The sequence below is a fragment of the Cellulomonas iranensis NBRC 101100 = JCM 18110 genome (genome assembly GCF_001552375.1).
In the GTDB taxonomy this organism is placed as follows: domain Bacteria; phylum Actinomycetota; class Actinomycetes; order Actinomycetales; family Cellulomonadaceae; genus Cellulomonas; species Cellulomonas iranensis.
The window spans coordinates 1-41,548 of record NZ_BCRB01000030.1 but is presented as its reverse complement, the minus strand read 5'-3'; the positions used below and the strand labels follow the sequence as shown (position 1 = coordinate 41,548).

General features: G+C 75.4%; 30 protein-coding genes and 1 pseudogene. 14 read left to right on the top strand and 17 right to left on the bottom strand.

Annotated features, from left to right (window positions below; translation table 11 throughout):
- A pseudogene (locus tag CS2_RS08555) lies at nucleotides 1–737 on the bottom strand (hypothetical protein); the annotation flags it as partial.
- A 244-nt stretch (nucleotides 738–981) separates the two neighbouring features.
- Here CS2_RS08555 and CS2_RS08550 point away from each other — a divergent pair.
- The 5 genes from CS2_RS08550 to CS2_RS08530 all read left to right on the top strand — a co-directional run bounded on the left by CS2_RS08550 (nucleotide 982) and on the right by CS2_RS08530 (nucleotide 12,326).
- A complete protein-coding gene (locus CS2_RS08550) occupies nucleotides 982–1,989 on the top strand; it encodes an LCP family protein (RefSeq protein ID WP_070319650.1) in 1,008 nt (335 codons plus the stop codon).
- A 197-nt stretch (nucleotides 1,990–2,186) separates the two neighbouring features.
- Nucleotides 2,187–4,076: a CgeB family protein gene (locus CS2_RS08545; protein WP_070319649.1), complete on the top strand. Its 1,890-nt coding sequence runs from the start codon at nucleotides 2,187–2,189 to the stop codon at nucleotides 4,074–4,076.
- 14 nt (nucleotides 4,077–4,090) lie between these two features.
- Nucleotides 4,091–5,359: a UDP-N-acetyl-D-mannosamine dehydrogenase gene (gene wecC, locus CS2_RS08540; RefSeq protein WP_070319648.1), complete on the top strand. Its 1,269-nt coding sequence runs from the start codon at nucleotides 4,091–4,093 to the stop codon at nucleotides 5,357–5,359.
- On the top strand, nucleotides 5,356–10,323 hold the full coding sequence (locus CS2_RS08535; RefSeq protein ID WP_070319647.1) for an FkbM family methyltransferase: 4,968 nt from the start codon (nucleotides 5,356–5,358) through the stop codon (nucleotides 10,321–10,323). The genes wecC and CS2_RS08535 overlap by 4 nt, the downstream gene beginning before the upstream one ends.
- The gene (locus CS2_RS08530) at nucleotides 10,320–12,326 is read left to right on the top strand and encodes a DUF6270 domain-containing protein (protein WP_070319646.1); all 2,007 of its coding nucleotides are present in this window, start codon (nucleotides 10,320–10,322) and stop codon (nucleotides 12,324–12,326) included. Before CS2_RS08535 ends, CS2_RS08530 begins: the two co-directional genes overlap by 4 nt.
- Nucleotides 12,327–12,347: 21 nt before the next feature.
- On the opposite strand, the gene wecB is transcribed toward CS2_RS08530, so the two are convergent.
- Genes wecB through CS2_RS08505 form a run of 5 tightly spaced genes read right to left on the bottom strand, consistent with a single transcriptional unit; the run spans nucleotide 12,348 to nucleotide 18,311 of the window.
- Nucleotides 12,348–13,460, bottom strand: coding sequence for a non-hydrolyzing UDP-N-acetylglucosamine 2-epimerase (gene wecB, locus CS2_RS08525; protein WP_070319653.1), 1,113 nt, complete (start codon nucleotides 13,458–13,460; stop codon nucleotides 12,348–12,350).
- A gap of 31 nt (nucleotides 13,461–13,491) precedes the next feature.
- Complete coding sequence (locus CS2_RS08520; protein ID WP_070319645.1) at nucleotides 13,492–14,415, bottom strand: ABC transporter ATP-binding protein; 924 nt, start codon at nucleotides 14,413–14,415, stop codon at nucleotides 13,492–13,494.
- Entirely contained in the window at nucleotides 14,402–15,364 is a 963-nt protein-coding gene (locus CS2_RS08515; protein WP_070319644.1) for an ABC transporter permease, read from the bottom strand. Before CS2_RS08515 ends, CS2_RS08520 begins: the two co-directional genes overlap by 14 nt.
- A complete protein-coding gene (locus tag CS2_RS08510) occupies nucleotides 15,361–17,082 on the bottom strand; it encodes a glycosyltransferase (RefSeq protein ID WP_156442058.1) in 1,722 nt (573 codons plus the stop codon). Before CS2_RS08510 ends, CS2_RS08515 begins: the two co-directional genes overlap by 4 nt.
- The gene (locus tag CS2_RS08505; RefSeq protein WP_070319643.1) at nucleotides 17,079–18,311 is read right to left on the bottom strand and encodes a glycosyltransferase family 4 protein; all 1,233 of its coding nucleotides are present in this window, start codon (nucleotides 18,309–18,311) and stop codon (nucleotides 17,079–17,081) included. Before CS2_RS08505 ends, CS2_RS08510 begins: the two co-directional genes overlap by 4 nt.
- A 142-nt stretch (nucleotides 18,312–18,453) precedes the next feature.
- Here CS2_RS08505 and CS2_RS08500 point away from each other — a divergent pair, with 142 nt between their 5' ends.
- Nucleotides 18,454–19,671 carry a M20 metallopeptidase family protein gene (locus CS2_RS08500; protein ID WP_082739993.1) on the top strand — a complete coding sequence of 406 codons (1,218 nt, stop codon included), beginning with the start codon at nucleotides 18,454–18,456 and terminating at the stop codon, nucleotides 19,669–19,671.
- A gap of 4 nt (nucleotides 19,672–19,675) precedes the next feature.
- On the opposite strand, the gene CS2_RS08495 is transcribed toward CS2_RS08500, so the two are convergent.
- The gene (locus CS2_RS08495; RefSeq protein ID WP_052748462.1) at nucleotides 19,676–20,014 is read right to left on the bottom strand and encodes a TraR/DksA family transcriptional regulator; all 339 of its coding nucleotides are present in this window, start codon (nucleotides 20,012–20,014) and stop codon (nucleotides 19,676–19,678) included.
- A gap of 135 nt (nucleotides 20,015–20,149) precedes the next feature.
- On the opposite strand from CS2_RS08495, the gene CS2_RS08490 reads away from it, so the two are divergent.
- The 4 genes from CS2_RS08490 (at nucleotide 20,150) to CS2_RS08475 (ending at nucleotide 25,474) form a co-directional block, all read left to right on the top strand.
- Nucleotides 20,150–20,533 carry a cold-shock protein gene (locus CS2_RS08490; protein ID WP_046530162.1) on the top strand — a complete coding sequence of 128 codons (384 nt, stop codon included), beginning with the start codon at nucleotides 20,150–20,152 and terminating at the stop codon, nucleotides 20,531–20,533.
- 1 nt (nucleotide 20,534) lies between these two features.
- On the top strand, nucleotides 20,535–21,557 hold the full coding sequence (locus CS2_RS08485; RefSeq protein ID WP_070319642.1) for a DUF3027 domain-containing protein: 1,023 nt from the start codon (nucleotides 20,535–20,537) through the stop codon (nucleotides 21,555–21,557).
- Complete coding sequence (locus tag CS2_RS08480; protein ID WP_070319641.1) at nucleotides 21,554–24,592, top strand: sacsin N-terminal ATP-binding-like domain-containing protein; 3,039 nt, start codon at nucleotides 21,554–21,556, stop codon at nucleotides 24,590–24,592. Before CS2_RS08485 ends, CS2_RS08480 begins: the two co-directional genes overlap by 4 nt.
- Before the next feature lie 81 nt (nucleotides 24,593–24,673).
- Complete coding sequence (locus tag CS2_RS08475; protein WP_070319640.1) at nucleotides 24,674–25,474, top strand: CAP domain-containing protein; 801 nt, start codon at nucleotides 24,674–24,676, stop codon at nucleotides 25,472–25,474.
- A gap of 28 nt (nucleotides 25,475–25,502) precedes the next feature.
- On the opposite strand, the gene CS2_RS08470 is transcribed toward CS2_RS08475, so the two are convergent.
- Both CS2_RS08470 and CS2_RS08465 read right to left on the bottom strand, forming a co-directional pair.
- Complete coding sequence (locus tag CS2_RS08470) at nucleotides 25,503–25,793, bottom strand: DUF2530 domain-containing protein (RefSeq protein WP_082739990.1); 291 nt, start codon at nucleotides 25,791–25,793, stop codon at nucleotides 25,503–25,505.
- Nucleotides 25,794–25,843: 50 nt separating this feature from the next.
- Nucleotides 25,844–26,413 (bottom strand): arsenate reductase/protein-tyrosine-phosphatase family protein, encoded by a 570-nt coding sequence (locus tag CS2_RS08465; protein ID WP_070319639.1) that lies wholly within the window; start codon nucleotides 26,411–26,413, stop codon nucleotides 25,844–25,846.
- 141 nt (nucleotides 26,414–26,554) lie between these two features.
- Here CS2_RS08465 and CS2_RS08460 point away from each other — a divergent pair, with 141 nt between their 5' ends.
- The 3 genes from CS2_RS08460 to CS2_RS08450 all read left to right on the top strand — a co-directional run bounded on the left by CS2_RS08460 (nucleotide 26,555) and on the right by CS2_RS08450 (nucleotide 30,824).
- Nucleotides 26,555–28,441, top strand: a complete 1,887-nt coding sequence (locus CS2_RS08460; protein WP_070319638.1) for a DUF4012 domain-containing protein — start codon at nucleotides 26,555–26,557, stop codon at nucleotides 28,439–28,441.
- Nucleotides 28,442–28,520: 79 nt separating this feature from the next.
- On the top strand, nucleotides 28,521–29,081 hold the full coding sequence (locus CS2_RS08455) for a hypothetical protein (protein WP_070319637.1): 561 nt from the start codon (nucleotides 28,521–28,523) through the stop codon (nucleotides 29,079–29,081).
- A 135-nt stretch (nucleotides 29,082–29,216) separates the two neighbouring features.
- On the top strand, nucleotides 29,217–30,824 hold the full coding sequence (locus CS2_RS08450) for a tyrosine-protein kinase domain-containing protein (protein ID WP_082739988.1): 1,608 nt from the start codon (nucleotides 29,217–29,219) through the stop codon (nucleotides 30,822–30,824).
- Nucleotides 30,825–30,935: 111 nt separating this feature from the next.
- Here the strand turns inward: CS2_RS08450 and CS2_RS08445 are convergent, their stop codons facing one another.
- The 8 genes from CS2_RS08445 to CS2_RS08410 are packed head-to-tail and all read right to left on the bottom strand — an operon-like array spanning nucleotide 30,936 to nucleotide 39,579.
- Nucleotides 30,936–32,012 carry a glycosyltransferase gene (locus tag CS2_RS08445; protein ID WP_134851982.1) on the bottom strand — a complete coding sequence of 359 codons (1,077 nt, stop codon included), beginning with the start codon at nucleotides 32,010–32,012 and terminating at the stop codon, nucleotides 30,936–30,938.
- Between the two features lie 22 nt (nucleotides 32,013–32,034).
- A complete protein-coding gene (locus tag CS2_RS08440; protein ID WP_163276197.1) occupies nucleotides 32,035–33,162 on the bottom strand; it encodes an EpsG family protein in 1,128 nt (375 codons plus the stop codon).
- Entirely contained in the window at nucleotides 33,159–33,911 is a 753-nt protein-coding gene (locus CS2_RS08435; RefSeq protein ID WP_070319634.1) for a glycosyltransferase family 2 protein, read from the bottom strand. The genes CS2_RS08440 and CS2_RS08435 overlap by 4 nt, the downstream gene beginning before the upstream one ends.
- Nucleotides 33,908–34,849 (bottom strand): glycosyltransferase family 2 protein, encoded by a 942-nt coding sequence (locus CS2_RS08430; RefSeq protein ID WP_070319633.1) that lies wholly within the window; start codon nucleotides 34,847–34,849, stop codon nucleotides 33,908–33,910. The genes CS2_RS08435 and CS2_RS08430 overlap by 4 nt, the downstream gene beginning before the upstream one ends.
- Nucleotides 34,846–36,150, bottom strand: coding sequence for a lipopolysaccharide biosynthesis protein (locus CS2_RS08425; protein ID WP_070319632.1), 1,305 nt, complete (start codon nucleotides 36,148–36,150; stop codon nucleotides 34,846–34,848). Before CS2_RS08425 ends, CS2_RS08430 begins: the two co-directional genes overlap by 4 nt.
- A complete protein-coding gene (locus tag CS2_RS18810; RefSeq protein ID WP_070319631.1) occupies nucleotides 36,147–37,253 on the bottom strand; it encodes a hypothetical protein in 1,107 nt (368 codons plus the stop codon). Before CS2_RS18810 ends, CS2_RS08425 begins: the two co-directional genes overlap by 4 nt.
- Nucleotides 37,250–38,098, bottom strand: a complete 849-nt coding sequence (locus CS2_RS08415) for a glycosyltransferase family 2 protein (protein WP_070319630.1) — start codon at nucleotides 38,096–38,098, stop codon at nucleotides 37,250–37,252. The genes CS2_RS18810 and CS2_RS08415 overlap by 4 nt, the downstream gene beginning before the upstream one ends.
- Nucleotides 38,095–39,579 (bottom strand): sugar transferase, encoded by a 1,485-nt coding sequence (locus CS2_RS08410; protein ID WP_070319629.1) that lies wholly within the window; start codon nucleotides 39,577–39,579, stop codon nucleotides 38,095–38,097. The genes CS2_RS08415 and CS2_RS08410 overlap by 4 nt, the downstream gene beginning before the upstream one ends.
- Nucleotides 39,580–39,980: 401 nt before the next feature.
- Here CS2_RS08410 and CS2_RS08405 point away from each other — a divergent pair, with 401 nt between their 5' ends.
- Complete coding sequence (locus tag CS2_RS08405) at nucleotides 39,981–41,462, top strand: NCS2 family permease (RefSeq protein WP_046530171.1); 1,482 nt, start codon at nucleotides 39,981–39,983, stop codon at nucleotides 41,460–41,462.
- Nucleotides 41,463–41,548: the final 86 nt, after the last annotated feature.

The following is a 41,548-nucleotide window of genomic DNA, read 5'->3' as shown; positions in this document are numbered from 1 at the left end:
CCCCGCGCCGGGGCGCCGGCCCCGGGCCGCCCGTCGCGGGGCGTCCCGCGGTCGTCCGGCACGGGGCCCGAGCGCGCGGCGGTCCACGCGTCGTGGTCCTGCTGCACCGCCGCGGTGAGCGCGTCGAGCGTCTCGAGGTGCGTGCGCCCCGCGGCGGCCAGGTCGCGCGCGTGGGCCGCGTCGCGCGGTTCCCACGCGCCGGTCAGCCACGCCGACGCGGCGTCCAGCGCCGCGCGCAGCCGGTCGCGTGCGGCGGGGTCCGTCACCTGCCCGTCGGTCTGCGTCCACAGCGCGTCGCTCGCGTCGACCTGCGCGACGAGCGCCGAGAGCACGTCGTCGAGCGACGTCAGGAGGCTGCGCGCGACGAGCGTGGCCGACGGCGTGGGCGTGGGCGTCGGTGACCGGTCGGGCGCCGGGGTCCCGGTCGCCGACGGCGCGGGGCTGCGACCGTTGACGGCGAGCGCGGTGCCGCCGACCCCGAGCGCCGCGACCACGACCGCGGCCACGGCGACCGCTCGGGCACGTCGGCGCCGCGGCGGCGGCAGGACCTCGGCCGACTCCTCGCCGGCCGGGAGCCCGTGCGTGACGCCGCCGGCGGCGCCGTGCGCGGCGGCGGTCGACGGGGCGCCCGCGGCCGGCACGGTCGTGGCGACGGGCTCGACGGTGGGCCAGGAGAACGTGTACGTGGGCTCCGACGGCCCGGGCGCGCCCGTGCCGTCCCCCGTCTCGTCGGCCATGCGCCCAGGATAGGAAGCGACGCCGCGTCGACCCGGCCCGCCGGGCCCGACGTCACCCGCACGGCGCCCCGCCCGACCGGACTTTCGACGCAAAGGACGCGGCGGATGTCGACGTTCGGTGCACGTCGAGCCGGCCGTCGTCGTGCGTTCGTGCCGCCGGTGCGGGCTTCCCTATCCTTCGGGCGTGCCCTCCACCCCGACCCACGCCCGCCACCGCTCCCGATCGCGACGTGCGCTCGTCGTCGTGCTCGTCACAGTCGTCGCCCTCGTCGGCGTCGGCGTCGCCGGGACCTGGGGCGTGCAGAAGTGGCTGGCCTCGCAGGTCGAGCACATCGGCGACCCGTTCGCGGGCATCACGGCCCGCCCGACCCCGCCGGCGCCCACGGGCGGCACCGAGGACGAGGTCGTCGACCACGGCGCGATGAACGTCCTCGTGCTGGGGTCGGACTCCCGGATCTCCGCGGGCGACCCGAACCAGTGGTCGTTCGGCGCGCAGCGCACCGACACGATCATGCTGGTCCACCTGCCCGCGAGCCGCGACGCCGCGTACCTCATGTCGATCCCGCGCGACTCGTGGGTCGACGTGCCGGGCTACGGCGAGCAGAAGATCAACGCCGCGTTCTCCTACGGCGGGCCGTCGCTGCTGATCCAGACGGTCGAGCAGCTCACCGACGTGCGCGTCGACCACTTCGTCGTCACGGACTTCGACTCGTTCGTCGGCATCACCGACGCGCTGGGCGGCGTGCGCATGACGCTCAACCAGGACCTCAAGGTCGGCGACACGGTCGTGCCCGCCGGCAAGCAGCAGCTCCTCACCGGCGAGCAGGCGCTGCGGTTCGTGCGCGAGCGCAAGTCGCTCGCCCGCGGCGACTTCGACCGCGTGCAGCGCCAGCAGGCGTGGGTCCGCGCGATCGTCGCGAAGATGCGCAACGACGGCACGCTCCACAACCCGGTGACGTCCGCGCGCTTCCTCGACGTCGTCAGCCGCTCGGTCGCCACCGACGACGGGCTGGACGAGGCCGTCATGCGCGACCTGCAGGACCGCGCCAAGAACCTCGGGTCGACGGACATGCGGTTCTTCACGGTGCCGTTCACCGGGACGGGCCGCAGCCCCGACGGCGCGCAGAGCATCGTCGTGCTGGACCGCCCCGCGCTCGCGGACCTCATGGCCGCGGTCGCCGCCGACTCGCTGGGCGAGTACCTTGCGGCGCACGAGGCCGACCTGGACATGCTGCCGCCCGTCGTCGAGTGACGCGTCCGGGCGTCGTCCCGCTCCGCGTGGGCGCCTCGGGACCCGCCGGACCGCGACGGCAACCGTTTGCTCCCGGTTCGTCCCGCCGCGGGGCGTGAGGCCGGGCACGGACCTGGGAGACCGTCCAGTTCGGCGGCTATCGTCTCCGGTGCGACACCGCGGCCGGGACGGTGACGGCCGGCGGGGGAGGACGACGAATGGACGCGCGCGCGTGGCGCAGGGCCCTGTGGCACCTGCGGCACGGCGGACCCTCCGCGCTGCGGACCCACCTCGCGCGCGAACGTGCCGGGCGGCCCGGTCCGCGCGGCGTGCGGGCTCGCGTCGACCGCCGGGGACGGCTCACGTACCCCGCGTGGCCCGTGCCGACGGCACCGCTGCGCCGCGCCGACCTGCGCGTGGCGGTCGTGCTCGACGACTTCTCCCGGCTGGCGCTGTCGTACGAGTGGCAGCAGGTCGAGGTGACGCCCGCGGACTGGCGGCACCGGCTCGAGGCCGAGCCGGTGGACCTGCTGTTCGTCGAGTCGGCGTGGGCCGGCAACGGCGGCGCGTGGCGGTACCACCTGACGGGCGCGCAGGGCCCGCGGCCGGCGTTCGTCGAGCTGGTGACGTGGTGCCGCGAGCACGGCGTCCCGACGGTCTTCTGGAACAAGGAGGACCCGGTCCACCACGAGGACTTCCTCGACGCCGCGCGGCTGTTCGACCACGTGCGGACGACGGACGGCGACGTGCTGGACCGGTACCGCGAGGAGCTGGGGCACGACCGCGTGGGCGTGCTGCCGTTCGCGGCGCAGCCCGCGATCCACAACCCGGTGCGCCCGGGCGGGGGCCGGGCCGAGCGTGACGTCGCGTTCGCGGGCATGTGGTTCTCGCACCGGCACCCCGAGCGCCGCGAGCAGCTCGAGACGCTGCTGGGCGGCGCCCTCGACGCGTCGTCCCGCATGACCACGGGGCTGGAGATCTACTCGCGCCAGCTGGACGGCGACGAGCGGTACCAGTTCCCGCCGCCGTTCGACGAACGTGTCGTGGGCTCGCTGGACTACGCGTCGATGCTGACGGCGTACCGCGCCCACAAGGTGTTCCTCAACGTCAACACCGTGGTCGGTTCGCCGACCATGTGCGCGCGCCGCATCTACGAGATCACGGCGTCCGGCACCCCGGTCGTGTCGACGCCGAGCCCCGCGATCGACGGGGTCTTCCCCGCCGACGAGGTCACGCAGGTCGCGGACCGGCGCGAGGCCGAGCTGACGCTGCGGGCCCTGGTGCGCAGCCCCGAGCTGCGCGACCGCCAGGTGCACCGCGCGCAGCGCCGCATCTGGGCGGGCCACACGTACGCGCACCGCGTCGACGAGGTGCTGGGCGCGACGGGCCTCGCGGCGCACCGCGTGACGGCGGCACGGCCCCGCGTGAGCGCGCTGGTCTCGACGAGCCGGCCGCACCAGCTGCCGCACGTGCTGGCGACGCTCGGCGCGCAGCGCGACGTCGACGTGCAGCTCGCGCTGCTCGCGCACGGCTGGGACCTCGACGAGGAGGCCGTGACGCGTGCCGCCGCCGAGGTCGGGCTCACCGACGTCGTGCTCCTGCACGCCGAGGCGACCGTGCCGCTGGGGGAGTGCCTCAACCGCCTGGTCGCGGCGTCGGACGCGCCCGTCGTGGCGAAGGTCGACGACGACGACGTGTACGGCGAGCAGTACCTGGCCGACCAGGTGCACGCGCTCGGGTACTCGGGCGCGGACGTGGTCGGCAAGCAGGCGCACTACGTGTACGTGGGCGGTGCGGACGTGATCGCGTTGCGGCTGCCGGACCGTGAGCACCGGTTCACGCACCTCGTGATGGGCCCGACGATCGTGGCCCGCCGCGAGACCGCGACCGCGGTGCCGTTCCCCGCGCTCGACCGCGGCGAGGACACCGGGTTCCTGGCCGCCGTGCGGCAGGCCGGGGGGTCCGTGTACTCGGCGGACCGGTTCAACTTCGTCCAGGTGCGGCGCGGCGACCCCGCGGCGCACACGTGGACGGTCAGCGACGCCGAGCTCCTGGCCGGTTCCGACGTTCAGGTGGCCGGGTGGGTACCCGGGCACGCGATGGTGTGAGGAGTGGTCGGGGGATGACACCCACGACGGAGGTGCCGGTGCCGACGGTGGCGGTGATCGGCCTGGGGTACATCGGGCTCCCGACCGCCGCCGTGCTGGCGATGCACGGCGCGGACGTGGTCGGCGTCGACGTGAACGCCGCCACGGTCGACGCGGTGAACCGCGGCGAGGTGCCGTTCGTGGAGCCGGACCTGGAGATCGCCGTCTCCGGCGCGGTGGCCCAGGGCCGGCTGCGGGCCGAGACCAAGACCCCCGAGGCCGACGTCTTCATCGTGGCCGTGCCGACCCCGTTCACGGGCGACCACGCGCCCGACCTCGCGTACATCGAGGCCGCGGCGGACGGCATCGCGCCGCGCCTGCGCGGCGGTGAGCTCGTGGTCCTCGAGTCCACGTCCCCGCCCGGGGCGACCCGCCACATGGCCGACCGGATCCTGGCGGCCCGGCCCGACCTGAGCCTCGACGGCACCGACGGCCGACCCGTCCTGCACGTCGCGCACTGCCCCGAGCGCGTGCTGCCCGGGCGGGTCATGATCGAGCTGGTCACCAACGACCGCATCGTCGGCGGCCTCACCGCCGAGGCGGCCGAGCGGGCGAAGGCCCTGTACGCGATGTTCTGCCAGGGCGAGATCATGCTGACCGACGCGGTCACCGCGGAGATGGCCAAGCTCGTCGAGAACTCGTACCGCGACGTCAACATCGCGTTCGCCAACGAGCTGTCGGTGATCGCCGACAAGCTCGGCATCGACGTGTGGGAGCTCATCGAGCTCGCCAACCACCACCCGCGCGTCAACATCCTGCAGCCCGGGCCCGGCGTCGGCGGGCACTGCATCGCCGTCGACCCGTGGTTCATCGTGGACGCCGCCCCGCAGGAGGCGCGCCTCATCCGCACCGCGCGCGAGGTGAACGACGCCAAGCCGGGACTGGTGGTGGAGAAGGTGGTCGAGAAGGCGCGACGGCTGCGGGACCCGCGCGTCGCTGTGCTCGGTCTCGCCTTCAAGCCCGACATCGACGACCTGCGCGAGTCGCCCGCCCGCGCGATCGTCGGTCGTCTCGCCGAGGCGCTCCCCGAGGCGCGCATCGCGGTGGTCGAACCGCACATCGAGCGGCTGCCGCCCGAGCTGGCCGAGCGCGGCAACGTGTCGCTCGAGGCCCTGGGCACCGCGGTGGCGGCGGCTGACGTCGTGGTGCTGCTGGTGGACCACGCGCAGTTCAGGGCCGCCGACGTGCGGGAGCTGCGGATCGCGGAGAAGGTACTCGTCGACACCCGGGGCGTCTGGCGATGACGTCCGAGCGCGCGACGCCCGCCCCCACCGTGGTCGAGCTGACGGTGGACGGTGCGCGCTACCAGGTGTCCGTGCCGGACGCGGCCACGGACTACATCCAGGGCGGGCTCGTCCGCACGGCGACCCCGTACGAGCACGAGATGCTCCGGGACATGGCGTCGAGGCTCGCCGCGGGCGACGTGGTGGTCGACGTCGGCGCGAACATCGGCAACCACGCCCTGTACCTGGCGGCCGTGACCGGGTGCGACGTGGTGGCCTACGAGCCGAACGACCGTCTCACCACGCCTCTGCGCCGCAGCGTCGAGGTCAACGGTCTGTCCGATCGGGTCCGCGTGCGTCCCGTCGCGGTCGGCGAGCGCTCCGGTCGCGCCTCCTTCGCGCGGGAGATGCCCACCAACCTCGGCGGGCAGTCGGTCGAGGCGGACTGCGCCGGGCCCCTGGAGGTGGTGCGTCTCGACGACGAGGACCTCCCCCCGGTCGCGATGGTCAAGATCGACGTCGAGGGCATGGAGCTCGAGGTGCTCGCGGGTGCGGCACGGCTCATCGAGGAGCACCGACCGCTCGTCTACGTCGAGTGCCGGACGCGCGACGACCTCATCCGCATCGACCGATGGGCCGTCGCCCACAGGTACGTCCTGTGCGACGAGTTCAACGCGACCCCGACGTTCCGCCTGGAGCCCGCCGAGCGGCTCAGCGAGGCGGAGCGTCTGGACCGTGCGATCGCCCGAGGACTGCGCGAGCGGTTCGAGGTGTCCGAGCGGCTGGCCGAGACGCGCGCCGGTCTCGAGGAGGTCAACCGCAAGTACCGGTCCCAGGTGGTCGCGGCGAAGGCGCTGCAGACGGCGCTCGACGAGGCGCAGACGCGCATCGAGTCGGGTGCGCAGGAGCGGGTGGCGGTCGACCGTGCGATCGAGGAGATGCGCGCCGAGCGTGAGCAGCTGGTCGCGACCATCGCCGCACTCGAGGAGGAGCGTGACGCCGGGGCGGCCCGGGCGGCGGCGGACCTGGCGGAGCACCGGCGGGCCCTGCACGCTCTGCGCGCGGAGCGGAGCGCCGTCTCCGACCGGCTTCGCCGCGCCGAGGCCGAGGCGCGGGAGCACCGCTCGGCGCTCGCGCGCTCCGAGTCGGCACGCCGGGAGCTCATGGCGCGGCTGCACGAGCTCGCGGCCGAGGTCGCCGCCGTCCGCGCTGACCACGAGCGCACCAGGGAGGAGCTCGCGGTCTCGCAGGCAGACGTCGAGCGCACGGCAGCCGAGCTCGAGGAAGCGCAGGCCGACCTCGTCCGCGCCCGGGCTGAGCGGACGACCGCCGTGTCCGCGCTCCGCTCTCAGGTCGCCGAGCTGCAGACCGAGGTCACCGGCCTGCGCGAGCAGGTCGTGCGGTGGCAGTCGCAGGCTGCGGACCGCGAGCGGGCGCAGCGCGACGAGCGCCGCGCCGCGCAGGAGGTGGAGGTCCTCAACCGGGTGCTGCGCGAGGAGCGGGACCGGCTGGCCGCCGATCTGTCCGCCGCCCGCTCGGACGCGGACGACCAGCGACGACGTGTCGCAGATCTGCGCGCGAGCCTGACCTTCCGGACCGGGAAGGCGATCCGCACGGCGCGGTCCTCCTTCCCGGACGCCCTGCGGCTGCCGCTCACCCTTGCTCGCCTGTCCCGCGGCACCACGGCAGGGCCGCGGGGTCGGGTCCTGGAGATCGCGGCTCCCACCAGCCCGGCCGCTTCCCCGTCGGCGGAGGAGCAGACCCGCCCCGTGCGGGAGCCGGTCGCCGCGGGCGCCGTCGACCGCTCCCGAGGGACGCGACCGCGCGTGGCCGCGATCATGGACGAGTTCACCCGCCTGTCGTTCGCCCCCGAGTGGGACCTCACCGACCTGACCCCGGGTGCGTGGGAGCACGAGCTCGCCGAGTGCGGGCCCGACCTGCTGTTCGTCGAGTCCGCCTGGCGGGGCCGGGACGGCAGCTGGCACAACATGGTGGACCGCGCCGGTGACGAGCTGCGCGGCATCGTCGCCTGGTGCCGGGAACGTGGCGTGCCGACCGTGTTCTGGAACAAGGAGGACCCGGTCCACTACGCCACGTTCCTCAACGCGGCGGGCCTCTTCGACCACGTCTTCACGACCGACATCGACAGGATCGAGCACTACAAGGCAGCGCTCCGCCACGACCGCGTGTGGTTGCTGCCGTTCGCCGTGCAACCGGCCGCGTACCACCCGATCGCGGGCGAGGACCGCCGGGACGCGTTCCTGTTCGCGGGCGCCTACTACCGGCGGTACCCGGAGCGGACGCGGGACCTCGAGAGCTACATGGAGCACCTGCCGCAGCTGCGACCGGTCGACATCTACGACCGGAACCTCGGCGGGACCGACGAGGCGTACATGTTCCCGGACTCCTACCGCGGCTCGATCGTGGGGACGCTCGCGCCCGAGGAGGTACCCGACGCCTACCGCCGGTACCGGTACGCGATCAACCTCAACTCGGTGAAGCAGTCGCAGACGATGCTCGCCCGGCGGATCTTCGAGCTCCTGGCGTCGGGGACGCTCACGGTGAGCAACGACGCGCGCGCTGCGCGCGTCCTCTTCGGCGACCTGGTCGTCACGACCGACTCGGGGCCGGAGGCCGTGCGACGGCTGCGCGAGATCGAGGCCACGGGCACCTCAGACGACATCCGCCTGGGCGCCCTGCGGACCGTGATGCGGCAGCACACGTACGCGGACCGGGCGTCCTACGTCCTGTCGCGCGTCCTCGGACGCCCGTGGACGCCCTGGGCTCCCGCGGTGCACGTCGTCGCCCACGCGACGACCGCGTCCGAGCTCGCGCGGCTCGTGGAGCACCTCGAGCGGCAGCGCTACGACCGGTGGACCGCCACCGTCGCGGTCGGCGCCGGCGTGGACGGCCCCGAGGGGCTGGACAGCCGCATCGCCCTGCTGCCGCTGGACCGGGTCCCGCGCACGCTGGGCGAGGCGGCCGCGGGCGCCGAGGTCATCGCGCCGATGTGGGCGCCCGACTACTACGGAGCCGACTACCTCACCGACCTCGTGCTGGGGTTCCGGTACACGGCGGCGTCCGCTGTCGGCAAGCACCGCCACCACCGCTGGGAGAACGGCGCCGCGGGACTCACGGACGGCGTCGAGTACCAGGCGGTCCAGGACCTCGGCGCGCGACGGTCGCTGGTCCGCGCGCAGGCCGTGGCGTCGACGACGACCGCCGACCTCCTCGCGCTCCTGGTCGCGGACGGCCCGGTGCCGGTCGCGCACCAGGTCGCCCTCGACCGCTTCAGCTACTGCGCCGCACCGGCGGACGACCACGTGGCGGCCCGGTCCGTGGACCCCCGGCCGCCCGCGTCGGGGACGGGGATGGACGAGCTGATCCGCGCGGCCGAGGCGATCCCGCCCGCGGCGGTGGCGGACACGGTCGACGAGATGACGGGGCAGGACCTCGCGGACGCCTTCGCCGGAGCGACGCGTCGCGGCATCGACCTCGACCTCTCGGCGAGCGGCGTCCGCGTCTCCGCGGCGCTCGCCGACGACGTCCACGACTACGTCTACGCCCCGCGCACCATTCCGGTGCCCGCCTCCTGGTCGGACGTCGGTGCCGTCCACGTCGACGCCGGCATCGGGCTCGACCTGCAGGTCGCGCTCGTCTGCTACGACGAGGGCGGCACGCGCCTGGGCTCCACGGTCGTCCGCAGCCACACGAACACGACGATCGACGTGCCGGACGGGACGGCGCAGGTGAAGCTGGGCCTCCGGGTCCGCGGGACCGGGTCCGCGGAGCTGCGCACGATCGCGTGGAGCCACCGGGTCACCGAGCCCACCACCGTGGTCCCACGCGCGTCGGCGCTGGTCGTCACCAACATCTACCCGTCGTACGGCGACCTGTACCGCAACGGGTTCGTGCACTCGCGCGTCCGCGCCTACCGCGACCGGGGGCTCGCGTGCGAGGTGTTCTGCCTGCGCGACGAGAGCGCGATCGCCTACCGCGAGTTCGAGGGCGTCGACGTCACCACGGGGTCGGGCAGGGCGCTCGCGGGGCTCGTGCGCGACGGCGGTCACGAGGCGGTGCTCGTGCACTTCCTCGACCCGCTGATGTGGGACGCGCTCCAGGCGCGGCGACCGGGTACCCGGGTGGTCGTGTGGATCCACGGGGCGGAGGTGCAGCCGTGGTGGCGCCGTTCCTACAACATCACCGACGAGGAGCAGCTGGCGGTCGAGAAGGAGCGCAGCACGCGGCGCCTGGAGTTCTGGCGGTCGGTCTTCGCCGACCCCGGTGACGACGTGCACTTCGTCTTCGTGTCGCGGTACTTCGCGGACGAGGTCATGCAGGACGTCGGAGTCGAGCTTCCGGCTCACCGCTACTCGATCATCCACAACCCGATCGACACCGAGCTGTTCTCCTACCGGCCGAAGGACGTCGAGCTCCGACGCAAGGTGCTGTCCGTCAGGCCCTACGCCTCCCGGAAGTACGCGAACGACCTCGCTGTCGACGCCGTGCTCGCCCTGCGGGACGAGCCAGAGTTCTCCGCGATGACCTTCCGTTTCGTGGGTGACGGACCGCTCTTCGACGAGACGCTCGCACCGCTGCGGGACATGCCGAACGTCACCCTCGAACGGCGGTTCCTCACCCAGCACGAGATCGTCGAGCTGCACAGGCAGCACGGGGTCTTCCTCGTCCCGACGCGGATGGACGCCCAGGGGGTGTCCCGCGACGAGGCCATGGCCTCCGGCCTGGTTCCGGTGACCAACGCCGTCGCGGCTGTCCCCGAGTTCGTCGACGAGGAGTCCGGCGTCCTCGCGCCCGGTGACGACCACGCGGTCATGGCGGCGGGGATGCTGGAGCTCGTCCGCGACCCGGAGCGCTTCTCGCGGATGTCGGCCGCCGCAGCGGCGCGGGTCGAGCGCCAGTCCTCGGCCCGTTCCGTGATCGCCGCCGAGATCGAGCTCATCCGCTCGCGAGGGGAGAGCTCGTGACCCGCGTGGCCATCATCGGAAGCTGTGTCACGCGTGACGCCTTCCGCCCGGAGGACGCCGACGAGTGGGAGATCTCCGCGTACTACGCGCGGTCGTCGCTCGCGAGCGCGATGTCCGAGCCCGCGTTCGTCGGGGTCGACCTCGACGGCATCGACTCGGCCTTCCAACGGCGCATCGTGCAGGCCGACCTGGCGAAGGAGCTCCCCGGATTCCTCGCGGCCGACGACAGCGACCTCATCGTCTACGACCCCGTCGACGAGCGTTTCGACCTGCTGCGGGACCCCGCGTCCGGCGCCGTCTGCACCTACTCGGCGGAGCTGACGCGCGCGGCGCGCATCCCGGAGACCGAACGCATCCGGTCGGGCAGCCCCGAGTTCATGGAGCTCTGGGAAGCGGGTTGGACACGCTTCGTCGAGGCGCTGGACCGTCGCGGACGCCGGTCGGCGCTCCGGGTGAACGCAGCGAGATGGGCCGCTGCGGTCGACGACGGCTCCGACTTGCCGGACGCCTATCCGCCCGCCTTCGTCGCGTCGTCCAACGCCTTTCTCGACCGCCTGTACGCGCGCATGCGTGCCGACCTTGCGCCTGAGCAGTTCATCGAGCCGGGCGAGGACGAGATCGTCGCGTGCCGCGACCACAAGTGGGGGCTGTCGCCCTTCCACTACGTCCCCGGGTTCTACGCCTCGCTCCGTGCGGGTCTGCGGTCCAGCCTCGGCCGGGCGACGCCGCGGCGCTGGGCCTTCGAGGGGTTCGGTGACCGACATGTCGTCGACGTCGTGGACTCCCGCAGGGACGGTGACGTGCTCGACGTGGCGCTGCGTCTGACCGGATGGGCACAGCTGACCTACGTCGCGGTCGGCGTCGTCGTGGGCGGCGTCTACCACCGCCTGATCCTGACGGCGGTCGAGCAGGACCAGGACCTGCGGCTCCATGTCCCGTGCGACCTGCTCGTGGACGCCGCCGGGGGCGGGGCTGCCCAAGGCGACGTCACGGCGGTCCGCCTCTACGTGTCCGGCGTCCCCGGGCCCGCCGGTGCGCACCTCGACGTCGCTCGCGCGGAGCTTGCCGACGCGACGACCGTGTCGCAGGACGAGGGAGTCCTGCGCGTGCACGGATGGCACCGTCGGTACCAGCTCCCGATCGCCGAGAGCACGACGGTGGACGAGTTCACGCCCGCGCCCGGTCTCGTGGCCCTCTACCCCGTGGACGTGGCGGACATGCGGCTGTGGACGCTGGCGGGGCGTCGCCGCGGACGGCGGCTCGCCGTCGGGTTCCACGGTGCGGCGGACCGGTCGACCACGGAGTACCCGGACTTCGAGCGCGTGACCTCTCGCAAGGAGGCGCCGTGGTCCTTCCTGCTGCTGTGCGACGCCACGCTGGTCCAGGACGCCGAGATGGGGCTGGGGTGGTTCCTCGGGTCGGCTGAGACGGACCTGATCGATGTCGTCGAACAGCTCACGGCGCGCATGGCCCGTCTGACCGGGGCGTCCGAGGTCGCCGTGACGGGGGGCAGCGGCGGTGGCTTCGCGGCCCTGCAGCTCTCGGGCCGGATGCCGCGCTCGATCGCACTGGTCTTCGCCCCCCAGACGGTGCTGTGGCGCTACCACGAGGACGACTGGGCGCGGGCTTCGGCCGCGGTGTTCGGGCACGGCGATCCCACGGCCGACCTGCGGATCCAGGAGCGTGCGAGCGTGATCCCTCGCTACCTCAGAGGCACGACGAACCTCGTGGACTACGTCATCAACCAGGGCGACACGCACCACGTCGTGGAGCACTGCGCCCCGTTCGCCGGTCTGTTCGGGCTCGACGCACGCGGGGGCCGGTCACGCGACGGGCGGGTGCAGATCCTCCCGATCGATCTGGGCGACGGGCACCTGCCCGTGCCTCGGGAGCTGTTCGAGGACCGCTTGGTCCGCGCGTTCGAGCGGCTTGAGGCCACGCCCCGGCAGGACGGCGGCCCCGACCTGTCCGAGGACCTGTGGAGGGCAACGGCGGCCCGTTGACCTGTCGCGCGGGTCAGGGCCTCAGCGCTGCCCGCTCCTGACGACCGACTCGATCGCCGCACGGCTCGCCAGCGCCGCCGTCCCGTCCCCGTACGGGTTCTCGGCGGTCGCCATCGCGGCGTGCGCGCTCGTGTCGCGCAGCAGCGTGGTGACCTCCGCGACGATCGTCTCCTCGTCCGTGCCGACGAGCCGTACCGTGCCGGCGGCGACGGCCTCGGGGCGCTCGGTGGTGTCGCGCATGACCAGCACGGGCGTCCCGAGGCTCGGGGCCTCCTCCTGGACGCCGCCCGAGTCGGAGAGGATCACGTGCGCCTCGGCCATGAGCCGCGCGAACTCCCCGTAGGGCAGCGGCTCGGTGACCAGGACGTTGGGCAGGCCGTCGAGCGCGGGCAGGATGGCCTCGCGCACCACGGGGTTGCGGTGGGCGGGCAGCACGACGAGCAGGTCCTCGTGCTCGCGGGCGATCCGCGCCACGGCGCGGCCGACGCCCTGCATGGCGTCGCCCCAGTTCTCGCGGCGGTGCGTGGTGACGAGCAGCAGGCGGCGGCCGTCGGCGACGGCACGCGCGAGGGCCGGGTCGGTGAAGGGCACCTGCCGCTCGACGGCGGTGAGCAGCGCGTCGATCACGGTGTTCCCGGTGATGACGACGTCGTCCTCCGCGACGCCCTCGCGGAGCAGGTTGTCGCGGCTGACTCCGGTCGGCGCGAGGTGAAGCGCCGCGATCTGCGACGTGATCTTCCGGTTCCCCTCCTCGGGGAACGGCGACGCGAGGTCGCCCGAGCGCAGCCCGGCCTCGAGGTGCACCACGGGGACCTGCCGGTAGAACGCGGCGAGCGCGGCGGCGGTCGAGGTGGTGGTGTCGCCCTGCACGACGACGGCGTCGGGCCGCTCGGCGGCGAGGATCGGGTCGAGGCCGTCGAGGACGCGGCTGAAGATCTGCGCGAGGGTCTGGCCGTGGCTCATGACGTCGAGGTCGTGGTCGGGCGTGATCTCGAAGAGCGCGTTGACCTGGTCGAGCATCTCGCGGTGCTGACCCGTGACCACCACGACGCCGTCGAGGTCGTCGCTCGCCTCGATCGCCTTGACCAGCGGGGCGCACTTGATGGCCTCGGGTCGGGTGCCGTAGACGGTCATGATGCGGGGTCGCACGGGGCGTTCTCCTGGGTCAGCGGGCACGGACGTGCCGGGGTGGTGCGGTCGGGTCGTACAGGTCGGTGACGCGCACGGCCGTGTCGTGGCCCTCGCGGAACGCGTCGTCGAGCAGGCTCGAGGCCTTCTCGTCCTCGCCCTTGGCGAGGTTCCACGCCCACCAGCGGTACTTCTGCGCGACGGCGTACGCGTCGCCCTCCATGACGAGGTGGCCCTTGTGCAGCCAGACGGCGCGCGTGCAGGTCTCCTCGATGGTCTTGGCGGCGTGCGACACGAGGAACGTGCAGCCCGCGGAGGCGCGCAGCCGGTCCATGCGGTCCTGCGACCGCTCGCGGAACGCGGCGTCGCCGGTGGCGAGGGCCTCGTCGATGAGCAGGATCTTGGGGTTGGCCGCGGCGGCGATCGCGAACTTGAGTCGCGCGCCCATGCCCGACGAGTACGTCTTCATGGGGTGGTGGATCTGCGGGCCCAGCCCGGACAGCTCGACGATGTCCCGGTACGCGGCCGCGGCCTGCTCGGGCGTCATGCCCATGGCCAGGCAGCCGAGCCGCACGTTCTGCTGGCCCGTGAGCTCGGGGACCATCGCGGCGTTGACGCCCAGCAGCACGGGCTGGGTGCGCGCGAGCACCTGGCCGCGGATGGGGCGCTCGAGTCCCGCGATGACCCGCAGCAGCGTGCTCTTGCCCGAGCCGTTGAGGCCGACGACGCCGATCGCGTCACCGGACCGTGCGACGAGCGACACCCCGGCCAGCGCGCGCACGGCGACGTTCGCCTGCCGGCCGATGAGCCGGTTGACGACCCGCAGCGGCCGGGGGACGTCGCGGGCGGCGGACGTGTCGGACGACGGCGTGCGGTAGCGCACGTGCACGTCGTCGACCGCGACCTGTACGGGCGTGAGCGCGGTGACGGCCGACGTGACGGGTCCGCTAGACGGAGCCATACGACTCCTCCCCGCGCCAGAACACGACGGTGCCGACCAGCAGGAGGCCGACGGCCCAGCAGGCGACGATCGTCCACGCCTGCCACGGCGGCGTGACGCCGTACAGCAGGCAGTCCCGCGTGATCTCCAGCACCCGGTACATCGGGTTGAGCTGCACCAGCTCGAGCACCTGCGGGTGCGAGATGAACCGGTCGAACGAGAAGAACACGGCCGACCCGTACAGCCAGAACCGCATGGCGAGCCCGATGACGTGGTTGAGGTCGGGGACACGGGTCGTCGCCCGCGCCGCGAGCAGCGCGAGGCCGAGGTTCATCGCGATCTGCAGCACCAGGACGAGGGGCACGAGCAGCCACCGCCAGCTGATCTCCTGCAGCGGCGTCGACCAGTCCTCGCCGGCACCAGGGCGGGTCAGCAGCACGAGGAGGGCCATCGTGACGAACGCCGGCACGAAGCTCAGCGTCTCGCGCGCGACGGTCGCGATCGGCAGCGCGGCCCGGGGGAACGAGAACGACTTCACGAGCGACCGGGCCGCGATGACCGACCGTGCACCACCCGTCACCGACCGGGTCGTGAACCCGAACATGAAGACGCCGATGATGAGGTACCCGATGAAGTTGTCGATGCCCCGGCTCGACCGCAGCAGCAGCCCGAAGATCACGAGGTACACGGCGGCGTCGAGCAGCGGGTTCAGCACGAGCCACACCTGCCCCAGCAGGTTGCCGCTCGTGCCGCTGATGACCTTGGCGCGCGCGTCCGCGACGATGAAGTGCCGGCGCTGCCACAGCAGCCGCAGGTAGTCGCCCAGCGCGGGCCGGTCGGCGACGGGGTGCAGCGCGGTGCCGTCGACCGGCTCGACCCGCACGGGGCGCCTGCCCTCGCGGGAGAGCAGCGGTTTGGTGAACCGGGGGACGTCGGGCAGCGGGTCGGTGCTCGGCGGGGCCGTGGTCATGCCGCGAGCTCCTCGTAGAGGGCGCGGTAGCGCGCGCCGGCGGCGGCCCACGTGCGCCCCGCGGCGAACTCGCGGCCCGCGGCGCCGAGCCGTGCGGCGAGCGCGTCGTCGCCCGCGAGGCGCTCGAGGGCGTCGGCCCACGCCGTCGCGTCGTCCGGCGCCGCCAGCAGACCCGCACCGGGCGCCGCGACGACCTCGGCCAGCGCGGGCAGGTCGCTCGCGACGACGGGACGCCCCAGGGCCATCGCCTGCATGGGCTTGAGCGGCACGACCGTGCGCGTCACCGCGGTGTCGCGGCGGGGGACGGCGAACGCGTCGAGCGCCTCGTACCAGGACGTCGCCGCGCCCGGCGGGACGCGCCCGGGCAGCACGACGTGCTCCGTGAGACCCAGCTCCTGGACCCTGCGCTCGACCGCGGGGCGCGCGACGCCGTCACCGACGACCGCCGCTCGCGCGTCCACCCCCCGGTCGCGCAGCCGCGCGACCGCGTCCACCAGCGTGACGATCCCTTCGTAGTCCACCAGGCTCGTCACCGTGCCCACCCAGAACCCGGAGGTGGGGAGCCCCAACGCACGGCGCGCCTCGACCGAGGATACGTGGCGGCCCAGCAGGGCCGTGTCGACGCTGTTGGGCACCACCGTGATCCGTGCGGCGTCGACGCCGCGCGCCACGAGGTCGTCACGGACGGTCGCGCCCAGCACCACGACGTGGTCCGCCGCGGACGCCAGCTCGGCCTCGCGGGCGCGCAGCATCGCGTGCCGCCGGCTCGCGCGGGCGGCGTCGCGCAACGCGGGCGTCGGGAACGACGCGGCCCACGTGTCCTCGAGCAGGCCGCGCACCTCGTACACCCACGGCACCCCCAGCGCGGCGGCGACGGCCTGCGTGACCAGGGCGTTCGTGTAGTTGGTGGTCGTGTGCAGCACGGTCGGCCCCCAGCGGGCCGCGACCTGTGCGAGCGCGTGCGCGTGCTGCTCGAGCCGGGCGCCGGGGGTCCGGGCCGTCGCCCAGGGCAGCAGGCGTCGGTACTCCACGTCGTCGACCACGTCGACGTCCCGCGCGCCCACGAGGCCGACCGACACCGGGTACCCGATCCGGGTGGCGGCCAGGACGTCGACCCCCGCCGCGGCCTGCGCCCGCAGCACCGCGTGGCTGCGCAGCGCGTACCCGCTGGCGGTGTGCGGCAGCGAGTTCACCAGCACGTGCAGCGCCCGGGGTGCCCCGTCGGGTGCCGGTCGGGTCGGCGGGACCGTGGGCGTCGGCAGCCGGAGCCCCGGCGTCATGAGGTCGCGCTCGGACGCGAGCCGGCGCCCGAGCGCGGTGCCCTGCGCGAGCCGGACCGCGTCGTCCACGCGGCCCTCGCGCCACGCGCGCCGGGCCGCCGTCGCGCCGCGCGCCCCCGGGTCGGGCACGTCGAGCTCGACCGCGACCTCCGCCAGCACGCGACGCCCCGCCCGGCCGCCGGGGGCGGCGAGCGCCGCGGCGACGTGCGTGCGCGCGACGTCCCGGTGCCCCGTCAACCACGCCGCGAGCCCCAGCCGGGCGTCGCGCCGCGGCTCCCGGGCCCCGCGCCGCAGCAGCACCGCCGCGCGCCGTGCGAGCGACCGCGGCGCCCGGCGGCTCGCCTGGACCACCAGCAGGGCCGGGTCCTCCACGAGCATGGCCGCAGCGGTGGTCACGCCCAGCACCGCGTGCCGCGCGAGCTCGGTCGCGCGCGTCACGTCGTCAACCCCCCGAGCAGCTCGAGGTAGTGCGCGGCGAGCCGGTCGTGGTCCGCGTTGTCGAGCACCCAGCGCCGGCCCCGCAGGCCCACGTCGAGGCGTGCACGGTCCTCCGCGAGCCGGGTCCACAGGTCCGCGAGGGCCGCCGGGTCCTGCGGCGCGACGACGTCGCCCGCGTCGGACTCGGTGACGATCCGCGCCGCCTCGCCGGCGATCGACGCGGTGACGTGCCGGCCGACCGCGAGCGCCTCGTACAGCTTGGACGGCACGGTCCACTCGAACGGGCCCCAGTCCCGCAGGGACACGAGCGAGGTGTCGGCCCACGCGTAGTGGGCGCGCACGTCGCCCTGCGGGACGCGCCCCACGAACTGCACGGGCGCGCCGAGGCGACGCGCCGTGTCGTAGAGGTACGCCTCGTCCGCGCCCGTGCCGACGACGCGCATCACGAGGTCGACGCCGCGCTCGCGGACCACGTCGGCCGCCTTGACCGCGGCGGCCAGGCCCTGGCTGCGGCCGAGCGTGCCCAGGTAGAGGACGCGGAGCGAGCCCGCGGGGCCGACGGCCGGCGGCAGCGGGTCGAGGTGCGCGACCGACGTGCCGTTGCGCACCACCTCGACGCGGCGCGCACCGCGCTCGCGCAGCACCTCCGCGAACGACACCGTGGTGGTCACGACCGCGTCGGCGCGCCGCTGCAGGTGCGTCATGGCACGGTGCGCGGCCGTCGTCGCGAGCGCGCGCCGGCCCCGTCCGTGGCCCGGGCCGAGCATGCCGCTCGATCCGATGAGGTCGGGCCACGCGTCGCGCATCTCGACGACCACGGGCCGCCGCAGCAGCCGCGCCACGGCCATGCCGGCGGGGATCGACGGCAGCCCGGGGGCGGTGGCGATCACGACGTCGGGGCGGTCGCGGCGCCCGGCGTACCGCGCCACGGCCCGCACCAGCGAGTCCGTCGCGGCGACGGCCTGGTCGACCGACCTGCTGACGAGGCGGTGGTCGTGGGTGCGGAACCGCACGCGGACGACCGTCTCGCCGTGCTGGCCCCGGGTCACGGTGCCGACCCGGTCGTGCGGGGCGAGGTCGCCGGCGCGACCGCTGGGGTAGTGCGGCGGGGGAGCGAGCACCGTGACGCGGTGGCCGGCGTCGACGAACCGCCGGACGAACGCCGACCAGCGGCGCTGCGGGGCACCCGTCTCCGGCGCGTAGTGGTGGGTCACGAGGAGCACGTGCACGCCTCGATCAACCCCTTCAGCTGTCTTCACACGTCGGCACATCGTCTTCGCCGGACCTTCACGGTACCCAACGCAACGTTTGCCACCGCACGCCCTCCGTCCCGCGGGACGCGGCCGCGCCGCGCTGTGGCAGGGTGACCGCATGGCGCTCGACGACCGGACCCTGACGGCCCTCCGTGACGACGCGACCCGGGAGCTGCCGCGCACCGCCGCGCTGCGCCACGCGCTGCACCGCGTGCCCGAGACGGGGCTCGACCTGCCCGCGACGCAGCGCCTCGTGCTCGACGCGCTCGCGGACCTCGACCTCGAGGTGACGACGGGGCGGTCGCTGAGCTCGGTGACGGCCGTGCTGCGCGGCGCGCGTCCCGGTCCGACGGTGCTGCTGCGCGGCGACATGGACGGCCTGCCCGTCACGGAGGACACGGGCGAGGACTTCACGTCGCAGCACGCGGGCGTCATGCACGCGTGCGGGCACGACCTGCACGTCGCGGGCCTGGTCGCCGCGGCGCGGCTGCTGGCGGCGCGGCGCGACGAGATCGCGGGGTCGGTCGTGCTGATGTTCCAGCCGGGCGAGGAGGGACACCACGGCGCGCGCCTCATGATCGAGGAGGGCGTGCTCGACGCGTCGGGCGAGCGCGCGGTCGCCGCGTACGGCGTGCACGTCATGTCCGCGGGCATCCCCACGGGCGTCGTCGCGTGCCGGCCGGGCACGTTCATGGCCGCGTCCGACACGGTGCGGGTCACGGTGCACGGCCGCGGCGGCCACGGCTCCAAGCCCTACCTGGCGGCCGACCCGGTGCCCGTCGCGGCCGAGGTCGTGCTGGCGCTGCAGGCGATGGTGACCCGGCAGTTCGACGTCTTCGACCCGGTGGTGGTGACGGTCGGGCGGATCGCCGCGGGGACGAAGGACAACGTCATCCCGGACGACGCCCACCTCGACGCGACCGTCCGCACGTTCAGCGAGGCCACCCACGCGGCGGTGCCGGAGCGGCTCGCGCGGGTCGTCGAGCACGTCGCCGCGGCGCACGGCATGACGGCGACGGTCGACTACCGGCGCGGCTACCCGGTGACCGTGAACCACGCTCCCGAGGTCGACCGCGCGCGCCGCCTCACCCGGCAGATGATGGGGGAGGCCGGCTGGGTGGACGCGCGCGACCCGGTGCCGGGCGCCGAGGACTTCTCCTACGTGCTGCAGGAGGTGCCGGGCGCGTTCGTGTTCGTCGGCGCCACGCCGCCCGGCGAGGACCCCGCGGCCGCGGCCTACAACCACTCGCCGCGCGCCCGGTTCGCCGACGAGGCGCTCGTGACCGGCCCCGCGGTGCTGGCCGCGCTCGCGCTGGACCGGCTCGCGGAGGGCTGACGCCTCACGCGTGCGCGACGCACGTCGTGGCGGTCGGGCGGGCGGTCAGGCGTGCGTCGTCGATCGGCTCGCCGCCCACGGCGCACGTCCCGTACGTGCCCGCGGCGACGCGCGCGAGCGCCGCGTCGACCTCCTCGAGCCGGCGCCGGGCGTCGGCGGCGAGCGCCTCGAGCTGTGCGCGCTCGAACGCGATCGTCGCGCCCTCGGGGTCGTGCTCGTCGTCGACGTTCGCGCCGCGCGCGGCGTCGACGACGTCCCCGTGCGCCTCGCCGAGCGCCGCGAGCCGCGCGAGCGCGTCGGCGCGCAGCTCCGCCAGCAGGGCCCGTGCGCGTCCGTCGTCCACGCCCAGCAGTCCACACCGCCGCCGCCGCGGGCGCGCGCCGGGGCGGACGGACGCGAAACGACGTGCACGGCCCGGTAACCTGGACGGTGGTCCTCGGAATGCCCCGTGGACGTGCCCGGCGCAAGAGGAGCGGCAGTGCCCACCGGCAAGGTCAAGTGGTTCGACACCGAGCGTGGCTTCGGCTTCATCGCCGACGACGACGGCGGCGAGGTCTTCCTGCACGCGTCCGCGCTGCCCGCAGGCGTCACGGCGCCCAAGCCCGGCACCAAGGTCGAGTTCGGCGTGGCCGACGGGCGCCGCGGCCCGCAGGCGCTGTCCGTGACGTTCCTCGACCCGGTCCCGTCCGTGGTCAAGGCCAAGCGGGCGCCCGCCGACGAGATGGCCGTCGTCGTCGAGGACCTCATCAAGGTGCTCGACAAGGTCGGCAACGACCTGCGACGCGGCCGCTACCCGGAGGGGCAGCGCGCGACCCAGTACGCGACGCTCCTGCGGGCCGTCGCGGACAAGCTCGAGGCCTGACGTGGCAGCCGTCAAGGACGCCGTCCTCGAGCGGGCCGTGGACCTCGCGCGCGAGGTCGCGGTCGAGATCGCGGAGGAGCCCGAGCACGTCGGCGAGTACCTCGGTGCCGTGCGCGAGGCCGAGCGGCTCGTGTCGCACCGGTTCGCGTGCACCGCGCGCGGGTACCGCGGCTGGGCGTGGACCGTCACGGTCGCGCGCGTGCCGCGCGGCCGCACCGCGACCGTGTGCGAGGCCGAGCTGCTGCCGGGCGAGGACGCGATCCTCGCGCGCACGTGGGTGCCGTGGTCCGAGCGTCTGCGCCCGGGCGACATCGGCCCCGGGGACGTGCTGCCGTTCCGCCCCGACGACCCGCGCCTCGAGCCCGGGTTCACGCCCACGGGCGACCCCGAGGTCGACGAGGTCGCGATCGACGAGCTCGCGCTGGCGCGCGTGCGCGTGCTCTCGCCGCAGGGACGCGACGAGGCCGCTGAGCGCTGGTACCGCGGGTCGCGCGGCCCGACGGCCCCGGGGGCCGTCGCGTCGAGCGCCGCGTGCATGACGTGCGGGTTCCTGGTGCCGCTGCAGGGCTCGCTCGGGACGCTGTTCGGCGTGTGCGCCAACGAGTGGTCGCCGGACGACGGCAAGGTCGTGAGCCTCGACCACGGGTGCGGTGCGCACTCCGAGACCGACGTCGACCCCGCGCCGACCGAGTGGCCCGCGCCGGACCCGCTGCTCGACGAGAACGCGGTCGAGGTCGTCGCGGTCGAGCCGTCCGCGGCCGCCGAGGCGCCGCCCGTCGACGCACCGGCGGACGAGCCGAGCAGCGACGCACCGACGGCCGAGGTGACGACGACCGAGGTGCCGGCGGCTGAGGTGCCGGCGGCTGAGGTGCCGGCGGCTGAGGTGCCGGCGGCCGAGGTGACGACGACCGAGGTGCCGGCGGCCGGCGAGCCCGCCCCGGAGCCGCAGGCCGAGGAACCCGCGTCCGAGCAGGCCGCGGACGGTCCGTCGGACGACGCCGAGCGCACCCCCGACGGGCCGTGACCGCCGACGTCTTCGGCACGGCCGCGCTGCGCGGCGCGGTGCTGGAGGCGTGGCGGGCGTCGCCCGCGCGGCTGCGCGAGGACGCCAACGGCGAGGAGGACCACGCCCGCGCGTACTACCGCGACCGGGTCGTGGTCGAGCTCGCGCAGAACGCGGCCGACGCCGCGACGCGCGCCGGGACGCCGGGCCGGCTGCTGCTGCGCCTCGCGCACGGCGACGACGGCAGCCCCGTGCTGGTGGCCGCGAACACGGGCGCGCCGCTCGACGCCCCCGGGGTCGCGTCGCTCGCGTCGCTGCGTGCGTCGGCCAAGCGCGGCACCAGCACGCGCGAGGTCGGGCGGTTCGGCGTCGGGTTCGCGGCCGTGCGCGCGGTCGCCGACGAGGTGGTGGTCTGCTCGACGACGGGCGCGGTCCGGTTCGCGCTGGCCGACACGCGCGTCGAGCTCGAGCGGGTCGCCGCGCACGAGGCCGCCGAGGGTCGTGGCGAGCTGGCCGACGAGGTCCGCCGGCGCGACGGCTCGCTGCCGGCGCTGCGCCTGCCGTGGCCGACCGAGGGGCGCCCGCCCGCGGGCTACGACACGGCGGTCGTCCTGACGCTGCGCGACGAGGTCGCGCACGACGAGGTCCGTGCGCTGCTGGCGGCGGTCGACGACGTCCTGCTGCTCGCGCTGCCGGGGCTCGTCGAGGTCGTCGTCGAGGTCGAGGACGCCGCGCCGCGCCGGCTCGCGGACGTCGAGCGCCGCTGGGACGTCCTCACCGCGGAGGGCGAGCTGCCGCTCGCGCTGGTCGCCGACCGGCCCGTCGAGGAGCGGTCCGCCCGCACGTGGCGCGTCACGTGGGCGCTGCCGCGCGCGGGTGCCTCCCTGCCGGGGGTCGTGCACGCGCCGACGCCGACCGACGAGCCGTGCTCGCTGCCGGCGCTGCTGGTCGCGACCCTGCCGCTCGACCCGTCGCGGCGGCACGTCACGGCCGGCGCCCTCACGGACGCGCTGCTCGACCACGCCGCCGCCGCGTACGCCGACCTGGCCGGCCGGGTCGCGGCGTCCGGCGCCGACCCGACGGGCCTGGTGCCAACGGGGCTGGCGTCGGGTGCGCTCGACGCGGCGCTGCGCCGACGGGTGCTCGCCGCGTTGGCGCGCACGCCGCTGCTGGTGCCGGCGGACCCCGACGACCCGCTGGTCGCGCCGATGCGCGCGACGACGGTGCGGGACCTGCCGGACGGGCCGGCGGTCGCGGCGCTGGGGCTGCTGGTCGCGGGGCTGGTCCGCCTGCCGCCCGGCCCGGCGGCGGCCGCGGCGGCCCGTGCGCTGGGGGTCGAGGAGCGCACCCTCGCCGAGGTGGTCGACGAGCTGCCCACGGGCGCCGCGGTCGACTGGGCGGCCCTGTACGACGCGCTCGACGCGGTGGCGCACGACGCCGCGGCCCGGGAGGGCCTCGCGGCGCTGCCCGTGCCCCTGGTCGACGGCCGCGTGGTCCGCGGGCCGCGGGGCGTCGTCGTGCTGGACGCGGACGTCGCCGCGCTGCCGCTCGCGACGCTCGACGCCCTGGGCGACTGGGGGCTGCGCGCGGCGGACCCGCGGGTCGCGCGTCCGCTGCTGCTGCGGCTGGGTGCCGAGCGCGTCGACGCGCACGCGCTGCTGCGTCACCCGGTGCTGCGCGCGGCGGTGCTGGGGCAGGCCGACGACGACGACCTGGACCACGCGGCGCAGGTCACGGCCGCCGTGCTCGACGTCGTCGCGGCAGCCGGGACGGTGCCGGACGACGCGGCGGCCTGGCTCGGGCTGCTGACGCTCACGGCCGCGGACGGTGCCGCGGCGCCCGCGCACGGGCTCGTGCTGCCCGGTGGACGCGCCGCGGACCTGCTGGACGACCGCGTGCTCGCCCCGGTGGCCGTCGAGGCCCTCGACCGCTGGTCGCGCGAGGTGCTGACGGCCGTCGGGGTGCGCGACGACCTCGCCGTGACGACCGTGCCGGACGTCGTCGCGGGCGTCGCGCCCGACGAGGACGCGGACGACCCGGGCGCGCTCGCGGCCGCCTCGTTGGACGGCTGGGACGCGTACGTGCTGCGGCTCGCGGCGGTGCTGGGGCCGGGGGCGGCGTGCGGCGACGTCGCGGCGGTCGCCGACCTGGACGCCGTGGCCGACGACCGCTGGGACGCGCTGCTCGCGCACGTCGCGCGTACGCCGGCGCTGCGGGTCGCGCTCGTGACGCCGGTGCGTGGCGAGGGCTCGGGCGCGAGCGCCGACTCGTACACGGCGTGGTGGCTGCGCACGCGGGCGGGGCTGCCGCTGCCTGCGGTGTTCGCCCTGCCGGGGGCGCACGGCCTGCCGGCGGCGCTCGTGCCGCCCGCACCGGCCGTGCTGGACGGCCTGGACGCGGGTGTGCTGCGCGCGCTGGGCGGCGTCGCCTCGCTCGCCGAGGTCCCGGCCGTCGGGTGGTCGGCGCTGCTCGAGCGGCTCGGTCCGCCGGGCACCGTCGTGCCGCTCGAGGTCGCCGCCGGGCTGTGGCGTGCGTGGGCGACGGGCGCGGGGCCGGGCGAGGCGCCGGGTGCCGTCGTCGCGCTCACGGCGCCGGGCGTCGCGGAGGTGGTCGAGGACGCGGTCGTGGCCGACGACCCGCGCTGGTGGCAGCGCGCGTCCGACGCGGTGCCGGTGGTGCCCGTCCCGCCGTCGGGGCCGGACGGCGTGCGCCCGGGCGCCGGTGCGGTCGCGGACCTGCTGGACCTGCCGCTCGCCGCCGACGAGCTCGACGCCGACGTCGCGGACGACGGCGAGCCCGAGGACGTGCCGGACGCCGTGCTCGCGCTGCTGCCCGGTGCGCCGGTGCGCTGGTGGCGGCACGACGACCTGCTGGTCGGCGGCGACGCGGTCGACTGGTGGGTGGACGACGACGGCGACGTGCACGCCGTGCACGTCGCGGGGCTCGCGGCGGGGCTCGCGTGGGCGGCCGGCCGGTGGGGTGCGCGCGGCGCGCTCGAGCACCTGCTGGGGGACCCGGACGACGGGTCCGCGGCGCTCGACGTGGTGCTGGGCTGACCCGTGCGGACGTGCGCGGACGCGGTGCCGCGGGATCCGGACGAACTACCACCAAAGGTCACGATCAGGTAACATCCGGCTGTGCCCGACGCCCGACGACGTGACCTCCGCCGCTGGCACGACCGCCGCCGTCGGCGCGGGCCCGCAGGCGCGCTGACGGGCGGCCTCGCGGTCGTCGCCGTGGCGTCCGCGATCGTCCTGGCCACCGCGCCCGGCGCGTCGGCGCCGACCGGGCCCGCCACGTCCGCGCTCGCCCCCGACGGGCCCGCCGACCGTCAGGACGCCGCGTCGCGCAGCGCCGAGCGCACCGATGAGGCGGAGCCGGCCGCGCCGCAGAGCGACCCGACGTCGTCCGACGGTGCCGAGGTTGCGCCGGACCCCGCTCCCGACGGGTCCGGCCCGGCCGCACCCGGGGTGGACGGGGCCGCGTCCGGCGGGGACGGGGCCGCCGCACCCGCACCCGGGCCCGCTGCCGAGCCCGAGCCGCAACCGGCGGCCGCCGTGGCCTCCGCCGACGACCCGGGCGCCGCGATGGCCGCCGACGTCGTCACGCTGACCAACGAGCGTCGCGCCGAGGCCGGGCTCGCGCCGCTCGGGGTCTCCGCGTGCGCCACCGAGCAGGCGGTCGCGCGCGCCGGCGTCCTGGTCGCGGAGGGGCGGTTCGAGCACGACCCGCTCGGCCCCGTCCTCGACGCCTGCCGTGCGGGCACCGTCGGGGAGAACCTGTCGCTCGGCTACCCGTCCGCGCAGGCCGCCATGGCCGGCTGGATGGGCTCGCCGGGGCACCGCGAGAACATCCTGCGGGCGTCGTACGCGCATGTCGGCGTCGGCTGCGTGCCGGGCGGCCGGGGCTGGCTGTGCGCGCAGGTGTTCGTCGGCTGACGCACCCGGGCGCACGCCGCGTGGGGCCTCAGGCGGCGTCGCGGTGCGGCGCGGGGGCGATCATCGCGCCCGTGCCGTCGGGCGACAGCCGCCCGTTGCGACGCGCCCACAGGATGCCGACGAGCCCCAGCACGACACCCGAGGCGCACACCGCGAACCAGCGCAGCGGCGCGACGTCGAGCAGCCACAGCACGCCCATCACCACGAGCGCGGCACCCCACAGGGCCGTCCCCGTCCCCATCACCCGCGCGAGGTCGACGTCGATCGGCGGCGGCGGCGTGCGCCGCGGGTGCATCAGGGTGTCGACGAGGGGGGGCACGCCCCGATCGTAGTCCGGGATGCCGGGGGCCCGGCCCGGCGGCGCGGTCGTCAGCGCAGCAGCGCCGTCGCCAGCGCGTCCACGGCCGGGGCCAGCGACGCGAACGACGCGCGGTACACGGCGTCGCCGCGGCCGATCGGGTCCTCGACGTCGTCGACGCCCGCGCCCGCCGCGGGGCGTGCGGCCGCCGCCAGCGCCGGCAGGGCGCGCAGCCGCTCACCGGGCGTCGCGCCCGCGTCGCGCAGCGCCGCCGGGTCCACGTGGGGCAGCAGCCGGGCCAGCTCGAGCAGGGTGAACGTGCGGCGTACGGCGGCCGGCGCGAGCTGCACGACGGCCGACCGGTGGCCGCGCGTCAGGGCCAGCACGAGGTCCGCGCGGGCGACGAGACCGGCGTCGAGCTGCCGCGCCGCGAACCCGTCGACGTCGGCGCCCGCGCCCGTCAGCAGGGGCACCATCGGCGCGGAGACGGGGTGCCCCACGACGGCGTGCGTCCCCGCCGACGCGACCACGACGTCCGTCCCCGCGAGCCGGGCCGCGAGCAGCCGCTCGACCGCGGGGGACCGGCAGATGTTGCCCGTGCAGACCGCCACCACGAGCGCGGGGTCGGGAGGCGTCGTCATGCGGCCCCATCATGCCGGACGGCCCGTGCGGGCGGACGTCGGTCGCACCGGACGCGGACAGCGCCCGGTTCGTACGGTTAGCATCGCCGACGACGCGTCGGCGACACCCCTCCGGCGCGCAGGGGGCGAAGGGGGCTGGGTGTGACGCACCCGGGTTGGGGTTCGCAGTGGTCGGGCCAGGCGGTCCCGCGGCCGCGCACGGCGCAGGACCCGCGCTCGGCGCGTCGACGTCCGGCGGGCGCGCGGCCCGCACGACGCCGCCGCCGGGGCACGCGCCGGCGCGCGGTCCTGCTCGCCGTCGCGGGGCTCCTCGTGCTGGTCGTCGTCGCGGTGGCGTGGCTCGCGTGGGACGCGGTCCGCGCGCGCAGCGACCTCGAGACGGCGCGCGACGCGGTCGCGCGCCTGCAGGACCAGGTGGTCGCCGGCGACGTCGAGGGCGCGCGTGCGACGCTGCCGGCCCTGCGGGAGCACGCCGCGGCCGCGCACCGCCGCACCACGGGGCCGCTGTGGTCGGTGGCGGGCGCCGTGCCGTGGGCGGGGCCGAACGTCCGGGCCGTGCAGGCCGTCACCGAGGCGGTGGACGAGCTCGCGCAGCACGCGCTGCCGCCGCTGGTGGAGGCGACGGCCCTGGTCGACCCGGCGGCCCTGCGGCCCGTCGACGGGCGCGTCGACGTGGCACCGCTCGCGGACGTCGCGTCGCAGGTCGCGGCGGCCGACGTCGCCGTGCGGGCCACGCTCGACCGCTTGGAGCAGGTCGACACGGGTGCCGTGGTCGCGCCCGTCGCGGAGCCGGTGGGCGCGCTGCGCGACCAGCTCGCGCGCGTGGCCGCGGACACCGGGACGGCGGCGCGCGCGGCCGCGCTGCTGCCGCCCATGCTCGGCGGCGACGGCCCCCGGCAGTACCTGGTCCTCGTGCAGAACAACGCCGAGCCGCGCGCGACGGGCGGCATCTCCGGGGCGGTGCTGCTGCTGCGGGCCGAGGACGGGCGCCTCGAGGTCGTCGAGCAGCGCAGCGGCAACGAGCTCACGGGCCTGGACGACCCCGACGCGGAGCTCAGCCTGGCCGAGCAGGACCTCTTCGGCCCCCTGCTCGTGACCGACATGCGTGACGTCAACTTCACGCCGGACTTCCCGCGGTCCGCGCAGCTCGCGCGCGGGCTGTGGGCACGGGCCACGGGCACGCAGGTCGACGGCGTGCTGTCGGTCGACCCGGTCGCCCTCGCGCTGGTCCTGCGCGCGACCGGGCCCGTGACCCTGGCCGACGGCTCCACGCTGGGCGCCGACGACGCCGTGGGGGTCCTCCTCAACGACGTCTACCTGCGCTTCCCGGAGCCCGCACGGCAGGACGCGTACTTCGCCGACGCGGCGTCGGCGGTGTTCTCGGCGGTGAGCAGCGGGCAGGGCGAGCCGGCGGGCGTCGTCGACGCGCTCGCGGAGGCGGCGCGGCGGGGTCGGCTGCTCGTGTGGTCGGCGGACGCCGACCTGCAGGCGCACCTCGCGGGCACGGTGCTGGCGGGCGAGCTGCGCGGCCGCGCGGGGGACAGCCCCGTGGTGGGCCTGTACCTCAACGACGGCACGCAGGCGAAGCTCGGCTACTACCTCGACGTCGACGCGCAGGTCGCGTCGACCGCGTGCGTCGACGGGGACGCGCAGCGCATCGCGCTGACGGCGACGTACCGCTACGCGCCCCCCGCCGACGTGGCGTCGCTGCCGCCGTACGTGCTCGGTCTGGACGGCGTCGTGCCTCCCGGCGACTTCCGGACGAACGTCCTGCTCTATCTTCCCGAGGGGGCTTTTCTGGAGGACATCATGGTGGACGGTCGACCAGTTGAGGTGCACGCGCAGGCGCACGACGGACTCGCCGTGGCCGCTCTCACCTGGACATTCTCTCCTGGTCAGTCGTTCACATTGACGGCCAATTTGGTCAGTGGTCCAGAACAGTCCGGCGAGGTGCTTCTGAGGGGCACCCCGACCGCGTCGGGTTTCGATCATGTGTCATCTGTTTCCAAGTGCGCGGATCGCGGTTAGCCTCGTCTCGACACCGCGGTCCGGGGTGAGGAAATCGACCCCGGACCCGCCCATGTCGTCGCACCAGGGGGGCAATTCCATGAAGATCCGTCGCACCGCTGCCGTGACCCTCACGGCCGCCGCGCTCGCGCTGCTTCCCAGCGCTGCCTTCGGGTACGGCGCCGCGGACTACAGCAACACCGGGACGGCGTCGACCACGACCCCGACCGTCGGCCAGCCCTTCACCATCACGGTCCAGGGCCCCGCCAACACCCCGGTGATCATCACCATCACCACCAACCCGGCGTCGATCCCCGACTCCGCGATCACGATCGCCGGCACCAAGGCGCTCACCAAGACGACCAGCGCCTCCGGCGCCGTCTCGTTCACGGTGACGCTGAGCCAGCCGGGCACCTACACGGCGATCATCACCGACGGCGTCTCGGGCGAGGCGCTGTCCACGCAGACGTTCGTGGTCCCCGGCCCCGCGGCAGGGGGCGCGGGATCTGCGGCGGGCACGGGCGGGTCGTCGAGCCGGGGCTGGCTGAGCCAGACCGGCTCGGACCCGCTGCCGATCGCGCTCGGGGCGGGCGCGCTGCTCGCCGCGGGTGCCGGCGCGGCCGTGTACGCGCGGCAGCGCCGTCAGTCCCACCAGAGCTGACCGCAGGACACCGCGCGGGCGGTGGTCGACGGTCACGGGAGGCACCTCCCGTGGCCGCCGTGCCACCGCCCGCGCGACCGTCCGCAGGCAACGTCCCTGCGGCCCGGCGTGCCCGACGACCCCAGGGAGCAGCACATGGACCTGCGTGACTACGTGTCCGTCCTCCGCAAGCGGTGGGTGGTGGTCGCGCTGGCCGTCGCGGTGGGCCTGCTCGCCGCCCTCGGCGTCAACGTGCTCACCACGCCGGTGTACACCGCCGCGACGCAGCTGTACGTGTCGGTGCCGGCCGCGAGCACGACGGCCGACCTGCTGCAGGGGTCGAGCTTCACGCGTCAGCAGGTCGCGTCCTACACCAAGCTCGTCACGACCCCCACCGTCCTCGGGCCCGTGATCGACGACCTCGCGCTGGACATGCGCGCCGACGACCTCGCGCAGCGGGTCGAGGTCGACTCCCCGCTGAACTCGTCGCTCATCAACATCCGCGTGAGCGACGAGTCGCCGGCCGTGGCGGCCGCGCTGGCCAACGCGATCTCCGAGCAGTTCCGCACGGTCGTCGTGGACATCGAGCGGCCCGACGGGGGCGGGGCGTCCACGGTCAAGCTGACGATCGTCCGGGACGCCGCCGCGCCGTCGGCACCGTCGGCGCCGAACACCCGGCTGGTCCTGCTGCTGGGGCTCGTGGGCGGTCTGGTCGTGGGGGTCGCGGGGGCGCTCGTGCGCGAGGTCCTCGACACGCGCATCCGGGACGAGGCCGGCGTTGCCCAGGTCACCGACAGCGCGGTCATCGGGGTGATCGTCTACGACGAGGACGCCGCCTCGAGACCGCTCATCGTGCAGTCCGACCCGCACAGCCCGCGCGCCGAGGCATTTCGCCGCCTGCGGACCAACGTGCAGTTCCTGGACGTCGCCGACCGGCCCAGCTCGATCGTCGTGACGTCCTCGCTGCCCGGCGAGGGGAAATCCACGACCACCATCAATCTCGCGATCGCGCTCGCGGACGCGGGAACGCGCGTCGCGCTCGTCGACGCGGACCTGCGCCGACCGTCGGTCGCGCGTTACCTGGGAATCGAGGGAGAGGTCGGGCTGACGACCGTCCTCATCGGCCGCGCCACGCTGGAGGACGTCGTCCAGCCGTTCGGCAACGGGTTCCTCGACGTGCTCCCGGCGGGTCAGATCCCCCCGAACCCGAGCGAGCTGCTCGGGTCGAAGGCGATGACCGCGCTGCTGGCGCGCCTGGTCTCGCAGTACGACGTCGTGCTGCTCGACGCCCCACCGCTGCTCCCCGTCACGGACGCGGCGGTGCTGAGCCGGTCCGCTGGCGGCGCGATCGTGCTCGTCGGCGCCGGGGTGGTGACCCGCGGGCAGCTCGCGGAGTCGATGGGTGCGCTGTCGAAGGTCGACGCCCACGTGCTGGGTGTCGTCGTCAACCGCGAGCCCCGCCGGCAGGGCGAGTCGTCGTACCGGTACTACCGCTACGGGGCGCCCGAGCCCGTCACGGACCGCGGGCGCGCAGGGCGGCGCTCCGGGGGCGTGGGCAGCAGGTGGCCCGGGCGTCAGGCGACCGACGGTGCAGGTGGTGCGCAGGGGGAGGCGCCTGCGCCGTCGTCCGGGGCGCCGGGTCCGGCGACGACGCCGGACCCGGCCGGGGGAGTCGCGGTGCCCTGGGAGCCGGTGCTGACCGTGGACGCCGGGGCCGAGGCCGAGCAGCGTGAGGTCCGACCCCACCACGCGCGCAGGCGGTGACGCGCCGCGCCGCCCGCCGGGGCGGCGCGCGTGGGCGGGCGGACCGCGGGCCCCGGTGCTGGACGAGCGGGACCGGTAGACAGGACGGCGGGCGACGGGGCGGTGGAGCGGTCAGCGCGCCGTGCGAGCGGGCGACGCCTGCGTGGCGCGCGTGCACACGTCGGCGAACCTGTCGGCCACGCCGGCCGTGGTGAACTCCTGGCGGGCGCGCTCGCGCGCGGCCAGCCCGAGGTCGACGCGCAGCTGCGGGTCGCGCAACGCGCGCAGACCGGTCGTGAGCGCCGCGAGGTCACCGGGCGGCACCAGCACGCCCGTGCCGCCGAGCGCCCACCGCACGGGCGGCACGTCGGACGCGACCACGGCCCGCCCCGCGAGCATGGCGTCGACGAGCTTGGCCGGCAGCTGTCCCTCCGAGTACACGGTGCGGACGCTGGGGATCACCACCACGTCCGAGTCCGCCACGAGGCGGCGGCCCTCGTCGAGCGACGTGACCCCGACCCAGCGCTCCCACGGCGCGGGACGCCGCGGGGCGGGGGCGGTGAGCGTCAGCCGGAAGCCCTCGCCCGCGAGCCCGGCGACCGCCCGGCGCAGCTGCGCGACGCCCTTGTGCGCGCGCACGGTCCCGACGAACGCGACGCGGACCTCGCCGTCGGGTCGCGGCGCGACCCAGTCGTCGGCGGGCGGGACGGGGCGGACGTGCGGGATCACGTCCGCCCCGTACGTCGCCGCCAGGTGCGGGTTGCTCGCGATCGCCGGCACGGTCCTGGCCAGGACGCGCATGCGGCGCATGCCCGCCATGTACCGCGCCTTGAGGAGCTCCCGGGCGACGCGCTTCGCGGTGCTCGTCACGGAGTAGCCGCTCGTGAGCGCGAGCTCCAGGTCGGGGTCGTCGACGTCGAGCAGCACCGGGCGGTCCAGACGTCGGGCGACCTGCACCGCGACGCCGAGCGACGTCGGGAAGGGCTTGGCGGCGACCACCAGGTCGGCACCCGCGGCGAGGTCCGCAGCGGCCGCGGCGTCGGTCGCGAGGTGGCAGTCCGCCGCGAACGGCGTGCCGTCCAGCGGCCCCCACACGTGCTCGCCGCGCGTCGCGACCACGTCGCAGCGCCAGCCCAGATCCCGCGCGAGCAGCCACAGGCAGTAGACGCGCCCGAGCGAGTTGTTCGCCAGGTCGCTGGCGACGACCACGATGTGCACGAGACCCCCAGGGCTAGGAGAACGGCGTCCACGCGTAGGGCACCAGGCCCGAGAAGTTGAGGACGTAGAACGTGAAGTAGACGAGCGTCGCGGCGGACGTCACCACGAGGTACGTCGTGCGCGCGCCGCCCGCCGGCACCGCACGCGCCGCGAGCGGGATCAGCACGGGCGTGAACAGCCCGAAGTAGTCGTCGAGCCGCAGCGTCCACATGGCCGACGCGCTCACCAGCCACGCGCACGTCCCGAACGTCGTCATCCACAGCGCCGTCGTCAGGGGACGGTCCAGCTCGCGCCCGCGCAGCAGCCGGTGGGTCGCGACCAGCAGGACGACGCGGTAGCCGGCCGCGAGCAGCACCCCGAGCCCGCCGCCGCGCTGGTTGAGGTAACGCGCGAACTCCTCGTTGAGCAGCGCGGCGGCCTGCGCCACGACCGGCAGCGCGACGATGACCGACGCCGCCACGAGGCACGCCGCCAGCGCGACGTACATCGTCCGCCACGCGAACGGCAGCAGCGACGCCGCGACGACAGCGACGACGAACAGCGGGCTCGAGCTGTGGATCGAGATGCCCACCGCGCCGACGACCACGGCGACCACCCGGTGGGTCCGCCACAGCGAGAACGCGTAGAGCAGCACGGCGGCCGCGAGGCTCTGCCGCACGAGGTTCATCGACCCGAGGTAGTAGCCCATCGCGACCCACAGCACGAGCGACGCGTGCGGGACCGGGCTGAGCCGCCGGTAGGCGCCGTACGTCAGGCCCGTCACCAGGACCGCGCAGACGAGGAACAGCAGGCGGGGGTCGTCGCTGACCTGCCGCAGGCCGTACGACAGCAGCGCGAAGCCCGGCTCGAACCGGGACACCTCGAGCGTCGCCGCGAGGTCGTGCGGGTCGACCTCGGTGAGGTAGGTGCGCGCGTACAGGTCGAAGTCGCTGCCCACGTACCACCGCAGGCCCGAGAACAGCGCGAGCGCGGCGCACGCGACCAGCACGAACGGGTCCGGCACGGCACGCAGGCCGGCGCGTGGCCGGTCGGGCCCGGCCGGCCGCGCCGCCGCGATCCCGCGGGTCACGGCGAGCCCGGTCAGGGCGGTGACCGTCACGAGCAGCAGCAGCGTGAGGTACGGCGTGAGCGACGTGATCACGGGCGCAGCCACCCCCGGGCGGCGAGCCGCGCCAGGGCGTACGGGTCGCGCGCGACGCGCAGCCCGTGCTTGCGCATGATCCGGCGCAGCGCGTGCGCGCGCACGGTCGTCGCGCCCTCCGAGATGCTGTCGGGCTGGCGGCGCACCTCGACGAGCACCTCCGGCACGTGGACGAACCGCGTGCCGTGCGCCAGCAGCGTCAGCCACAGGTCCCAGTCCTGGAAACGGCGCAGGTCCTCGTCGAACCCGACCGCGGCGACGGCCTCCCGGTCTGCCAGCACGGTCTGCGTCGAGGCGACGTTCGTGCGCAGCATGCTGCGGTCGGGCCGGGGCACGACGCCCGCGGGGACCACGGTGCTGCTGCCGTCCAGGCTCGTGAGACGGTGGCTCGCGAAGACGACGCGGCCCGGGCCGGCGTGCGGCGCGAGGCGCTCGAGGAACCGCGGCGACCAGACGTCGTCCGAGTCCTGGAAGGCCACCAGGTCGGTCGCGCACGCGGCGACGCCGAGGTTGCGCGCGCGGGGTGCGCCGACGCCGCCGGTGCGCAGCACCTCCAGGCGCGGGTCCTCGCGTCGGCAGGCCTCGAGGTACTCGGCCGTGCCGTCGGTCGAGCCGTCGTCCACCACGACGACCCGCGCCGCGGGGAGCGTCTGGTGGCGCACGCTGTCGAGCGCCGCGGGCAGGGTCGTCAGCCGGTCGCGCGTGGGCAGCACGACGCCGATCGTGCGGGCGGTCGTCGTCGCGGTCATGCGGCGCGCCGTCCCCCGGGGGCCGCCGCGAGCGCCCGCCGGGCGGTGTCGACGGTCGCGACGGCCGCGAACCGCGCCCACACGGCACCGGTCACGGCCGCCCGCACGGGCACCGGCGCGCCGCCGTGGGTGCGGTAGTACCGCGCCATGCTGCGGTGGAAGTGGTAGTTGAGCCGCACCGAGCGCACGCCCGCGCTGCCGCCCTTGAGGTGGGTCGAGCTGACGGTCCCGTCGTACACGACGCGCCACCCCGCACGGCGGAACCGCGTGCACCAGTCGAGGTCCTCGCCGTACATCCAGTAGGCCTCGTCGAGCAGGCCGACCTCGGCCAGCGCGCTCGTGCGCACGAGCATGAACGCGCCGTTGACCGCGTCGACGTCACCGCTCGCGTGCTCGTCGAGGTCCGGTGCCGTGTACCGCCCGCCGCGCCGCCCCACGACCCGCGCGGCGAAGTAGCGTGCGGCCTCCAGCGGCGACGGGATCATGCGCTTGGCCGCGTGGTCGAGCGTGCCGTCGGCCGTCAGCAGGCGGCACCCCAGCACGCCCACGTCCGGCTCTGCGGCGAGCCGCGCGAGCAGGTGGTCGACCGTGCCGGCGTGCAGCTCGCAGTCGGGGTTGAGCAGCAGCACCACCGGCGCGTGCACCGACCGCAGCACGAGGTTGTTGGCGACCGCGAACCCCGGGTTGTCGGGACGCACCGTGACGGCCACGTCGGGGTAGCGCGCGCGGACGTGCTCGACGGTCCCGTCGGTCGAGCCGTTGTCGACCACGTGCACCCGCGTGCCCGGCGGCGTGTGCGCGAGCGCGGAGCCCAGGCACCTGTCCACCAGGTCGCGCGACCGGTAGGTCACGACCACGACCTCCAGCGGCGGGACGGCGGTGCCGGCCGGGGCGGGGGCCGGGAGCCCGGTCGTGCCCGTCGTCGTCTGCTCGCTCATCGCGTGCCCTCCGTCCGCTCGGCGGCGTGCACGGCGCCCAGGGCCGGCACGGTCTCGTGCCCGGTCGCGGGGGCCGGGGGCGTCTGCTGCAGCGTCGTCGCGTCGTGCGCGCGCACCTGGTGGACGACGACCGCGAGGTTGCCGAGGTACGCGACGACCGTGGTCGCGGCGAAGACGGCGACGACGGTCGTCAGCGACCCGGTGGCGGCGGCCGCCGCGGCGCTCGCGCCCCCGCTGAGGGCGAGCCGGCCGGCCTGGACGCGCAGCAGCGCGCGCTCGGCACCGATCATCACGAGCAGCGGGTTGAGCGGGGCGACGAGGAGCTGCAGCGCGACGGGCAGCGCGAGCAGCCGCAGCACGTCCTTGACCGGTTCCCAGCCGGGGCCGAAGAACCAGTCCGACCCGAGCGGCGCCACGAGGGCGAGGCCGACCGCCACGGTGACCGAGAGCGCCGCGAGGGCCCGCCCGACGGCGCGCACCTCGGCGAGCAGCGACGTCCCGGTCAGCAGCGCGCGCGAGAAGCGCACCTGCACCGCCTGCGCGACGCCCTGCCCGATGAGCGAGGCGGGCGCTCCCGTGACGCGCTGCGCCGCCCCCACGTAGCCGGCCGCCGCCGCGCCCAGGAACCCGCCCGACACCAGCATGAGCAGCTGCAGGACCGTGCTCGACAGCAGCCCCGACAGCACGGTGCGCACCGCGCGGGCACCGCCGAACGGGAGGTCGAACGTGTCCTCGGGCTGCGGCGCGGCGACGGCCCGGCGCGGTCGCGTGAGCAGCACCGCCACGCCCCGCCCGATCCCGACCGCGGCGGCCAGCCACACCACCTGGAGCCCCGCGAGCGCGACACCCACCTGGAGCACGGCCGACAGCAGCCCGGCGACCAGGTTGCGGGTCGCGAGCGCCTGCACCTGCTGCGCGCGGATCAGCCGGGCGTTGTCGATGCTGACCCAGCCGTAGACGAGCACGAGCGTCGCGGCCATCGCGGTCATCAGGGCGGCGTCGGCGCGCCCGGTGAGCGCGAGGTACGTGCACGCCGCGACGAATCCGCCCGTGACGGCGAGCGTCGAGGCGACGGCGCGCCGCAGCAGGGTGCGGACGCGGTCGTCGGCGCGGGTCGCCGGCAGCACGAGCTCGATGCGCAGCGTCGCGACGGGCTGCACGAGGGTCGCAGCGGCGAGCGCAAGCTGGTACGCCCCGAACACGCCGGGGTCGTAGTGCCGCGTCAGCACCGGGATCACGGCGACGAGGCTCAGCTGCCCGAGCGCCTGCGCGCCGATGAGCCGCGCGCTCTGCCACCTCACGCCGCCACCCCGGTGACCGCCCCGGTGCTCCTGCGCCCGCCCGTGGCGCGACCGTCGACGACGGAGGCCCGGACCGCGTCCTCCATCTCGCGCACCCAGCCGGCCGCGCGCTCGCGGACCGTCGCGAGGCCGGCGCCGTGCGTGAGCGCGCCGTCGAGGAACCCGCGCACCTCGGCCGTGCCGCTGGCGGGGGCGTCGAGGACGCACGGCGGCAGGCCGGCGGCGTCGAGCGTGCGCCCGATCTTGACGTCGGGCGTCGGCACGAGGCCGGCCGGCGACGCGCCCTCGGTGAAGCCGATGATGAGCGCGTGCACGCGGTTGCTCGCGACGACGGCGGCCGACCGGTACACGTCGCGCGCGGCGCGCTCGCGCTCGGCCAGGTCGACGTGCCGGTCGCCGACGTGCTCGCACCCCAGCGCGGCCGCGACCTGCTCGTTGCGCTCGACGTCGGAGGCGACCTGCGACACCACGACCGGCCGGAGCCCGCGGGACCCGGCCCAGTCGCGGACGTGCCCGAGGGCCGCCGGCGAGGGCGCCGGGCGGTCGCCCCGGAACCCGAGCGCGAGCACGGGGCGCGGCCCGTCGGCGGGACGCGAGTCCGCGTCGTCGAACGCCCAGTCGGGTGCGACCCACCCGTGGTGGTAGAGCCGTCGCGACTCGTGGTCGCGCCACACGTTGAGGGTCGCGGCCGACACGACGGCCTGGTGCGCGAGCCCCCACGGGACGATCCGGTCGCGCGCGCCGAGCCCCGCCCGCACGGTCGGCGTGCCGCGTAGGCGCCCCGCGAGCACGGCCGGCAGCGTCAGCACGGCTCGGCGGCCCTGGCTGCGGCTCGAGGCGATCTCGCCCGCGTTGAGGACGAGGGCCGCAGGCCCGCGGCCGGCGGCGCCGGCGGTCGCGGCGCGCACCCACGGCAGGAAGGACGTGTGCACCACGGAGCCGGGCGGCAGCCGCAGGCCCGCGACGTAGTCGTCGTCGGCGCGCTCCACGAGCACCACGAGCCGGCCGAGCGGCGCCACGGCCTGCACCAGGCGCCGTCGCAGCACGACGTCGCCCACGTTGTCCGCCTGGCCGGTGAGCGGCACGTACAGCGTCCGCGTCACGGGGCCTCCACCGCGTGACGGCGGGGAGCGAGCGCCCGCCAGGGCGTCGGCAGCGGTCGCGACCCGATCGTGGCGCGGCGGACGGCGTGGCGCAGGGCGCCGGGCTCGGTCGCGAGCAGCCGCCAGTGCCGCCGCACGACCCTCCGCAGCGAGCGCCGGTAGCCGGCGGTCTCCGAGATCGAGTCGGCCTGGCGGTGCAGGTGCACGAGGACCTCGTCGACGTGCACGATCTCGACGCGCCCGTGGAGCCGCAGCCACAGCTCCCAGTCCTGCACGCTGCGCAGGTGCACGTCGAACCCGCCGACGTCGCGCAGCAGCGCGGTCGGGAGCAGCACCGTCTGCGTGGAGACGAGGTTGCGGTGCAGGATGCGTCGCCGGATGTCGGGGACGTGCGCCGCGGGCAGCCGGACGACGCGGCCGTCGAGGTGCGTGACGTCGTGCGACGTGAAGGCGAGGACGTCGGGACGTGACCGGACGACGGGCAGCAGCCGCTCGAGGAACGTCGGCTCCCACTCGTCGTCGCTGTCCTGGAACGCCGTGTAGGGGGCGCGCGCGTGCGCGACGCCCCGGTTCCGGGCGCGTGGCGCCCCGCCGTTGGGCTGGACGAGGTAGCGGACCCGCGGGTCGGTGCGGGCGATGTCGGCGACGAGCTCCGCGGTGCCGTCGGTCGAGCCGTCGTCGACGACGAGCAGCTCGAGGTCGGTGACGGTCTGGGCGAGCACGCTGCGCATCGCGCGCCCCAGCACGTCCGCGCGCTGGTAGGTGGGCAGGACGACGGACACGAGCGGCACGGCGGGCTCGGTGCGCGCGGTCGGCACGTGCCCGACCGGCGGCCCGCCGGTCACCGCGCCCCCTCGGCGGCGACCATCGCGCGCGCGGTCCGCGCCAGGATCGCGACGTCGGTGAACAGCGTCCAGTTCTCGACGTACGCGACGTCCAGCCGCATGGCCGCGCGGGGGTCGAGGTTCGACCGTCCCGAGACCTGCCACAGACCGGTGAGCCCGGGCTTGACGAGCAGCCGGCGGTGCGCCGCGCGGTCGTAGGTCGCCACCTCGGCGGCGATCTGCGGCCGCGGCCCCACGAGGCTCATCTCGCCCCGCAGCACGTTGAACAGCTGCGGGAGCTCGTCGAGCGAGTACCGCCGCAGGACCCGGCCGAGCGGGGTGACGCGCGGGTCGTTCTTGGGCTTGTAGAAGGCGCCGACGTCGGCCACGCCCTCGGCGGCGAGCACCTCGGCGAGGCGGTCGTGCGCGCCGACGTGCATCGAGCGGAACTTCAGCATGCGGAACGTGCCGCCGTCCTTGCCGATCCGCTCCTGCGCGTAGAGCACCGGACCGGGGCTGGTGAGCCGCACGAGCACGGCGAGCACCAGCAGGACCGGGGCGAGCAGCAGGGTCACGGCGGCGGCGCCGCACCAGTCGAACAGCGACTTGAGCACGTACTTGGAGCCGCGGAACTGCGGTGCGTCGACGTACATGAGCGGCATGCCGTTGACGGGCTGCATGAGGACGCGTGGCCCGGCGACGTCGGTCAGGGCCATGGTCAGCGCGAGGTCCACGCCGGTGCCCTCGAGGTCCCACCCGAGCTGGCGCACGGCTTCGCGGTCCATCGCGTCGGAGCCGGCCACGGCGACGGCGGCGACGCCGTGCCGCACCGCGAGCGACGCGGCCTGCGTGTGGGTGCCCAGCACGGGCACGCCGTCGATCGAGCGCACCTCCGGCCGGGCGCCGTCGGGCAGGCAGACGCCGACGACGCGGTAGCCCGCGCCGGGGTGCCGGTGGAAGTCCCCGATGAGGTTGGCGGCCTTGTGCCAGGGCCCGATGACGAGGATCGGCACCTGGGCCTCGCCCGCGGCGCGGCGGCGGCGCAGGTCGTGCCGCCAGTACACGCGCCCGGCGAGCAGCAGCGCGAGCCCGAGCGGTGCCGCGACGCCGAGATAGCCCCGGCCGATCTCCATGCGCAGGAGGTAGGCGACGATCGCGACCCCCGCGAACAGGTGCCACGTGACCTCGAAGACCCGGGCGAACTCGGCGGACCCGCCGCCCAGGAGCCGCCGGTCGCGCGTGCGGCCCACGGCGAGCGCGGCGAACCACGTGGTGAACAGCGAGATCGAGACCGCCAGGTAGCTGGGCGAGAACTCGCCCGAGACGTAGGCGTGGCCGTCGAGCGGGAACCGCACGAGGTAGGCCACGCCGACGGCCAGCGCGAGCGCGAGCGCGTCCGTCACGGCGAGGCGCTGCGCGAGCGTGACGGACCAGGTCAGCGGTGCCGTGCGAGCGCGTCGACGTGCCAGGAACAGTGGCTGGGCGTGCGTGGTGGACGTCATTCTGCTTTACCCCCCAGTTCAAGCAGATGCTGGATGCGGACGCTATCACCGGAACCGGGCAAAGAGCGATGGGTGGGATGATTGCCCCACGAGTCGGTGGTGACCCTCTCGGGCGTCATCGCAGGTCACAGCCATGCGTGAGCGTGGTGTTCCCCTGGGCGCAACATTCATTTCACACGCGGGGGTGGCCGGCGGCGTCGCTGACGGCATTTTCTGGACGAGCGTCCTGCAATTCTGGACGGACGTCCTGCAAGAATGTGGACGTGCGTCCTGCTGCGTTTCTGGACGCACGTCCTGCGGGCGACGGGCGGCGGGCGCGCGTCCGGCGCGCGGGCGCGCGCGGAGGTCAGTGCCTGGACGTCCCATGTGTGGAGGACCTGTGCTCTGCCACACTGCGCGCCATGGCCACTACTCCCCCCGAGGAGAAGGTCGGCGACGCCCCCGCTGCCCCGCGCGGCGCGATCGACCGCTTCTTCCAGATCACCGAGCGCGGCTCGACCATCGGCAACGAGATCCGCGGCGGTCTCGTCACCTTCTTCACGATGAGCTACATCATCGTGCTCAACCCGCTCATCATCGGGACCCTGCCGGACAGCACCGGTCAGTTCCTCGGTGGCGGGGACTCCCCGAACCTCGCGATGATCGCGGCCGCCACGGCGCTGATCGCCGGCGTCCTGTCCATCACGATGGGCCTGGTCGCCAACTTCCCGATCGCGCTCGCGGCCGGCCTGGGCCTGAACGCGGTCGTCGCGTACACGATCGCGCAGCTGCCCGGCATGACCTGGGCGGACGCGATGGGCGTCGTCGTCCTCGAGGGCCTGGTCATCCTCGCCCTCGTGCTCACGGGCTTCCGCACCGCCGTCTTCCGCGCCGTGCCGCGCAGCCTCAAGGGCGCGATCGGCGTCGGCATCGGCCTGTTCATCGCCCTCATCGGCTTCGTCAACGCGGGCTTCGTGCACCAGGGGCAGGGCACGCCCCTCGAGCTCGGCACGGGCGGCTCGCTGTCCGGCTGGCCGGTCCTGGTCTTCGTGGTGGGGCTGGTCGCCGCCGTCGTCCTCCTGGTCAAGAAGGTGCGCGGCGGCCTGCTGTACGCGGTCGTCGGGACCACGGTGCTCGCGCTGGCGGTCGAGGCGTGGGCGAAGGTCGGTGCGGCCGGTGCCGACAACCCCACCGGGTGGCACCAGAACGTGCCCTCGCTGCCGGACTCCGCGTTCGCGGTGCCGGACCTGTCGCTGCTGGGCCAGTTCTCGCTGCTGGGCGCCGTCGGCAAGATCGGCGTCCTCGCGGTCGTCGTCCTGGTCTTCTCGATCCTGCTGGCCGACTTCTTCGACACGATGGGCACGATGGTCGCCGTCGGCCAGGAGGCGAAGCTGCTCGACGCCGAGGGCACCCCGCCGCGGTCGAAGCAGATCCTCGTGGTCGACTCGCTCGCCGCCGTCGCCGGCGGCATGGGCTCGGTGTCGTCGAACACCGCCTACGTCGAGTCCACGTCGGGCGTCGCCGAGGGCGCCCGCACGGGTCTGGCGTCGGTGGTGACGGGTGTCGCGTTCCTGCTCGCGACGTTCCTGTCGCCGCTCGTCGCGATGGTCCCGTCGGAGGCGGCCGCGCCGGTCCTCGTGGTCGTCGGGTTCCTCATGGTGTCGCAGGTCGCCGACCTCGACTGGAAGTCGCCCGAGGTCGCGATCCCGGCGTTCCTCACGCTCGCCCTCATGCCCTTCACCTACTCGATCTCGGTGGGCATCGGCGCGGGCTTCATCGCGTACGTGGTGGTCAAGGTCGCGCTCGGCCGGGCCCGCACGGTCCACCCGCTCATGTGGGGTGCGGCGGCGGCGTTCGTCGTCTACTTCGCGCTCGGGCCGATCCAGCAGGCGCTCGGCCTCTGACGGGTCCCACCCACCCCCGCACGGCCCGACGGGCCGGGGCGCCGCGCACCGCGCGGGGTCCCGGCCCGTCGTCGTCCGTGCGGGCG

What these genes read in the sequence shown, in the direction of transcription:
- CS2_RS08545 (WP_070319649.1), top strand. Translation starts at nt 2,187, where the DNA reads ATGGACGCGCGCGCGTGGCGCAGGGCCCTGTGGCACCTGCGGCACGGC.
- wecC (WP_070319648.1), top strand. Translation starts at nt 4,091, where the DNA reads ATGACACCCACGACGGAGGTGCCGGTGCCGACGGTGGCGGTGATCGGC.
- CS2_RS08535 (WP_070319647.1), top strand. Translation starts at nt 5,356, where the DNA reads ATGACGTCCGAGCGCGCGACGCCCGCCCCCACCGTGGTCGAGCTGACG.
- wecB (WP_070319653.1), bottom strand. Translation starts at nt 13,460, where the DNA reads ATGACCGTCTACGGCACCCGACCCGAGGCCATCAAGTGCGCCCCGCTG.
- CS2_RS08520 (WP_070319645.1), bottom strand. Translation starts at nt 14,415, where the DNA reads ATGGCTCCGTCTAGCGGACCCGTCACGTCGGCCGTCACCGCGCTCACG.
- CS2_RS08515 (WP_070319644.1), bottom strand. Translation starts at nt 15,364, where the DNA reads ATGACCACGGCCCCGCCGAGCACCGACCCGCTGCCCGACGTCCCCCGG.
- CS2_RS08500 (WP_082739993.1), top strand. Translation starts at nt 18,454, where the DNA reads ATGGCGCTCGACGACCGGACCCTGACGGCCCTCCGTGACGACGCGACC.
- CS2_RS08465 (WP_070319639.1), bottom strand. Translation starts at nt 26,413, where the DNA reads ATGACGACGCCTCCCGACCCCGCGCTCGTGGTGGCGGTCTGCACGGGC.
- CS2_RS08455 (WP_070319637.1), top strand. Translation starts at nt 28,521, where the DNA reads ATGAAGATCCGTCGCACCGCTGCCGTGACCCTCACGGCCGCCGCGCTC.
- CS2_RS08450 (WP_082739988.1), top strand. Translation starts at nt 29,217, where the DNA reads ATGGACCTGCGTGACTACGTGTCCGTCCTCCGCAAGCGGTGGGTGGTG.
- CS2_RS08435 (WP_070319634.1), bottom strand. Translation starts at nt 33,911, where the DNA reads ATGACCGCGACGACGACCGCCCGCACGATCGGCGTCGTGCTGCCCACG.
- CS2_RS08430 (WP_070319633.1), bottom strand. Translation starts at nt 34,849, where the DNA reads ATGAGCGAGCAGACGACGACGGGCACGACCGGGCTCCCGGCCCCCGCC.
- CS2_RS08410 (WP_070319629.1), bottom strand. Translation starts at nt 39,579, where the DNA reads ATGACGTCCACCACGCACGCCCAGCCACTGTTCCTGGCACGTCGACGC.
- CS2_RS08405 (WP_046530171.1), top strand. Translation starts at nt 39,981, where the DNA reads ATGGCCACTACTCCCCCCGAGGAGAAGGTCGGCGACGCCCCCGCTGCC.